At 69.8% G+C, this 57,366-nt stretch carries 40 protein-coding genes, 1 tRNA gene and 1 pseudogene (1 of these 42 cut by a window edge); 14 read left to right on the forward strand and 28 right to left on the reverse strand.

What is annotated here, in order from left to right; genetic code table 11:
* Positions 1-631: the 3' portion of a hypothetical protein gene (locus H504_RS0107425; RefSeq protein WP_026422269.1), read on the forward strand. The gene continues 1,322 nt to the left of window position 1, outside the view; 631 of the gene's 1,953 nt are visible here — the last part of the coding sequence; the start codon falls outside the window, past its left edge; its stop codon occupies positions 629-631.
* Positions 632-1,025: 394 nt separating this feature from the next.
* Here H504_RS0107425 and H504_RS0107430 read toward each other — a convergent pair whose 3' ends face one another.
* Positions 1,026-1,625 (reverse strand): ANTAR domain-containing response regulator, encoded by a 600-nt coding sequence (locus tag H504_RS0107430; protein WP_026422270.1) that lies wholly within the window; start codon positions 1,623-1,625, stop codon positions 1,026-1,028.
* 143 nt (positions 1,626-1,768) lie between these two features.
* Between H504_RS0107430 and H504_RS0107435 the strand changes: the two genes are divergently transcribed.
* A tRNA-Leu gene (locus H504_RS0107435) sits at positions 1,769-1,842 on the forward strand.
* A gap of 401 nt (positions 1,843-2,243) precedes the next feature.
* On the opposite strand, the gene H504_RS40900 is transcribed toward H504_RS0107435, so the two are convergent.
* On the reverse strand, positions 2,244-2,387 hold the full coding sequence (locus tag H504_RS40900) for a hypothetical protein (RefSeq protein ID WP_157440264.1): 144 nt from the start codon (positions 2,385-2,387) through the stop codon (positions 2,244-2,246).
* Positions 2,388-2,947: 560 nt separating this feature from the next.
* Here H504_RS40900 and H504_RS0107445 point away from each other — a divergent pair.
* Both H504_RS0107445 and H504_RS0107450 read left to right on the forward strand, forming a co-directional pair.
* On the forward strand, positions 2,948-3,340 hold the full coding sequence (locus H504_RS0107445; protein ID WP_026422272.1) for a hypothetical protein: 393 nt from the start codon (positions 2,948-2,950) through the stop codon (positions 3,338-3,340).
* A 21-nt stretch (positions 3,341-3,361) separates the two neighbouring features.
* The gene (locus H504_RS0107450) at positions 3,362-3,778 is read left to right on the forward strand and encodes a hypothetical protein (protein ID WP_026422273.1); all 417 of its coding nucleotides are present in this window, start codon (positions 3,362-3,364) and stop codon (positions 3,776-3,778) included.
* Between the two features lie 57 nt (positions 3,779-3,835).
* Here the strand turns inward: H504_RS0107450 and H504_RS0107455 are convergent, their stop codons facing one another.
* From H504_RS0107455 to H504_RS40905, 4 genes and pseudogenes are all read right to left on the reverse strand, one after another.
* Positions 3,836-4,726, reverse strand: coding sequence for a DUF4436 family protein (locus H504_RS0107455; RefSeq protein WP_026422274.1), 891 nt, complete (start codon positions 4,724-4,726; stop codon positions 3,836-3,838).
* Between the two features lie 413 nt (positions 4,727-5,139).
* Entirely contained in the window at positions 5,140-6,549 is a 1,410-nt protein-coding gene (locus H504_RS0107460; RefSeq protein ID WP_026422275.1) for a hypothetical protein, read from the reverse strand.
* A 14-nt stretch (positions 6,550-6,563) separates the two neighbouring features.
* Positions 6,564-7,142: a hypothetical protein gene (locus tag H504_RS0107465; protein WP_026422276.1), complete on the reverse strand. Its 579-nt coding sequence runs from the start codon at positions 7,140-7,142 to the stop codon at positions 6,564-6,566.
* 328 nt (positions 7,143-7,470) lie between these two features.
* A pseudogene (locus H504_RS40905) lies at positions 7,471-8,275 on the reverse strand (IS5 family transposase).
* 159 nt (positions 8,276-8,434) lie between these two features.
* Here H504_RS40905 and H504_RS0107480 point away from each other — a divergent pair.
* Positions 8,435-8,692 (forward strand): hypothetical protein, encoded by a 258-nt coding sequence (locus H504_RS0107480; RefSeq protein ID WP_035303541.1) that lies wholly within the window; start codon positions 8,435-8,437, stop codon positions 8,690-8,692.
* 132 nt (positions 8,693-8,824) lie between these two features.
* Here H504_RS0107480 and H504_RS43985 read toward each other — a convergent pair whose 3' ends face one another.
* Both H504_RS43985 and H504_RS0107490 read right to left on the reverse strand, forming a co-directional pair.
* Complete coding sequence (locus tag H504_RS43985) at positions 8,825-8,989, reverse strand: RGCVC family protein (protein WP_425394041.1); 165 nt, start codon at positions 8,987-8,989, stop codon at positions 8,825-8,827.
* On the reverse strand, positions 8,976-10,112 hold the full coding sequence (locus H504_RS0107490; protein ID WP_026422280.1) for a N(5)-(carboxyethyl)ornithine synthase: 1,137 nt from the start codon (positions 10,110-10,112) through the stop codon (positions 8,976-8,978). Before H504_RS0107490 ends, H504_RS43985 begins: the two co-directional genes overlap by 14 nt.
* A 529-nt stretch (positions 10,113-10,641) precedes the next feature.
* Here H504_RS0107490 and H504_RS0107495 point away from each other — a divergent pair.
* The 4 genes from H504_RS0107495 to H504_RS0107505 all read left to right on the forward strand — a co-directional run bounded on the left by H504_RS0107495 (position 10,642) and on the right by H504_RS0107505 (position 16,992).
* On the forward strand, positions 10,642-13,017 hold the full coding sequence (locus H504_RS0107495) for a phosphoketolase family protein (RefSeq protein ID WP_026422281.1): 2,376 nt from the start codon (positions 10,642-10,644) through the stop codon (positions 13,015-13,017).
* Between the two features lie 191 nt (positions 13,018-13,208).
* Positions 13,209-13,436, forward strand: a complete 228-nt coding sequence (locus H504_RS43990; RefSeq protein ID WP_425394042.1) for a hypothetical protein — start codon at positions 13,209-13,211, stop codon at positions 13,434-13,436.
* Positions 13,358-16,087: a magnesium-translocating P-type ATPase gene (mgtA, locus tag H504_RS33775; protein WP_245614103.1), complete on the forward strand. Its 2,730-nt coding sequence runs from the start codon at positions 13,358-13,360 to the stop codon at positions 16,085-16,087. Before H504_RS43990 ends, mgtA begins: the two co-directional genes overlap by 79 nt.
* A complete protein-coding gene (locus H504_RS0107505) occupies positions 16,084-16,992 on the forward strand; it encodes a universal stress protein (RefSeq protein ID WP_245614104.1) in 909 nt (302 codons plus the stop codon). The genes mgtA and H504_RS0107505 overlap by 4 nt, the downstream gene beginning before the upstream one ends.
* A gap of 215 nt (positions 16,993-17,207) precedes the next feature.
* On the opposite strand, the gene H504_RS33780 is transcribed toward H504_RS0107505, so the two are convergent.
* Both H504_RS33780 and H504_RS40915 read right to left on the reverse strand, forming a co-directional pair.
* On the reverse strand, positions 17,208-18,062 hold the full coding sequence (locus H504_RS33780) for an SPFH domain-containing protein (protein WP_051385605.1): 855 nt from the start codon (positions 18,060-18,062) through the stop codon (positions 17,208-17,210).
* Between the two features lie 41 nt (positions 18,063-18,103).
* The gene (locus H504_RS40915) at positions 18,104-18,580 is read right to left on the reverse strand and encodes a DUF5994 family protein (RefSeq protein WP_157440265.1); all 477 of its coding nucleotides are present in this window, start codon (positions 18,578-18,580) and stop codon (positions 18,104-18,106) included.
* Between the two features lie 368 nt (positions 18,581-18,948).
* Between H504_RS40915 and H504_RS0107525 the strand changes: the two genes are divergently transcribed.
* Positions 18,949-19,773, forward strand: a complete 825-nt coding sequence (locus H504_RS0107525) for a DUF72 domain-containing protein (protein ID WP_026422284.1) — start codon at positions 18,949-18,951, stop codon at positions 19,771-19,773.
* A gap of 22 nt (positions 19,774-19,795) precedes the next feature.
* On the opposite strand, the gene H504_RS0107530 is transcribed toward H504_RS0107525, so the two are convergent.
* The gene (locus tag H504_RS0107530; RefSeq protein ID WP_026422285.1) at positions 19,796-28,456 is read right to left on the reverse strand and encodes a toxin glutamine deamidase domain-containing protein; all 8,661 of its coding nucleotides are present in this window, start codon (positions 28,454-28,456) and stop codon (positions 19,796-19,798) included.
* Between the two features lie 560 nt (positions 28,457-29,016).
* Between H504_RS0107530 and H504_RS33785 the strand changes: the two genes are divergently transcribed.
* The 3 genes from H504_RS33785 (at position 29,017) to H504_RS40920 (ending at position 33,021) form a co-directional block, all read left to right on the forward strand.
* The gene (locus H504_RS33785) at positions 29,017-30,591 is read left to right on the forward strand and encodes an IPT/TIG domain-containing protein (RefSeq protein ID WP_051385595.1); all 1,575 of its coding nucleotides are present in this window, start codon (positions 29,017-29,019) and stop codon (positions 30,589-30,591) included.
* Positions 30,592-30,710: 119 nt separating this feature from the next.
* Positions 30,711-32,348 (forward strand): DUF11 domain-containing protein, encoded by a 1,638-nt coding sequence (locus H504_RS43575; protein ID WP_026422286.1) that lies wholly within the window; start codon positions 30,711-30,713, stop codon positions 32,346-32,348.
* A gap of 97 nt (positions 32,349-32,445) precedes the next feature.
* The gene (locus tag H504_RS40920; protein ID WP_026422287.1) at positions 32,446-33,021 is read left to right on the forward strand and encodes a hypothetical protein; all 576 of its coding nucleotides are present in this window, start codon (positions 32,446-32,448) and stop codon (positions 33,019-33,021) included.
* Between the two features lie 45 nt (positions 33,022-33,066).
* Here the strand turns inward: H504_RS40920 and H504_RS0107550 are convergent, their stop codons facing one another.
* The 17 genes from H504_RS0107550 to H504_RS33830 all read right to left on the reverse strand — a co-directional run bounded on the left by H504_RS0107550 (position 33,067) and on the right by H504_RS33830 (position 55,104).
* The gene (locus H504_RS0107550; protein ID WP_035303543.1) at positions 33,067-33,861 is read right to left on the reverse strand and encodes an MOSC domain-containing protein; all 795 of its coding nucleotides are present in this window, start codon (positions 33,859-33,861) and stop codon (positions 33,067-33,069) included.
* On the reverse strand, positions 33,858-34,658 hold the full coding sequence (locus tag H504_RS0107555; RefSeq protein WP_026422289.1) for a GNAT family N-acetyltransferase: 801 nt from the start codon (positions 34,656-34,658) through the stop codon (positions 33,858-33,860). Before H504_RS0107555 ends, H504_RS0107550 begins: the two co-directional genes overlap by 4 nt.
* 9 nt (positions 34,659-34,667) lie before the next feature.
* Positions 34,668-35,702 (reverse strand): hypothetical protein, encoded by a 1,035-nt coding sequence (locus tag H504_RS0107560; RefSeq protein WP_026422290.1) that lies wholly within the window; start codon positions 35,700-35,702, stop codon positions 34,668-34,670.
* Complete coding sequence (locus H504_RS0107565) at positions 35,699-36,460, reverse strand: SDR family NAD(P)-dependent oxidoreductase (protein ID WP_026422291.1); 762 nt, start codon at positions 36,458-36,460, stop codon at positions 35,699-35,701. Before H504_RS0107565 ends, H504_RS0107560 begins: the two co-directional genes overlap by 4 nt.
* A complete protein-coding gene (gene gntA / locus H504_RS33795) occupies positions 36,457-37,155 on the reverse strand; it encodes a guanitoxin biosynthesis heme-dependent pre-guanitoxin N-hydroxylase GntA (protein ID WP_026422292.1) in 699 nt (232 codons plus the stop codon). Before gntA ends, H504_RS0107565 begins: the two co-directional genes overlap by 4 nt.
* Positions 37,152-38,747 (reverse strand): amino acid adenylation domain-containing protein, encoded by a 1,596-nt coding sequence (locus H504_RS33800; protein ID WP_169735348.1) that lies wholly within the window; start codon positions 38,745-38,747, stop codon positions 37,152-37,154. Before H504_RS33800 ends, gntA begins: the two co-directional genes overlap by 4 nt.
* Positions 38,748-38,760: 13 nt before the next feature.
* Complete coding sequence (locus tag H504_RS0107580; RefSeq protein ID WP_026422293.1) at positions 38,761-38,955, reverse strand: MbtH family protein; 195 nt, start codon at positions 38,953-38,955, stop codon at positions 38,761-38,763.
* 29 nt (positions 38,956-38,984) lie between these two features.
* Positions 38,985-42,842, reverse strand: a complete 3,858-nt coding sequence (locus H504_RS0107585; protein ID WP_026422294.1) for a non-ribosomal peptide synthetase — start codon at positions 42,840-42,842, stop codon at positions 38,985-38,987.
* 68 nt (positions 42,843-42,910) lie between these two features.
* Complete coding sequence (locus H504_RS33805; protein WP_035303544.1) at positions 42,911-43,207, reverse strand: phosphopantetheine-binding protein; 297 nt, start codon at positions 43,205-43,207, stop codon at positions 42,911-42,913.
* A complete protein-coding gene (locus H504_RS33810; protein ID WP_051385597.1) occupies positions 43,204-44,715 on the reverse strand; it encodes an NAD(P)/FAD-dependent oxidoreductase in 1,512 nt (503 codons plus the stop codon). The genes H504_RS33805 and H504_RS33810 overlap by 4 nt, the downstream gene beginning before the upstream one ends.
* A 35-nt stretch (positions 44,716-44,750) precedes the next feature.
* On the reverse strand, positions 44,751-46,499 hold the full coding sequence (locus H504_RS33815) for a non-ribosomal peptide synthetase (RefSeq protein WP_051385598.1): 1,749 nt from the start codon (positions 46,497-46,499) through the stop codon (positions 44,751-44,753).
* Positions 46,496-48,451, reverse strand: a complete 1,956-nt coding sequence (locus H504_RS38500) for an acyl-CoA dehydrogenase family protein (protein ID WP_051385599.1) — start codon at positions 48,449-48,451, stop codon at positions 46,496-46,498. Before H504_RS38500 ends, H504_RS33815 begins: the two co-directional genes overlap by 4 nt.
* Positions 48,448-49,119 carry an alpha/beta fold hydrolase gene (locus H504_RS0107610; RefSeq protein WP_026422295.1) on the reverse strand — a complete coding sequence of 224 codons (672 nt, stop codon included), beginning with the start codon at positions 49,117-49,119 and terminating at the stop codon, positions 48,448-48,450. Before H504_RS0107610 ends, H504_RS38500 begins: the two co-directional genes overlap by 4 nt.
* 228 nt (positions 49,120-49,347) lie before the next feature.
* Positions 49,348-51,009, reverse strand: a complete 1,662-nt coding sequence (locus H504_RS0107615; RefSeq protein ID WP_026422296.1) for a DUF885 family protein — start codon at positions 51,007-51,009, stop codon at positions 49,348-49,350.
* A gap of 66 nt (positions 51,010-51,075) precedes the next feature.
* Positions 51,076-52,332 carry an ATP-grasp domain-containing protein gene (locus H504_RS0107620; RefSeq protein ID WP_026422297.1) on the reverse strand — a complete coding sequence of 419 codons (1,257 nt, stop codon included), beginning with the start codon at positions 52,330-52,332 and terminating at the stop codon, positions 51,076-51,078.
* Between the two features lie 141 nt (positions 52,333-52,473).
* Positions 52,474-53,769, reverse strand: coding sequence for an MFS transporter (locus tag H504_RS33825; RefSeq protein WP_051385600.1), 1,296 nt, complete (start codon positions 53,767-53,769; stop codon positions 52,474-52,476).
* Positions 53,770-54,186: 417 nt separating this feature from the next.
* Positions 54,187-55,104, reverse strand: coding sequence for a ParB and winged helix-turn-helix domain-containing protein (locus H504_RS33830; RefSeq protein ID WP_051385601.1), 918 nt, complete (start codon positions 55,102-55,104; stop codon positions 54,187-54,189).
* Between the two features lie 943 nt (positions 55,105-56,047).
* On the opposite strand from H504_RS33830, the gene H504_RS33835 reads away from it, so the two are divergent.
* Positions 56,048-56,860 (forward strand): aminoglycoside phosphotransferase family protein, encoded by an 813-nt coding sequence (locus H504_RS33835; RefSeq protein WP_051385602.1) that lies wholly within the window; start codon positions 56,048-56,050, stop codon positions 56,858-56,860.
* The last annotated feature ends 506 nt before the right edge of the window (positions 56,861-57,366 follow it).

The following is a 57,366-nucleotide window of genomic DNA, read 5'->3' on the forward strand; positions in this document are numbered from 1 at the left end:
GCGGGCACCGCTCCCGGCCCGGTCGGTCTCGGCGCACCTGACCGACACGACGTTGACGTTCGGCCTCGACCCGCGGGGCGACGACCCGATCACCATGTTCCCGCTCGGCCGCTACCGCCAGCACGCCACACCGGACATCTACATGGTCAGCTTCCTCGACCTGCAGGGCCGCAAACGCAGCCTCCCCACCGTCGACGTCGCCACCAGGCCGGCACTGGACGTCGTCCTGGCGTCCGCGAGGCTCACCCCGGGCCGCTACGACTTCACCTTCACCCCGTACAACTGGATCTGGGGCCAGGGCACCCCGATCACCCTGTCCGTCCCGGTCGGCACCCCCGGCGACTACTCGGTCGCGGCGAAGGTGCCGCCCACCCCGGTAATCACCGGCGCGAACCCGATCACCTGGACCCAACCCACGCCGACGGCCACCCAGGCCCCGGTCGAGGGCTACCTGCTGGCCGAACAGGTCAGCGGTCAGGTCTACGAGGTCGGCCCGGACACCCGCGCGTTCGACCTGGGCTCGCTGCACCTGCAGTCCACCCAGCGCTGGCAGGTGATCGCGGTCAACTACGACTCCGGCCAGTCCCTCCCGGCGACCGGCCCCGAGGTCGACGTCCCCATCCAGGACTGAGTCCACGCCCGGGGCCCACGCGCACACGGCGTGGGCTCCGGGCACGACACAGTGGACCCACGTGACGTTCCCGGGCCGCGCGAGACGGTTGGCGGCCACCGCGAATAATCCACTAAGGACATTCGCCCGGACGTTCCACGGGAGGGGCAACGGTCGTTGGGTGTCGCAAGGCCGAGGCCCCCAAGACGCGCACACTCACCCAGCGCTGAATTGCTCGCTCCCACCGCCATGACATTCTCGACTCCACGACGAAGCTCACCCGCGACGACGCGAACACGTCGACCAGCACGGTCCCGGTCCAACCGGCGGGCCGAGACCGGTCTTGATCTCGTCCCGGTGAGGAACCTTCCCGATCCCCGGGACGACGGCCGCACATTCACTCCATCGAGCGACGTCAGGTGATGTTCTCCACGACCGCCTCGGCGACGGCCTTCATCGTGGTCCGGCGGTCCATCGCCGTCCGCTGGATCCAGCGGAACGCCTCGGGCTCGGAGAGGCCCTGCTTGGCCATCAGCAGCCCCTTGGCCCGCTCGATCACCTTCCGCGTCTCCAACCGCTCGGTCAGCCCCGCGACCTCGTTCTCCAACGCCTGCAACTCGGAGAACCGGCTCACCGCCAACTCGATCGCGGGCACCAGGTCGTGCTTGGCGAACGGCTTCACCAGGTACGCCATCGCCCCCGCGTCCCGCGCCCGCTCCACCAGGTCCCGCTGCGAAAACGCCGTCAACATCACCACCGGCGCGATCCGCTCCCCCGCGATCATGGTCGCCGCGTCGATCCCATCCATCTTCGGCATCTTCACGTCCAGGATCACCAGGTCAGGCCGCAACTCCCCAGCCAGCCGCACAGCCTCCTCGCCGTCCCCCGCCTCCCCCGCGACCTCATACCCCTCTTCGCGCAGCATCTCCACCAGGTCGAGCCGAATCAACGCCTCGTCCTCGGCCACCAGCACACGACGGGCAGTGGGCTGGGCCTCGGCAGCCACCTCGGTCACCGGGGTCCTCCTCAGATCACGACCAGAGCCTGCAGCCTACCGCCAGACCCCCACCCACCCCCGCCCCACCACACGTGACCGCGCCAACACCCAACCCCCACCCACGCCCCACCCACCCACTCCCGTAAAGTCACACCCCGCACGCCCCCGTAGCCCAACCGGCAGAGGCAGCGGACTCAAAATCCGTCCAGTGTGCGTTCGAATCGCACCGGGGGCACTCGCTCTGGGTGAACCGTGTTCGTGGAAAGCGCGAAGCGGGACGCTCGTCGGTTCTTTTGGGGTGCGACCCCAGGCCTGCCTGGAGGGCTGCGCCCCGGACCCCGACCGGTGGGCGTGTGGATGCGGTACGAGCCGCTCGGTCCGGCCGGTTGTTGTTCGATGAGGCTTGTTCAGCGGCGTAGGAGTAGAGGCCGATGACGGCCGAGATGGCCGTGGTGGGCCGCCGGTGGTCGGTGTGAAGGTGGATCAAGGTGAGGATGCCGGACCGGACATATCCCGTGTCGCCGAGCAAGTCCGCCGCAGATACGCCAATGTCACCACCACCGACCGGAACAAGCCCAGGATCGGCGGCCACCCGCCACTGTTCTCCACGGTCGCCCGGTGGATGAGAACGCACAATCACACGCCGGACAACAGGTTCACCGAACCGCTTCGACGCAACCTGGCCGTCCCCGCGGTCTGCGTGCCCTCGCCCGACAGCAGCGCCCGACAGCACTGCGACCGCTGCTCACGCGTCTGTCCGCCACCCGCGTCCACGCTCATCAACTCTTCCGTTCCCCTGCTGTACGAGCCCTGAGCTTGACCTCCACCCAGTGACCTTGAGCGTCCGGTCCAGCAACCAAAGTGATGATCATTCATCGATGGTCACGGCGAATCCGAGTCGGTCTCTCCTTCGGGTGGTGGGTCTTGGGTTGGGTCGCCGTGGGTGTTCGGCGTTGCTAGGTTCGGCACGGCAATGCCTGCTTGGCGGTTCGGCGGCGGGGGCGTTCCGCTGTGCCGATCCGTGTGGACGGCGTCTGGGAGGCGCGTTCGGATGTGTGCGGCGATCGGTTCAGGGTGCGCGGTGAGCACCGCAGGGAGTCTGCTTCCGGCCGGTCGACGAAGAGCATTCCCCAGAGCAGGACGGTAGGACGCCACGGCCCAGGTGTGAGTTCCTGCTTGCCGTCGCGATTCCGCCTGCTCCACCGTGGCTTGCGTGGAGTGATGTTGTCGGGACCACGCGTGCGACTGGGGCGACGTTCCCACCTGCACCGCGAAACGCCTCCCTACATGAAGTCTTCTCCTGACCCCCACCGGAACCGAAACACCGACCAAGGAGAGACATGTTCAGGAAGATCCTCGCGACGGGGTCGATCGCCGTCGCCGTCGTCGCGCTCACGGCAGGGACCGCCACGGCCGCGATCCCGGACAACGTGGACGCGCCCTATGCCCGAGCGGCGGTGATGGTGAAGGCCGACGGGACCGTCCTCAAGGCGAAGGGGGTGGACTCGGTCGTGCGCAAGGACGTGGGCAGGTACTGCGTCACGTTCACCGACAGCAGGCTGGTGCCCGGAGAGGTCATCCCCACGACCGCGGCGCTGACCTGGGACCGCTTCATCGCGGTCCCGACATACGCGACCGCCTTCTGCGACAACGACCGCCGGGTGTTCGCCGTCGGGACCAGCGACAACACCAAGGCGTGGGCCGACAGCGGGTTCACCCTCGTCATCAACTGAGAGCAACAGATGGGAAGTCAGATGCCGGGAAAGACCCGAGTCATCGCGTCGTTGGTGGCGACGCTCGCGACGGCAGGCCTCACGACGGTCGCCGCGGCGGGTACCGCCGCCGCCGATGATCCGGCGGTCGCACCATACGCGTCGTACGCCGCTGTGGTGGACAAGGACGGCAAGCTGTTGCGCGGCAAGAACGTCGAGCAGGCGAAGCGTACCGACACAGGCCGGTACTGCGTGAAGTTCAAGGCCCCCTTCGACGCGAACACCGCCATCGTGTCCGCGACGCTGAACTTCTTCGCATTCCCGGGGTCCATCCGGGTTAGCCCCGGGGCAAGCAAGCGCTGCGACCACGATGCCCGCTCGGTGTACGTCGCCGCGGTGAAGCTGGATAACGGCGCGTTCGTCTGGAGTGACGCCGGATTCACGGTGGTCGCCTCCTGATACCGCGCACCGACCGCTCGGCCCGACCCGTCGGGTCGAGCGGTCGGCATCGCCGTATCAGCCCGTCGGGTCGTCGGTTTCGCGGCGGGCTTGGCGGAGCCAGGCCAGGGACGCCAGGGACATGCAAATGGCGACGGTGAGCAGGGCCCAGAAGAAGACGATGAAGTCGCTGAGGGTGCCGACGGGTGGGGTGTCGGGCATGGAGTTGCGGATGCCGGGGATGGCGAACAGGAGTGCGGCGAGGGAGGCGAGGGTGGGGAAGCCGATCTTGTGGGTGGCGACGGCGCGGGTGACCATGCCGACGGTGACCACGACCAGCAGGACGAGCACCAGCATCAGGCCGAGGGCGAAGGTGATGATGGGTGCGGAGCGGGTGGCGGTCATCTCCAGGCGGACGTCGCCGATGTGGGTGTCGGGCAGTGGTGTCGCGGTGGCTTTCCAGTCGTGCAGTCCGGCGCGCAGGTCGATGGTGATGGGTACCGGGTCGCCCTTGGGGTCGGTGATGGCGACTTCCAGTGGGATGTGGTGGGTGTCGAACGGGTAGAGCGAGGTGTCGCCTTCCGCGGTGAGGGTGGCCTCGCGCAGGGGCATCCACTGGCCTTCGGCGAGTTCGGTGGTGTGGTTGCCGCCGATCTCGTCGAGGGTGAAGCGCAGCGGGGTGGCGAGGCTGCCGTCGGGGTTGCGGTAGCGGCCTTCCGGGCGGGCGTCGACGCGGACCTTGTAGGCGTTGTCGTCGGCGTTGATCGTCAACAGCGTGACCTTGACGCTGACCCGGTCCGCGGTGGTGCTGGGGTCGGAGGTGATGATCTGGCCGCGGCCGGTGTCGCTGCTGAGGAAGGTGAACAGGATCACCAGGTAGGCGGCGGTGAAGGCGATCAGGATGCCCAGCGCGAGGCCGATCCTGGTGCGCCGCTTGGGTTGTGTGGTGCTGGTGGTTCCCTCAGTCACGCCCGATGTCCTTTCCGGATTCCCGTTTTCGCGAACACGGTCTACCGGTTCCCCGCCGGGTGGGGGCGCAACGACAAGCGCGGATCAGCCGACCGGGCGGGATTTCACCCGACCAGGTGGCTGGTGAGAGCGGCCGGGCGGTGGGATCAGGCGCCGACGGTGAAGGCGACGGTGTAGCGGCCGAGAGGGGACGTCCGGATCGGACCGCAACACGGCGTCGGCCTCCGCGAGCGACGCACGGGCGATGCGCAGGGCTGCCACTTGCTCGTCCTTCACCTGGAACGTCCACCGCACACCGACGAAGTGCCGCCGCCAGCCCGGGAGCCCGGTCAACGTCAGCCGTCCGCGCTCTGCTCGGTCACCACGAGAAGGTGATCTCCCCGGCCGAACGGGCCCGGTGGCAGGTGGACTGGTCAGGTGAGGGCGTCGGCGAGGCGGCGCAGGGAGGTGCGGCCGTTGCGGCGGTACATCTCGGCGCCCATCTCGACCCAGTCGCCGACCTTGTTGAGGCTGCCGTGGCCGATCTCCAGACCGGTGCCGGTGTTCTCGGCGACGTCGACCGCGTCGTCGTCGACGGCGAGGCCGACGGCGGTCGGGATCTGGGTGGCCAGGTCCACGGTGCCTTTGATGATCTTGGCGGCGGTCTTGCCGTGCTTGGCGCCTGCGCCGACGAGCTTGGCCGCGCGGGGGCCGAGGTACCCGGCGATCTTGCCGACATCGGCCGAGGACTTGGCCGACGCGGCGAGGAACGCCCGGCCCGCGGCCTTGGAGGCAACGGACACCTTGCCGACGGACTTCATGGCGAGCTTGCCCGCCTTGGCGGCCTTGCCGACGGCACCGATCACCGGGAGCGCCCCGAGCAAGTCGGCGCCCAGGCCCGCGATGGTCCCGGCGTCCCAGTCGCCCTTGAGCGCGGCGTCCACCGTGTGCGCGGCCAACGCACCGGCGGCGGTGATCAACGCGACCGGTCCCATGATCGGCGCGAGCACCGGGATCATGGCGAGCACACCGGACACCGCGGAGACAATGCCGAGGATGTCGCCGAGGATGCCCCAGCCGGTGGACGCCGCGGCCTCCGCGGCGGCCTTGGCGAGCAGGTAGTCGTACTCCGCGCCGCGGGTGTCGATGAGCCGGTCGAACTCGCGGTCGATCAGCAGCGACTGCAACTGGTACTCGGCCTGCACCGCCAGCACCAGGTCCACCAACGCGCGTACCGCGTCGTGCGGGATGCGCTCGGGACCGTAGCCGACATCCTTGAACCGCCACATGTCACAGGTGAAGGAGTACCCGCCCCGGGCGAGAGACCCGACGACCCCGAGGTTGCGGGCGACTTCCGGGTCACCGAAGTCGATGATCGCGCCGCTGTTGTACTGCACGAGGGACGGGCCGACCGAACCCATCATGCCCCAGCCGTCATCGCCGAGTTCGTCCAGCAGCTTCTGCCGCTCGGCCGCAGCTTCCGCCGCCCGCGCGTTCCACCCGTCGGTCAGGCTCTGGGTGAAGGCGTCGATCGCCTCGGCCGCCTCCGTCGACGATTTCCGCAGTGCGGCGAAGTCGGCGTCGAGGCGACGCAACGCGGCGAGGATGCGCTCCTCCTGGTAGAGGTACACGCGGATGAGCTGCTCGATGCGGTAGCGGTCCTCGTCGCGCAGCGCGTCCGGTTTCCACCCCCAGGTCCGCAGCGACATGTCCTCGCTGCCGGTGAACATGTTGAGCTTGGAGTGCAGCGCGGCGACGATCTGGTCGTCACCACCCGCCTGATAGCCGAGCCTGGGCATCGGGAAGTTCCCGTTGCCCTCCTTGATCGTGTACAGCGTCCGCACGTCCTGGCCTCCGTTCAGGCGAACTCGACGGTCTTGCACACCGCGCCGACGATGTCGACGCACTCCTCCCACTGCGGGATGTTCTCCGTCGCGACCGCGAAATCGGCCATGGCATAGCGCTCGGGGATCGGGACGAACACGTGCATCTGCCGCACGAGCGTGGGACCGCCACCGTCGACCAGCAGGTTGACCGGCTTCTCGACCTTGGCCTCCTCGGTGAGCACCACGGCGTCACCGCACGGCAGCCGCACCACCCCGACCTCCGCGTCCGGGTAGATCGCCCCCATCGTCCGCGCCAGCCGGTGCACCGTCTGCTCGTTCGCCAACTCGCTCGGCCGCGCGGTCACCGTCAACATGATCGAACTCAGGTGCCCCTCGCCTTCCGGCGCGCACAGCAGGATGCCCGCCCACACCGCGCCCGCGGCGGCCAACATCTCGTACATCGCCTGCTGCGCCAACACCGCGTGCGCGATCTGCTCATCCGACGGCTTCGGGTCCAACGCGGTCAGCTCGTCCAACAGCTTGTTCGTGTTGTCCTCGGCGGACACCAAGAAATCGATCTCCCGGAACTGCTCCGGAACCGAGAACGACATCGGCAACTCGGTACTGGGCGCGGCAGACGGCGACACAGTGGTCAACTCCCTGGGCGAAGCGGTACACGCTGACACCGCCCAGCCTGCCCGCGCCCGCAGGCGGGCTCATCCGCCGGGCGACGCCATCACCCGATCCCGCCACGAAGACCACACGTTCCGACGACAACGACCTCGGCCCCGATTGGTCGTGTGAACAGGTTCCGGCAGGCGCAACGTGGACGATCGGCCGGACCCGGAGACTGCCATCATCGACGTCCCGGCATCGCTCATCCGCGCCCACCGATCAGACCCGAACCGCTGACTCGTGGACGGTCACTTAGAGTGCGTCTCACGTGGCAAGTTTCTTGAAGCAGACGAGTGTGGCGGCGAGGTGGTTGCGGGCGTGGCGTTCCCGGCGGATGGCGAGTCGGCGGTGGCCGTTGGTGAGCCGGGCCAGGGTGCGTTCGACGACCCGGCGGTGGCGTCCCGGCTTCTGCGAGGTGTCGACGCCCTTGCGGGCGATGCGGACCATGATGCCGCGTTCGATCAGCCACTTGCGGAGTTCTCGCACGTCGTAGGCTTTGTCGGCGTGGAGTTTGTCCGGTCGGGATCTTCGCCCGCCGCGTGGTTGCCGTATCCGGGGTATCGCCTGGACCGGCGGGCGCAGGGCGTGGTGGTCGTTGAGATCGGCCGCCGACACCCCGACGACCAGCGGCAGTCCGGCGCGGTCGGTCAGGACGTGGATCTTCGAGCCGGTTTGGCCCGGTCGACCGGGTTCGGACCGGTCAGCGATCCCCCTTTGTCGCCCTCACCGCGGCGGCGTCGACCACAACACGCGACCAATCGAGCAGACCCCGCTCGCCGAGCCGGTCAAGCACCGCGTGGCGGACCCGAGTCCACAACCCCGCCCTGGTCCACTCGGAGAACCGCCGATGCGCCGTCGGCACCGTGACCCCGAACGAGCGCGGCAACATCCGCCACGCGCACCCGCTGGTCAGCACGAACACCATCGCGGTGAACACCGCCCGATCATCCAACGGCGCCGTCCCACCACCCTGCGGACGCACAGCGAACCCCGGGATCAACGGCTCCACCAACCGCCACAACTCGTCCGGCACCAACCGCAACGACAACTCATCCACACACAAGATCATCCCACACCAAGACCAACCACGCGAGACAGGGCCTTAACGTACTTGGGTGTCGCCTCATCGGCGCTCACACGATCGGGCTATACCTGTGCGTCGCGCGACGAAAAGGCCCCCGAACCTCGCATATCGTGGCGCCGCTAGTCCTATCGAGAGGAGATTCTTGTGACTGTCTTGTCCCGGTTCGCCTGCGGACTGTTGGTCGCGGCGGCGGCCGTACTGGCAACAGCGGGGTCCGCGCTCGCCGACGGCGGTCTCGACGTCAACTTCGGCGTTGGCGTGAACGCGGCGAACAACTGGAACTTCGCCGCCGCGTCCGTGTGCTTCCAGGAACTCGCGGTCGTCCCGGTCGGCGGCGCGTGGAACGGGAACACGGTCAACCACTGCGTCAACGGCAACGTCCTCGACCACAGCGGACGATAGCCCTCGGTCCCCACCGGTTCATTGGCTCAGCGGCGCGTCGATGGTTGTCGTGCGAGACGTGGTCGCTTGCCACGGCCGGACTCGCTGCGAGTGGCCGTGTATTCGGCGTGGCCAGTTCGCCGGTGTCGCTCGTCACCGGCAGATGCAGGCCCGGGGCAACGCGGAAGCCTTGGTCGCGGTGCAGTAGCGAACGCCGATGGGGTCGTGGTCGTGCCACGGGTGGGGGCACACGGCACAGTTGTCGGCGGCGTCGACAGGGGCCACCGGTGGGGCGGTCCGCGGCTCAGACACGGGCATGCGGGTACTCCGATGATCGATGTTGGAACGAGAGGATGCGGGGGTTCAGGATGGTTCCCTCGCGGATCTCGATGGCGCGCCGGATGATCTCGCTGGAGTCCCAGGCGCCGGTGAGAACCGGGCGTAGATGCGGGAGCAACGCCTCACTGATCTCCCAGGTCGCGGAGTTCCACAGGTAGGACGGGCTGTGGTCAACACCGTAGTGGCGCACGTGGTCCCCCAGCAGGAAGTCCGGCTGTGCGAACGAGGTGGGGCGGGCCCACTCGAAGCCCATTCCCGCGTCGCAGGAGACGTCGACGACCAGGGTCCCCGACGCCAACATGGACAGATCGTCGTTGGTGAGGAACACCAGCGGCGCGTCGGTGTCCTGGAGCACACAGTTGACGATGATGTCGTGTCCGGCGAGGAATGCCGGCAGCGGCACGCGGCCGTCAGCGGTGAAGGCGTGGCCGCGTCGCGAATCGGCGCCGTCGTGGTCGAAGTGGATGATCCGCGCGGAGTGGATCGGCGAGCTGACGGCCGCGACGCCGCGGTTGGTGAGGATGTTGACCTCGTGCACCCCGAGCGCGTTGAGAGCCGTCACGGCACCTCGCGCGGTGGCACCGAACCCCATCACGACGGCGCGCAACCGTCGCCCGTAGTCACCGGTCGAGCCGAGCAACTGCATGGAGTGCAACACCGAGCAGTAGCCCGCGAGCTCGTTGTTCTTGTGGAAGACGTGCAGGCCGAACGAGCCGTCGGCGGTCCAGTGGTTCATCGCCTCGAAAGCGATGAGCGTCAGCCGTCGTTCAACGGCGAGCTGGGTGAGTTTCTCGTCTTGGACGCAGTGCGGCCAACCCCACAGCACCTGCCCTTCCCGCAGCTCCGCGACATCGTCGGCGAGCGGCTTCGGCAGCAGGATGACATCACATTCCGCGATGAGCTCCTCGCGCGAACGCACTCCCGCGACGGATGCCGCGAGTTGCTCGTCGGAGACGCCGAAGCGTTCCCCGTAGCCGCGCTCCAGGTAGACGCGATCCCGCAGGTCCGCGTCGATCCTGTCCAGGTGCAGCGGGTGGATGGGAAGTCGGAGTTCGTGCTCTTTTCGGGAGTGGGCGATGACGCCGAGGCTGAGCTGGTCCACGTGTGTCCTGTTCCTCGGTGGGCGGCGCCGCCCACCGGACGGGGCCGCGGTAGGACCCAGGCGTCGGGCGCCGTGGGTTCTCCGGGTGGTCCCCAACCACCACGACAGTCCTTTTTGGACTTGCGGGAGAACGCGAGTCCCCACGCCGGGTGCGGCAACGGGATTCTCGTCGAGATGCGCCATTCGCCGATCCCCCAGGTTGAGGTCACACCGGGGTCCAGGGCACTTGCACACGACAGTACACCCCTGCGCCGGGAAAGCCCCACCTCACTTCCCGCCAGGTGATCGGGTTCGGCTCGCCCAGGGCATCGCCACTGACCTCGGTGGCGCACGTCGTCACGTCGACGGCTTCATCACGTCGGAGTACAGGCAGGGGCGTAGGCTTCGTCGCGTCGATGGCGACTCGTGTACCCGCGGTCGAGCCGCCGTTCCCGACACCGCCTGACCTCGCACAACCCATCACCGCCCCGTGCCCCCGGACGGCGACCGTGCTACCAGCGCACCGCGCCCCCGAGGAGTCATCGTCGTGCTGACCTCCGCCGCCGGACCCGCCACCGGCCTCACCCGTGAGGATGTGGAACTGGTCGACGCCTATTGGCGTGCGGCCAACTACCTCTCGGTCGGACAGATCTACCTGCTGGCCAACCCGCTGCTGCGGGAGCCGCTGCTGGCCGAGCACGTCAAACCCCGGTTGCTGGGGCACTGGGGGACCACCCCCGGCTTGAACCTGTTGTACGCGCACGTCAACAGGATCATCATCCGCCGCCACCTCGACGTGCTGTACGTGACCGGACCAGGTCACGGCGGTCCCGGCCTGGTGGCCAACGCGTACCTGGAAGGCACCTACAGCGAGGTGTACCCCGACATCGGCGAGGACGAGGACGGGATGCGGGCGCTGTTCCGCCAGTTCTCCTTCCCCGGCGGCATCCCGAGCCACGTGGCACCCGAGACGCCGGGGTCGATCCACGAGGGCGGTGAACTCGGGTACGCGCTCGTGCACGCCTTCGGCGCGGTGTTCGACAACCCGGATCTGGTCGCGCTCTGCGTGGTCGGCGACGGTGAGGCCGAGACCGGTCCGCTGGCGGCCAGTTGGCATTCCACCAAGTTCCTCAACCCGGTGACCGACGGCGCGGTGCTGCCGGTGTTGCACCTGAACGGCTACAAGATCGCCAACCCGACCGTGCTGGCCCGCATCCCGGAGACCGAGCTCGCCGCGTTGATGCGCGGCTACGGCTACGAGCCGCACTTCGTCACCGGTGACGACCCGGCCGAGGTGCACCGACTGCTCGCCGCGACGCTGGAGACGGTGTTCGACGACATCGCCGCCATCCAACGCACCGCCCGCGGCGCGGCGACCGGAGGTCGTCCGGTGTGGCCGATGATCGTGTTGCGCACCCCGAAGGGGTGGACCGGCCCGGAAGAGGTCGACGGCGTCCAGGTGGCGGGGACGTTCCGGGCGCACCAGGTGCCGCTGTCGCAGACGAGGACGAATCCCGAGCACCGCGCCCTGTTGGCGGAGTGGTTGCGCGGCTACCGCCCCGAGGAGTTGTTCGACGACACCGGGCGGTTGCTGCCCCACCTGCGTGCCCAGGCGCCGACCGGCACCAAGCGGATGAGCGCCAACCCGCACGCCAACGGTGGCAGGCTGTTGCGCGAGCTGTCGATGCCGGACTTCCGTGACCACGCCGTGCCGGTCGACCGTCCCGCGGTCGAGTCCAGCGAGGCGACCAGCGTGCTGGGGGCGTTCCTGCGCGACGTCGTGGCGGCCAACACCGACCGGTTCCGGATCATGGGTCCGGACGAGACCGCGTCGAACCGCCTTGGCGCGGTGTTCGAGACGACCGACCGCGCGTGGAACGCGATCACGGTGCCCGGCGACGACCACCTCGCCCCGGACGGGCGGGTGATGGAGGTGCTCTCCGAGCACCTGTGCCAGGGCTGGTTGGAGGGCTACCTGCTCACCGGCAGGCACGGGTTGTTCAACTGCTACGAGGCGTTCGTGCACATCGTCGACTCGATGCTCAACCAGCACGCCAAGTGGCTCAAGACCAGCCGCGGCATCCCGTGGCGGGCGCCGATCGCCTCGCTCAACTACCTGCTGTCCTCGCACGTGTGGCGTCAGGACCACAACGGGTTCTCCCACCAGGACCCGGGGTTCATCGACCACGTGGTGAACAAGAAGGCGGAGATCGTCCGCGTCTACCTGCCGCCGGACACCAACACCCTGCTGTCGGTGACCGACCACTGCCTGCGCAGCAAGGACTACGTCAACGTCATCGTCGCGGGCAAGCAGCCCGCGCTGACCTACCTGGACATCGACGCCGCCATCGCGCACTGCGCGCGGGGGCTGGGCATCTGGCCGTGGGCGGGCACCACCGACGGTGAACCGGACGTCGTGCTCGCCTGCGCGGGCGACGTCCCCACGCTGGAGACCCTGGCGGCCGCCGACCTGCTGCGCACCCACCTGCCGGAGCTGCGGGTCCGGGTGGTCAACGTGGTGGACCTGATGCGGCTACAGCCGGAGAGCGAGCACCCGCACGGGCTCTCCGACGCGGACTTCGACGCGGTCTTCACCGCCGACAAGCCGGTGGTCTTCGCTTTCCACGGCTACCCGTCGCTGATCCACCTGCTCACCTACCGCCGTACCAACCACCGCAACCTGCATGTGCGCGGCTACAAGGAAGAAGGCACGACGACGACCCCGTTCGACAACGTCATGCTCAACGACCTCGACCGCTTCCACCTCGTCATGGACGTCATCGACCGCGTGCCCGCGCTGGGCCACCACGCCACCGGGCTGCGCCAGGCGATGGCCGACAACCGGGAGGCGGCGCGGCGGCACACCCGGGAACACGGCGAGGACGACCCGGCGATCGCCTGCTGGACTCTGCGGTCCGGGAACTGACGGTGCGGGTGCCAACCGTCAACGCCGGGTCGTCGAGCCCGAACCCGCGCCTGCTTGACGACGTCGCCGTGCTACGCGACACCGACCTCCCCGCCGATGCCCGCGGTCTGGTCAGGGCGCCGCGCGGCTGGGAGGAGTCCGTCACGGTGGGACACCGGATCACACACGGCCGTGCGCCTCGCAGCGGCCCGGTGCGAGGGGACGACGCTGTGCGGGCCCGCCTGCCCGATCTCGCCCCTGTGCGCCTGCTGACCTCACCGGTCTCGCTCAACGCGATCGCCTTACTACCGGGCGTGCCTTCAGTCACGTGTTCCGACACCGCGCTCCTCACCCTCGTGCCGTGTACTACCTCGACTTGCGCGATACCGCGGGAACGGCGGGAGCGCCACGGGACTCATCGCTACGGGCGATCCCGATGACCGCGGTGAAGACCGGTGGAGTGGACCGGCCGAGTGCACCGGTGGCCGAGGTGATGACCGCCGCTGCCCGTCCTGCGGGGGATGTCCTCCGTGATCTCGGCGTCACCGCCGATCAGGGCCGCACCCACGAGGACGTCGGCCAGGGGCAGGCCCGGTGGGGGCCCAACGCGGTGTCCTCGCACCGCGCCAGGCTGTTGCCGGTGCTCTGGCACCAACTCCGGTCGCCACTGCTCGGGCTGCTGCTGGCGGCGGCGCTGGCGTCTGCGCTGTTCGGGCAGCGCGGTGACGCGATCATCATCGCCGCGATCGTGATCGTGTCGGTGGGGTTGGGCTTCAGCAACGAGTACCGCGCCGAGAAGGCCGCCGAGGCCCTGCACTCCCGGATCCGCCACGAGACCACCGTGATCCGCGACGGCACCCGGTCGCGGGTGGACGTCACCGTGCTCGTGCCGGGCGACGTGCTGGAACTGCGCCTCGGTGACATCGTCCCGGCGGACCTGCGGCTGCTGTCGGCCACCGGTCTGGAATGCGACGAGTCCATTCTGACCGGTGAATCGCTGGCGGTGGACAAGTCCACCGGCCCGGTGCCGCCAGGCACCCCGCTCGCGGAACTGTCCAGCGCGGCGTTGATGGGCACGGTGGTCCGGGCGGGTTCCGGCGTCGGCGTCGTGGTCGCCACCGGCGCCCACACCCGGTTCGGCTCGATCGCGGCCGGGCTCGACACCCACCCGCTCGACACCGAGTTCCAGATCGGCTTGCGCGAGTTCTCCATGCTGCTGGTCTACGTCGCCGGGTCGCTCACCGCGGCGATCTTCGTGGCGAACGTCCTGCTGGACAAACCGATCCTCGACGCGCTGCTGTTCTCGCTGGCGATCGCGGTCGGCATCACCCCGCAACTGCTGCCCGCCGTGGTCTCCACCAGCCTCGCCGCCGGGTCGCGCCGGATGAGTCGCCGCCGGGTCCTGGTCAAGCGGCTGGTCTGCATCGAGGACCTGGGCAACGTCGACGTGCTGTTCACCGACAAGACCGGAACCCTCACCCAGGGCCGGGTCCAGTACACGCGCGCCGTCCCCGCGGCCGCCGACACTCCGGACGAGGTCTTGCGGTGGGGCCTGCTGTGCACCGAGGCATCCGCGCGAGCCGGTGGCGGCAGCCCGTTGGACCAGGCCATGTGGGCCTCGCCCGCCGCGAGCGGGCTGAGCGCGACCGTCGCGGGACGGGAGCCGACAGCGGTGTTGCCCTTCGACCACGACCGCCGAATGGTCTCCGTGCTCACCCGCGACAACTCGGGGTCGTCGACCCTGATCACCAAGGGCGCGCCGGAAGCCGTCCTGGACCGCTGCGCGGGCGTGCCACCCGGAGCGCGGACCGCGCTGGCCGCCGAGTTCGCCGCGGGCAACCGCGTGGTCGCCGTGGCCACTCGACTCGCCGGTGATCAGTCGACACTCACCCCGGCGGACGAACAGGGCCTGTGCCTGCGCGGCTTCCTGGTCTTCCTCGACCCGCCCAAGACCGACGCCGGAACCGCGCTGCGCCGCCTGGCCGATCTCGGCGTCGCGGTGAAGGTCGTCACCGGCGACAACGCCGCCGTGGCCGTCAAGGTCTGCCGCGACCTCGGACTGGCCACGGGTGGCGCGCTCACCGGCACCGACATCGATGCCCTCGACGACGACGCCCTCGCCGCCGCCATCCCCGACATCACCGTGTTCGCCCGCGTCGGTCCCGAGCACAAGGCGCGGATCGTGCGAGTCCAGCGCGGGTCAGCGGGCGGCGTCGCGTTCCTCGGCGACGGGGTCAACGACGCGCTTGCCCTGCACGCCGCCGACGTGGGCATCTCGGTCGACTCGGCCACCGATGTCGCCAAGGACGCCGCCGACGTCATCCTGCTCGACAAAGACCTCGGCGTGCTCGCCGACGGCGTCGTGGAGGGCAGGCGCATCTTCGCCAACACCATCAAGTACGTCCTGATGGGCACCTCCAGCAACTTCGGCAACATGGCTTCCGCGGCCGGGGCGTCGCTGTTCCTGCCGTTCCTGCCGATGCTCCCGTCGCAGATCCTGCTCAACAACCTGCTCTACGACACAAGCCAACTCGCCATCCCCACCGACAACGTCGACGCCGAACAGCTACGCAGACCGTCGCACTGGGACATCGCGTTCATCCGCCGGTTCATGCTGCGCTTCGGCCCGCTCAGCTCCGTGTTCGACTTCGCCACCTTCGGCCTGATGCTCTGGGTACTGCACGCCGGGCCCGAGCAGTTCCACACCGGCTGGTTCGTCGAGTCGCTGGCCACCCAGACGATGGTGATCTTCGCGATCCGCACCAGGACCGTCCCGTTCTTCCGCAGCCACCCCAGCCTGCCGCTGACCCTGGCCGCGCTCGGCGTGGTCACCGTCGGCGCGCTGCTGCCGGTCACACCCCTGGCCCACGCCCTGGGCTTCCGCCCGCTGCCCACGGCCTTCTACGCCGCCCTGGCGGGCATGGTCGTGGGCTACCTCGTCCTGATCGAGATCGGCAAGCGGTCCTTCTACCGCGCCGCCCGGGTCGTCGGACCGCCTGCGAACCCGCCGCGCGGCCGCGGGCTGCGGCGGCGCGTGGGGCGCTTCAGCACCGGCACCCGCGTGCCACGAAGAACAGGAGCTCTCCGATGAACAACGCCATGTCCTCGCTGCCGGTGGTCGCCGGGGTCGACGGGTCGGTCTCCGCCGCCCACGCAGCGCACTGGGCGGCGGCGGAAGCCACCCGCAGGCACGTGTGGTTGCGGCTGCTGCGCGCCGTCGACGTGGCCGCCTACGCCCACGCGGGCGGGTTCGGCACGCCGCAAGGGTTCTTCACCGCGATCGAGGCCGACGGCAACCGGATGCTCGACGACCTGCGCGACGCGCTGCTGCGGATTCACCCAACCCTGCGGATCGAGACCGAACTGCGGACCTCCGACGCGGTGCCCGCCCTGGTGGACGAGTCCGCCAGGGCATGCCTGGTCGTGCTCGGCTCCCGAGGGCTGGGCGGGTTCAGCGGCATGCTGATCGGCTCGACCGCCGTCGCGCTCGCCGCACGCGGGAGGTGCCCGGTCGCGGTGATCCGCGGCTGGACCGACGACGGGGCGCCCCCCTCGGTCGGTCCCGTGGTGATCGGGGTCGACGGCACGCCCACCAGCGAGCCCGCACTGGCGGTGGCCTTCGACCAGGCGTCCGCCCGTGGCGCGGACCTGGTCGCCGTGCACGCCTGGACCGAGTTCGCCTCCGTCACCGCCCACACCTACGCCCACCAGTTCGCCGTGGACTGGGACGCGATGGAGAACCACGAACGCGAAGTTCTGGCGCGGCAACTGACGGCGTGGCAGGAGAAGTACCCGGAGGTGACCGTGCGCCAAGTCGTCAGCCGCGACCGGCCGGTGCGCAGCCTGCTGGACAACGCAGAGAACGCCCAACTGCTGGTGGTCGGCTGCCGAGACCACGGCGGGTTCACCGGCATGCTGCACGGCTCGACCAGCCAGGCCCTCATCTACTACGCGTCCTGCCCACTGCTGGTGGTCCACGCCGCCGCCGCGCGGTGAACACCGACGACCCGCGAGCCTGCCCAGTTCAATGAGGTGCCTGCCATCGTGATCCTTGTCCTCACCTGGCCTCGGCACGCCAGTGGGAATGTTGGACGGACAACCGGTCGTCGGTGGTGACCGCCGCCGCGCGCGCCGATCCCTGATGGCCTCGCGTGGGAAGCCGCCAGGGACTGGATCGTGCGTGACCCGTTGAGGCAGGCAGGCGCTGTGGGTCACGTCTTGTGGTCGGTGATCTCGTTGAGCTTGGCGACGGTGGTGGCGTTCAGCACCGCGTCCTTCTGGTGGCCGTTACCCTCCACCGCCGCGGTCTCCTCGGGCTGCGTGGCCCGCTCGAAGAAGCGCAGCAGCTCGACCGGGAACGGCATGACGAGGGTGCTGTTCTTCTCGGCGGCCACGTCGACCACGGTCTGCAGCAGGCGCAGTTGCAGGGCTCCTGGCGTGTCGGCCATCGTCCGAGCCGCGTCGGCGAGCCTGGCTGACGCCTGGAACTCGCCGTCGGCGGCGATCACCCGCGCGCGACGTTCGCGCTCCGCCTCGGCCTGCCGCGACATCGAGCGTTTCATTCCTTCCGGCAGCGCCACGTCCTTGACCTCGACGCGATCGATGTGCAGGCCCCATGGTCCTTCGGTGGGCGCGTCGATGACGGACTGCAGTTCGGCGTTGATCTGGTCACGGTCCGACAGCAGGGTGTCCAGCTCCGCGCGGCCGATCACCGAGCGCAGTGAGGTCTGGGCGACCTGGGAGACGGCTGTCGGATAGTGCTGGACGTTGATGACGGCCCGGACCGGGTCGGTGACGCGGTAGTAGACGACCGCGTCGACGGTCAGCGTGACGTTGTCCTTGGTGATGGCACCCTGCGCGGGGATCGGCATGACGATGGTCTGCATGGAGACCTTCCGCATCCGGTCGGCGATCGGGATGACCAACCGCAGCCCGGGTTCCCGGATGTCCGGGAGCAGACGGCCGAAGCGCAGCACGATGCCCTTCTCGTACTGCTGCACCATGCGGACGGCGGACGCCAGCAGCAGAGCGACGAAAGCGATGGCGAGAACGATGACAACAACCATGAGGTAGTCCAAACGAGTGAACCGGAAGGGGAGAACGGGGATTACCGTTGCGGGCGGCGGGTACGCAACCGAGGCCGCAGGACGCCGCGGGTGTTCTGCTGAACGGCAGTGGGAACCACGCCCGCGGCGGCCAGGATGTCAGCCGGTCCGTCCGAGTTGGCACGCCGGGCCGCCAGCATGATGGCGTCGTGGCCTGCTTCGTCGGAGGCCTCTGTTGGCACGACGAGCAGCGTGAGCTGCCGTCCGTCCGATCCCGACACTCGGAGGACGTGCTTTTCCTGTGGGCGAAGGGCTACCAGTCGAATCACTCGACCATCCACGTCGGCGACCGGGTTCCACGCCGCGGAATCGAATGCCACTCGGGCGACGGGACCCAGCCGGATGGCGAGCACGTCGGTCAGCGCCACCAGTTCGTCGGCGAGTTCGCGTGACCGTGGCCACCAAGCGCCGTCGACGTATCCCGTCGGAGGAGCTTTGGGTTTGAGCCGAAGGCGCAGCGGCGGGCGCGGTGCGTCCACCGCGGTCTGTTGGGCGATGCCAGTGTTGATGCCAGTGTGGATGTCAGAGTGTGAGCCCGACCTCATGTCGGTGCTCCCGTCCCCGGTCGTCTCGACCGGTGTTGGGTTCGCCGAGGACGACGCCGGCTCAACTGCCGGCGTGCGAAGTGCTCTCGGTGACACCCACGCTACACCCGTCGATGGTGGACCGCGCCCGATCAGCACCGATCGCCCCGGATTTCGGCGGCCGAACCCCGTTCTCGATCCACCCCTCCGCGACGTGGGTTTCCGGGCGGATCTGTTCCGGTTGGTGTCTTGCGGCAGGCTATCGTCACTCACGAGCGAGGGGAGTTGACGACGGGGTGGCACGGCTTCATGTTGGCTGCGCGATGTGGACGCACAAGGCGTGGGGTGGGCGGTTCTTGCCGCAATCGCTGCCTGCCAACGAGCGCCTGCGGGCCTATGCGGGCTGGTGCAACGCGGTGGAGGGCAACACCACGTTCTACGCGACTCCCGCCCGGAAGACCGTGGTGACTTGGGCGGAGCAGACCGATCCCGGGTTCCGGTTCGTGGTCAAGCTGCCCAAGGTTGTCACGCACGAGCGGCGGTTGGTTGGTGTTGAAACCGAGATGCGGGCGTTTCTGGATGCGATCGAACCGCTCGGGGAGCGGGCGGTGCTGTGGACTCAGTTGCCCGGCTCGTTCGGGCCTTCGGATGTCGATGTGCTTGGTCGCTTTCTGCGCAGGCTCCCTGCCGACCGCAGGCGGGCCGTGGAGGTGCGGCATCCGGGGTTCTTCACTGACCCGAACTCGACATCGGGGCTGGAAGGGGTTCTCGCCCACGCTGATGCGGAGTGGGTGCCGTTCGATACCACGGTCTTCTTTCAGAGTCCGCCGACCAGTGATGCCGAACAGGATGCCTGGGCCAAGAAGCCCCGGCTGCCGCGGCGGACGCGGGCGCTGACTGAGCAGCCGATTGTTCGGTATCTGGGTCGGGACTCGGTCGAGGAGACGGTTGAGGGGTGGCGGCCGTGGACCGCGGTGGTCGCCGAATGGCTGCGTGAGGGGCGGTCGCCAACGGTTTTCTTGCACACCCCGGACAACAATGACGCGCCCGCGCTCGCGCGGCGGTTTTATGACGACGTGCGGGCGCTTGTGCCTGGCCTCGACGCGCTGCCTGAGCCCGAGCCGATTGAGCCCGCGACCCTGTTCTGAGTGACGTCGTGGTGGAGCGGGGTCATCGGAGCCTGGCCGGAACGCGCTCCTCCATTTCAGCCTGCACAGGGTCGGCGGGGAGAGGGCGGCCACGTGGCGGGAACTTGAGGTGGCGTAGCTCGTCGAGATCTGGGTCGACGACCATGGCGGTGATTTGTCCGTTGAGGACGGTTGAGGCGAGGAGGGCGACCTGGCCCGCGTCGGCGGGGGTGTGGGTGAGGAGGACCCAGCCGCCGCGGTGGGGGACGAGGGTGCCGAGGTCGTCGGGGAGTTCGATGATTCCGCCTCGGGTGGCGGCGGCTCGGACGTGGGTGGCGATGATGTGTTGGCGGTGGGCGCCGAGGGCGGCGATGCGGTTGCGGAGGAACGAGCGGGACGGGGTGCCCTGGTCGGCCTCGATTCGGCGGTGTTTGGTCAGTTCGTCGGTTACCCGGTCGAGGTGCGGGAGCCAGTTGGGGGAATCGGTGTGGGTGAGGTCGTCGAATTCGTGGGCGATTCCGGTGGGGAGGTCGCCACGAGAACGGATGTATTCGTTGTTGGCGGTCAGCGGGACGGCGTACACCGGGCCTGGGGTGGTAATCGTGTCTGGTGTGGCTGGAGTGATTGTGCCGTGTAACGGGTCGATGAGCAGGACTTCGCCGTGGTGGTTGACCACGTTCAACGGGTGGGCGCCGAATACCAAGGCCGCCGAGCCGTGGCCTGCGAGGGTGATCTGGTCCACAACCCGTTCCAGGCCGCGGCGACCGGGGCCGAAGTACTCCGGTGGGTACTGAGTCCAGTCCGCAGGCTCCCGCGTTCTGGTGGTCGATACGCCGGCGACCACCGGGGTGCCGTGGTAGGTCGAGTGGAAGGCCAGTACCGCGTCGACCGGGTTGGTGTGTTCTCCGCCGTTGACGAGGTGTGTCCACTCGCGAGGGTCGATGAACTTGGTGCCTTGTGGTACCAACAAGTCCAGCGGCTCCAGCTTGGTCACCGGGAGGAGAACGTGCCGGTTCCCCGGTATATCGATGACGGGAACAGATCCGGGGTGGTCGAACAGGGGCAATCCGTCGGTCGGCACGGATCCGTCTGATGGCGCGGAAACTCGCGGTGGAATGGGCGGGTTTCCGGTGGGCTCGGACAGCGGCACGGATTGTCCGCTACCGGGGAGGGCCAGCAAGCGGCCCGGCTGTGCGGCGGCTGGGAGCGTCAGCAGTACCTTGTTGACCGCGGCCACGTCCACTCCAGGTCCGATGTAGAGGGTCCGGCCCCGCAGGTCGGAACCTACCGGGAACTGCCGCGGCGCGGGCGCGATCGGCGACAGGCCATGCTGGTGCACGATGACGCCGTCGGCGGTGGGGGTGTAGGCGAGCCCGTCGAGGCGCACGTTCGTGATCTGCCACGCCTCGCCGAGGCTGAGCAGACCCGCGCGCAGGGCGTCGGTCGCCCAGACCCGGACCCGGATGTCCTGGTGGGTGGTGATCCGCACCGTGGTGGGGCTCGACCCGAGTACCGAGGACACCGTGTCCACCTGGAACTCCGCGTCCACCGTGAAGAGGTAGGAGTCGCCACCCTGGTGCCGGGTTGTCCGGGGGTACCCGGCCGGGTCGGTGTCCGCGCTCTCCAGGTCGTGCGTGACCGCGGTCGGGCCCTGTTTGGCCCCGACCAGGGTGAACGTCCCCGGGACCAGGCGGGCGCTCAGCCTGGGGGCGAACATCGCGCGCTCAGGGCCGGTGATCTCGGTGAGCAGGTGGATCCCGGTGACCAGGTCCCGCGCACCGGCCAGCAGCGACTGACCGGTGGTCAGCCGCTGGATGGCCAGCTCCGACGGCGTGCTCCGCTCGGTGGCCCACGAGGTCCGCGCCGCGGCGGCGGCGACCTGGGGCATGGTCGGGCGCCGACCGGCCGATATGGGGGCGCGGCCGAGCTGGGCGTAGACGACCGACCGGATGGCGCGCGCCGTCGTCGAACCGACGCCCACGACGTTCCACATGGCGTCCGCGGGCAGGACGGGCCGTGGGTCGTCCGGCCGGATCAGCGGGTTGTACTCGAACACCTCGATGGTCGGGTCACCGGTGGGCGCGACCATCTCGGGTATCCCGTCCGCGTGCGGTGACACCAGGGCGATCCGGCCGAACACCCGGGCCGATCTGGTGCCCGCCGCACCGCTGCCGCTGAGGGCACCGACCGCCAGGGTGATCGTGTCGACCGGCGGTAACGGCACCTGCCCGCGGGTGATCTCCAGGGTGTAGGTCACGTCGTACGGGAGGTGCTGGGCGTCGGGGTAGGAATCGAGGTGGCGGAAGCCGCGCAGGGGTGAACCGGCGGCGGGCGTGCTCTGCCCGCCGACCTTCAGCCCCACCCGGTTGAGCACCGGGAAGTCGACCGGGGCGGGGCCCGGCACCGGGGGCGCGCCGTCGTCCGGTCGGGTCCGCCTCCCGGTGATCCGGATGTCGACGACGTCGGTCAGGTAGAGGCCGTCGCCGGGGACCGGGACCACGTGTTCGCCGCCGAGCGCCTCGCGGAGGTTGACCCACTCGGTCGGGCTGGTGAACAGCCTGGTGAGCCGGTCGACGACGTTGTCCTGCCACGCGGCGGTGACCCCGAGCTCGGTCAGCCTGGCGCGCACGTCGGACAGCGGATCGTCGCCACGCAGCTTGGCGTCCATCAGCGCCGCGGGGCCGTACGCGAGATAGCCGGTATCCGGCAGGAGTTGCTGGGACCCCGGTGCGGCCGCCGCGGTGGTCCTGTCGATGAGCACGTCGATCCCGGGGATCTCGGGCACTCCGGACAACGTCACCAAGTCGGCCGCGGTGCGCAGGGGCAGCTCCACCAGGACCGCTTCCGGCTCGTCGACGGTCACCTGGACCGGTTGGGCGCCTGCGGAACTGGAAGGGTTGGCACCAAAGGGATCGGTGCCATGTGCTCCGATGTCGGAGGCCGGGCGCAGGTCGAGGGTGCCGGTGAAGGTGAAGCGGGCGTCGAGCGCGAGCCACGCCGTGGGACCCATGTAGCTGATCTGCTGCTCTTGCGCGTTCGATTCCGGGTCCAGGACGTCGTGGCGCTCAAGGAAACCCAGGTCGCGGACATCGATCAATCGCGGCGACGAGAATTCCGTGCGCACCGTGAGTGAGCCGCCCACGCCGGTGAACGCGCCGGACGCGAGCAGCGGGTGTGGGCCGCTGATCTCGCCGTTGAGCCCGTGCAGGGCGAGAGCACGCGCGCCCGCCCGGGACGCGAACTGCCGCAGCACCTCCCCCGGTGCCGTGCCCGGCTTGGTCAGCGGCGAGAGCCGGTAGCCCAGGGTTCGCCGCGGTGTTCCCGGCTCCCTGGTGGACTCGACGAGTTCGCGCCGTCCCCACGACGGCCACTGACCGGTGGACTGCGGCGCCAAGCCGCGCGTGCTCGGTTCGGGCGTCGACTCCCCAGTGGTTCGCAGCAGTGACAACGGATCGCTGCCGAACGCGTCGGGTGAGTTGTTCGAGCGTGCGGACTCGGGTAGCGAAAGGTGGGCGGTTGGTGCCGTTGACTGTTGCGGTGTCCACAGTGTCGGTTGTGGCCCGGTCACCTCCTCGACGCTTGTGGCGAGTGCGATGTGCGGGGCCTCCAGCATGTTGTGGGTCATCCGCATGTGTTCGACTTGCGCGAACGGTCCGAACCACGCCGGATCGACCGCGTGGGCCTGGGCCGAGGCGGACAGTGGCGGCGCGTCGCCCACGTAGATCCCCGGTGTGAGACCGGATGTCCCGGGAGTCGAGAACAGGCGGTCGGACCACGGCATTTTGTCTTCGCTCGTGTACACGGTGATGGCTTCCGGCACACTCAGCACGCGCAGGTTGCCGGGACCGCTTACCACCAGCGCGCCCTCGCGGGCCGCGGCGATCTCGTCCGCGCCGGGTTCGACGAGCGTGCTCGGGTGGGTGGGGTACATGAGCTGGAACGGTATCGGCTCGGTGGTGGTCCGGTGTACCACCACGAACTCCAGTTCGCCCAGGAACCCGCGGTGCGCACCGTTCTGGGCTCGGTGCCTCGTGTCCTGGCCGCTCCGGCCCGCGGCGGTGGTGAAGGTCGTCCTGTCCCGTGTGAACCCGGCGGTCCGCGCCGCGGCGAAAGTCTTGTCCGGCGGGCGGATCGCGGCGTTGACGTCCAGGACATGGGTCTGCTCCCCCGTCGTCCAGGTCAGTTGGAGCACGCCGTGCAGGGCGTCGAAAAGGGACTTCCTGGACTCGGCGACGTCGTGGAACGCCGCGTGCACCGCCTGCTGACCGGACGCGTCGAGGCCAACGCCGAGGATGTCCACGATCCGCTGCCTGCCGGGCACGTCGAGGATGTCGTCGGTGCCGATCCGGTAGTGGTCGGCGAGTCCGGCGGCCCGGGGCGTGTGCGCGCTCGGCGACAGGTGGGCGGGCAACGGCAGGCCAAGCCGCACCGCGTCGACGATCGGCAGCGAGACCAGTCCGAACACGAGTCCCTTCGCCTTGGCTCGTCCATCCATTCGGGACTGTCCGGTGGCGGTGACCGACACGTTCCGGTGCAACCGGTAGTAGACGGTCGTCATGGTCGCGACGCGGTTCAGCGAGAGCGTGCCACCCCGACCCGGGTGCTGCCGGGTGTCCGCCTCCTGGACCACCTCGGTCGACTGTCCCAGCAGGGACGCCTTGAGCCTGCCACCGATCACCCGCACTCTGGTGGGGCCGAACTCCCGGTACAGCCGCTCCCGGTCGGCCGACCGCAGCACGTCGGCCGAGGTCAGCCAGCTCGTCACCGCAGGCTGGTGTTCCCGGCCGACCACGCTCGCCACCCAGCCGGTGATGTCGTGCTCAGCCTGGATCACCGCCCGCGCGACGAGTTCGCCCCGATTCGCCTGCGGCACCACCGCGTGGGCGGGCGGTGTCGATGTTGTCGGCACTATCGGTGTTGTCGGTCTTATCGGTGTTGTCGGTCTTATCGGTGTTGTCGGTCTTATCGGTGTTGTCGGTCTTATCGGTGTTGTCGGTCTTATCGGTGTTGTCATGGGCACCCGCAGTTCGAGCTCGACGACCGCCGACCTCGGTTCGGTGTCCCGGTCGAGCCGGGTCGCGACGACCTCCAGCTCCACGCGCGCGACCAACCGGTCGCCGGTGCGTACTCCGGGGCGATCGGTGGCGGTCACCGTGGCGGGATGCTCGTGGTTCGTGCGGAGCACCCCCGCCGTCAGCCGGATGTCGTCGGGTGCGAGGACGCGTCCGGTCAGCCAGACCGGTACCGGACCGGTGCCCGTCGGGAGCGTGACCTCGTGGCCGCCGTTGATGATCGCGGCCAGGTGTCCGCGCACGGCGTGGGCCAAGATCTGCGCGGGTGAGCGCGTCGCCGCGGGCTCGGTGAGCAAGCCGGTCACCAGGCCCGCCAGCGGTGTGGCGGCGACCCGCACCACGTCGATCCGGCGGTCGAAGGGCAGGTTGCGCAGCAGGGTCACGGCCCGCTCGACCTCGCTGGGGCCCATCGCCCGGATGGCGGTCTGGACAGCCTCCCACGCCTCCCGGTTGGCCTTCTGCGCGACGCGCCGTTCAAAACCGGCCTGGCTCGCCAGCGTCCACGTCAACTCCTTGGCGGCGGCGCGCAGCCCCCGGATCTCCGGCGAGGTGCCCACCGGGACCAAGTCGAAGTTGGCGGCCGCCGTGGCCACCTGTGACCGGTAGACCGCCAGGTAGTTGCCCGCCAGTCTGGCCCGGCCGTGTGCCGCCTTGGCCAGACCGAGCGCGACGGCGGCGTCGTCCGCGTGCTTGACCGCGTCGGCCGCCGCGGCGGCGCGTATCGCCATGCGCTGCAGGGACTCCGCCTCCTGCCGGGCGTTGCGCACCAGCTCGGCGTCCACCCGTAGCGCGGCACTGACTTGCGCCTCCTGGATGCGGGCCGCGGCTGCCAACCGGGGATCCAGCATCGTGGTGAGTCCGCGCAGGTAGATCGCCGTCTGCTGCCGCCGGGCGAACTCCGTCTCGTAGTGGGTCAGGAACTGGGTGTGGTTCTCGATCCGCGACCGCAGCGCGTCAGGCGTCATCCCGTCCATGGCCGCCCGATCACGCGCGGCGTCGGCGGCGGCTCTCGTCTCCCGGGCGAACTTCTCGGCCATCGCGACCGCGGTCGCGGTCGGCGTTCGGTACCGCGTGAGGAGCATTACCTCCTCCGTCGCCTGCCGGTAGCCGCGCACATCGGCGCCGGTCGTGCCCTGGCTGGTCGACAGGGCGGGCGGTACGACGGGCAGAGTCGTCCCGTGTGGACCGATCACGACCGCCTCGACCGGACCGAGGAGCTGGCGCTGCAGCGGGTCCATCTGCTGGTAGTAGGTCCCCGGCTGGGCGTCCACGTGCCAGACGACGCCGTTCTGGTTGACCATGTTCCAGGCGTGCCCGGCGAAGTTGCCCGCCCATTGGCCGCCCACCAGGGCCGCCGATCCGTGGCCGCCCGCCCGCAGGCTGTTCGCCACCATCTCGATCGCGGCGGCGCCGTAACCGATCTGCTCGCGCGGATACCCGGTGACCTCGGCGTACGAAGCGGTGTTTCCCGGCTTGGGCCATGCGGTGCTGGGTATCCCCGCCCACCAGAGGTCGTGGAACGCGAGTGCCGTGTTGACGCAGTTGCGGTCCCAACCGGGCGGGTTGACCCGGGACAGCCAACCGCGGAAGTCGGTGAACCGCTGCCCCGCCAACGCGGCCAGCACACCGTCCTGCGGCTCGGGGACCGGAACCGGGTCGAGCCTGCGGAGCTTGGCCGGAACTCCGTGGGTGTGCAGCTTGGTGGCGACCGCTCTCATCCGCGCGCCGGGGGCGTAGTGCGGAGCAGGCGTCCGCACTTCGTTGGGGTCGAAGGGAGCTACGAGATCGATGTCCTCGGGGCGGATCACCCGCGGGACGAGCACGAGGGGTCGAGCGGTGGCTGCTGCTGTGGCGGGTTGCGGCGTGGTGGAGGTGCTCGACTCGGACGAGGTGGTGGAGTCACCGGAGTCGGACGAGCTGTCGTCGTACAGCTCGGAGTCGGTATAGGTGTCGGAGCTCGATGTGGACAAGCTGTCTTCGTCGAGGTGGGATGTGGTCGACTCGCCGTCGTCCGAGGTGACCATCTCGTCCGGGCCCGCCGAGGCCGTGGCGACGGTGGCCGCCGGTGGGGTGTTCGTGGCGGGCGCGATCGTGCTCGGCATGCCGAGGTCCGTCGCGGGCGGCCCGAACATGGGGATGTCATCCGGTCGCGGAGCATGGTTCCGGCTGCGCGAAGACGTGACAACGGGCTGCGGGCTCACGTCCGGTTCGTTGATCGGTCGCGACCGTTTGCCCAAGGCGCTGTTCTGTTGGCCCGGCTGGACGGCTCGCGTCGGCGCGGGCTGGGGCGCCGACGCGGGGTAGGTGGTTGGCGTTCGTGTGGTTGTCGGCTCAGCGGTTGGGTGCTGGGTCGAGGTTTGCGCTGTCACGAGTCGGGTCGCCGTGGTCGCGGGCGAGTCGACTGTGCTCGCGCCTGCTGGGGTGTGGGCCGCCGGATGCCGGATTTCGCTGTGCTCGTTCGCTTGTTGCGCGAGTGGGACGTGGGTTGGGTGTGGCTGGTTCGCCGCGGGTGCGACGGGCGGGAGTTGTGTGGCGTGGGTGGGCGTTTCCTGGGGCGTGACGTGGTGTTCCGGAGTACCACTGTGGATGGTGGTAGGCGTGGGCTCGCTGCCCGCGAGGAAGTGCCGCGGCTCGGGTGCGAGTGTGGCGGGTCCGACCTCGGGGGTCTTGCCTGCGAGGGAGGGTGCGTGGCTGTTGGCGCCGATTCGCGCGTGGCGAGTTGAGCGAGCCATCCCGCCGCCGAGACCGGAGACGCCGCCGGAGGTGGCGGAGAAGACGTTCATCGCGAAGGTGCCCGAGGTGAGGAAGTTGTAGACCGCCTCGGTGAACGCCTCGTGGAAGGCCTCGACACCGACCTCGCTGATCAACTCCGGGATGGTGTGCGCCCAGCGCGGCATGGACTCGGCGAACCGGGCGAACTTGGCCAGCGCGGACTGCACGCCCTCGGCGGCGGCGTGCGCGATGACCTCGCCGACCCCGGCGATCGGGATCATCAGCACGCCACCCAGCGCGCCGACGGCCAGGGCGGTGGTCGTGTAGTCGGTGTTCCACACGTGCCGGGTGCCCATGGCGAACTGCACCGACTGGGCCACCACGTCGATGACGACCTGGAAGGCCATCCCGACGGCCTCGGCCTGCGCGAACCGGATCAGCAGCCTGCCGACGGCGCTGCGCAGCAGGTACCGGACGGCGGCGACCCGTTCGGCCAGCCAGGCCATGCTCGCCCCGCCGGTCTCCGCCGCCGCCGAGACCGCCCACGCGATCTCCACGGCCAGGGCGACCAGGCTCAGGATCGACACCAGTTTCACGTACTCGACGTCGACCGCGAGATTGCGCAGGTAGTCCGCCAGCCCCTGGAACTGCGCCGACGCGGCGGCGAGGTAGTTGTCGTCGCCCATGACGAAGGGGGCCAGCCGCGCCGCGAACGCCTGCTCGGCCGCCCCGGTGAAATGGGTGCGGACCCCGGCCACCACCCGACCCAATTCGGGCGCCAATTCGCCGGTCAACCGTTGCCCGGCGACCGCCCAGGCCTGTGCCAACACCCGCAACCGGTCTTCGTCGGCATCCGGCCACTCCTCGCCCGCGACCACGAGGAACAGCTTGCGCACCTCGTCGGGCACCATCATGGACATGCGGGACCGTTTCTCGTCGGCGGGAGGTCGGGCCGGGCGCGCGGCGGGGCCACCAGCCGCCACCGGAAACCTAGGGCCACCTCCCGGACACCAATCCGAACCTGAGATGAATGGCACACCAAGCAGGGGTGGCGGCCCCGCGGGTTGACCCATTTGGTCCAGGCCGGTATCGACCGAAAAGGACAGTCCGAACGGGACATGCGGACCGGACTCCCAATCGGACCAAAGTCCGCCGAGCGGTCTGGACGGTCGGACCAACACCCACCCTGGTTCATGTCGAGACTTCCTCATTGTCCGGAAACCCGCCGGATCGGGTGTGAAAGAAACCGATCGAAATAGTGGACGAGCCCACGCGAAATGTCGTTTTGCCGCGTGCTACTCACACCACGAGTCCACTTCGCACTATTGGACCATCGGGGTGACATGGTGTTCGTCATCGGAGTGAGTGGCTCCGCGTTTCTGGATCGCAGGCACATGTGGTGATACCTGTACGAAACGGATGCCGCACTGTCACCGGCCGTCCGGAATCTCTGTCCTGATTGTCAGGGAGGAATGCGCACATGATTCACCACACTCGGGACCACCACCGCCGATGGACGGCACTCGGTCTGGGCGCGACCGTCGTCGCCACCGCGCTGTCGGTGCTCGCAAGCCCGACCGCGCAGGCCGCGACGGGAGGCACGCTCTACGTGGCCAACCAACGGGCCAACACGGTCTCGGTCGTCAACGCGGCCACCGGCACCATCACCGCGACCATCCCGGTCGGGTCGCAACCCAGCGGCGAGGCGATCAGCTCGGACGGCTCGCGGGTCTACGTCGCCAACTCCGGCAACGGCATCAGCAACGGCACGGTCTCGGTGATCGACACCAGCACCAACACGGTGACCGCCACCGTCGGGGTCGGTCTCAACTCGGGCGCGATCCAGATCAACCCCAACGGTCAGTCCGTCTACGTCGCCAACGCGAGCAACGACTCCGTCTCGGTGATCAGCACCGCGACCAACACCGTCACCGCGACGATTCCCGGGCTCGACTTCCCGCTGTCGGTCACCTTCAACGCCGCGGGCACGGTCGCCTACGTCGGCAACGAGACCGCGGTCGAGGTGATCAACACCAGCACCAACACCGTCACCGCGACCATCCCGATCGGCGGCAGCGTCTCCGCCGTGGCGGTCAACCCCACCGGAACCCTGCTGTACGCGGTCGACCGGGACGACAACACCGTGGTCGTGATCAACACGGTCACCAACACCGTGACCACCACCATCCCGGTTGGCTCGTTCCCGACCGCGATCGCGCTCACCCCGTCCGGCGGCACCGCCTACGTCACGAACCTCTCAAGCAACAGCGTGTCGGTCATCAACACCGTCACCAACACCGTGACCGCCACCGTGCCGGTGGGCTCCTTCCCGACCGCCGTCGCGGTGTCCTCGGACGGTGGCACCGCCTACACCACCAACCAGAACACCGTGTCGGTCATCGACACCGCCACGAACACCGTGACCGGCACCATCAGCGGATTCCTGGCAGGTGACGCCATCGTCATCGGCCCGGCGACCGTGGTGGCACCCACCGTCACCAGCGTGTCGCCGACCAGCGGCCCGGCGGCGGGCGGCACCACCGTCACCATCACCGGCACCGGCTTCACCGGCGCCACCACCGTCCACTTCGGCGCCACGACCGCGACGTTCGCGGTGAACAGCGACAGCTCGATCACCGCGACCGCACCCGCCGCCACGGCCACCGGCCCGGTCGACGTCACCGTCACGACTCCCGCGGGCACCAGCACCACCAGCTCCGCCGACCGGTACGCCTACACCGCCGACACGACGAGCCTGACCGCAGGACCGATCCTGTTCTCCGTGGTCCCCGGTCACCTCTTCCTCACGCTGAACCTGTCGGCGACGCTGACCGACACCACCACCGGCAGGGCCGTCCCTGGCCAGACGATCACCTTCACCGTCGGCTCGACCCCCGTGTGCACGGCCACCACCAACGCGAGCGGCGTGGCGACCTGCTACGGCCCGTGCCCGGTCCTGCAAGCACTGCTCGCGGGCCACTACACGGCCACCTTCGCCGGCAACGCCACTCTCGCGCCCGCCACCGCCCGCGGCGACCTCATCCAACGCCACTGACGAGACCAGAGTCCACTGTGTACGGCCGGACCCGCGGTAGGTGGTTCCGGTCACCACGAATCGAGGCTGTTTTGCCCATCCACAGAAGACCCGTACGGCGCCTACGTGCTCTCGGCTCCGTGACCTCGCTGGTGCTGGCGTTGCTGGTTGCCGTGACGGCCCCGGCGCACGCCGCTTTCCCCGGTGCCAACGGCAAGATCTACCTCCGGCAGTCGGGTGAGGTGTACACGGTCGACCCCGACGGCGGCAACCCGACCCAGCTCACCAGCACCGGCGGCACCGCGTCCGAACCGAGGGTCAACGGCGACGGTACGAAGGTCGCGTTCCTCGGTACCCAGACCGGTACCAGGCAGGTGTACACAATGGACCCGGACGGGACGGACGTCACCCAGGTGACCACCGGCTCCGCCGCCCTCAGCAACTCGCTGGCCTGGTCCCCCGGCGGCGACCGGCTCGTCTACGTCGTCGACGGGACGATCACGACCATCGACCCCGACGGCACCAACCCGGTCTCGCTGGGCGTGTCCGGGACCAACGTGTCGTGGTCGCCGGACGGCACCAAGATCGCCTACGTGGGGACCGGCAACATCCACACGATCCACACCGACGGGACCGGGGACACCACGCTGACCTCGGTGGGCCTCACCACGGCCACCGCCGAGCCGGACTGGTCGCCGGACGGCACCAAGATCGCCTTCTCGCTGTCGCGGATCGGCTTCCCCGCACAGATCTACACCATCAACGCCGACGGGACGAACCAGACCAACCTCTCCAACGACTCCGAGAACGAGTCGTCCCCGGTCTGGTCCCCCGACGGCACCAAGGTCGTCGCGTGGCGGCAGAGCCACGGCCTGCTGTCGATGAACCCCGACGGCTCCGGCAAGGCGATCGTCTACGACACGACAACCCCGGTCATCCCGACCGACTGGTCGATCTCGACCACACCGCCGGGCGCCGACCTGTCCGTCTCGGTCACCGACTCGACGGACCCGGTCGCCCTCGGCGGAGATCCGTACACCTACACCGTGACCGTGGCCAACGCCGGACCCGCCGGGGCGACCGGGGTGTCGGTGTCCACCACGCTGTCCGGCGCCAACCGCACCATCAACGCGGCCACCGCCTCGCAGGGCTCGTGCAGCGTTTCCGCGCCCACCGTGTCCTGCACCCTCGGCGCGGTCGCCGCGTCCGGCACGGCCACCGTGACCATCTCGGTCACGCCATCGGCCACCGGCACCATCACCGCCACCTCCACCGCGGCGGCCACCGAAACCGACCCGAACACCGGCAACAACACCGCCGCGCAGTCCACCACCGTGAACAACGCCCTCGGCTGCACCATCACCGGCACGCCCGGCAACGACACGCTCAACGGCGGCAACGGCAACGACGTCATCTGCGGCCTGGGTGGTGATGACACCATCAACGGCGGCAACGGCAACGACATCATCTATGGCGGCGCAGGCAACGACACACTCAACGGTGGCAACGGCGACGACACGCTCTATGGCGGCGACGGCAACGACGTCGTGGCAGGCGGCAACGGCAACGACCACATCTACGGCGGCGCGGGCAACGACATCCTCGACGGCCAGAACGGCAACGACGTCCTCGTCGACCACGACGGGACCGACACCGTGAGCGGCTCCAACGGCAACGACACCATCGACGTGCGGGACGGCGTCGGCGGCGACACGGCCAACGGCGGCCTCGGCACCGACACCTGCACCGTGGACGGAGGCGACATCACCAACTGCTGACCACAGAGGACAGGTGCGCCTGCGATCCCGCGGGCGCACCTGTCCTTGTGAGCAGACGCCAGAAAGCCGGACGGGACAACACGAAACGGAGACCTCGATGAACACCACCCACCCCAGCCGACGCCCGACAGCGGCCCGGCTCCGACGCCGGGCAGGCGCGGTCGCACCGCTGATCGCACTGTTCGCCCTGCTCCCGGCACCGGCCGCGCACGCCGCCGTCGGCTCGGTCACCTGCACCGGTAGCAGTCACGTCACCTTCTCCCCCGGCCTGACCCTCACCCCGCAAACCATCACCGTGCAGGAAACCGACACCATCCCGTCGTGCACCTCCACCGATGCCACCCTGACCAGCGTCACCACCGGTGGCACCTACTCCTACTCCGTCCCGAACGCCGCCTGCAACTACCTCGAACTCAACCCCGCGGGCGGCGGCACCTTCACCATCCACTGGAACAACGGCCAGACCTCCACCGTCACCGGCCTCGCCAGCGAGCTGACCTCCACCGGCGGCCTCGTGCAGAACACCGCCACCGGCACCGTCACCGCGGGCGAGTTCACCGGCGCCAGCGCCTCCATCGCGTGGATCTACCTGCTGGTGAACCCGTTGCAGTGCCTGTCACCGGGCCTGACCTCCCAAGACGGCACCATCCTGGTCCAGATCGCCGGGATCTGACCAACCCCCGGCGGCCACGCCAGGTGCGAGCCAGACCAGTCGTCGTCAGTGTGTCCTTTCCTTGGTGGTCACGCCGTCGGCCTGGCCGGGGACCAGGGCGGTCACGGGGTCGCCGCAGTGCACCGCGCCGGGGTGGCGCACTGCGGCGTACGTCCCGAACTTGGCGGCGGACCGGCTGATGAGTGAGCGCAGGACCGCGCGGTCCTTGGGGAGGTCGCGTTGTGGCTGGGTGACCATGACGCAGCGGATGCAGGGGCCGGTGACCTCGACGACGGCTTGGCCGATCCGCAGCTCGTCGCCCGCGGCGCCTTCGCCGGGATGGGCGGCGGAGGTGAGCACGATGTTGGGTCGGAACCGGCGCAGGTCCCAGTCACCGTCGGGGTACCACTGCCGCCCCAGGTCAAGCGAGTCCCGGCTCAGCAGGTGTACCGGACCCTCGTCGACGAACCCCCACGTGGGCAGGTCGAAGCTGGTCATGTCGGCGGGCCGGTCCAGGTCGCGCTGGTACTCCTCCACCGCCACCGCGTGACCGGCGGGCCGTTCCAGGCGAACCGGCTGGCCCAGCCACCGGCTGATGACGGCGTCCACGTCCGGATCGTCCGTTCGGACGGTCGGGCCGCCCGGCAGGGTGATCTCCGCCGCCGCGCCGAGCCAGCGGGCTGTGGCGTCAAGCAGGTCGGGGACCCGTTTCGCCGTCAGCACCCGGCCGGTGGCGACCGCGACGACGGCGAACGCGCGGTCGCCCACCACCCCGCGATCGAGGACGAGCTCGGTGAGCCGCTCGCCGCCCATCGACTTCACCGGATAACGCCACAGCTCCGCCACCACCGGCGGGCTCACAGGTCCAGCACCAGGTTCGCGGCGGGCCGCGAGATGCACAGCAGGATGCTGCCATCGCCCGGGTCCACCTCGGGTCGCACGTGGTAGCTGACGGTGCCCTGCTTCAGCGGGCTGCTGCAGGTGCCGCACACCCCGCCCTGGCACAGCGACGCCGTCTCGATGTCGTGCTTCTCGGCGAAGAACAGCAGCGAGTCGCAGCCGCTGTCCCACACCACCTCCAGACCGGACCGCTCGAACCGCACCCGCAGTTCGGTGATGCCCGCCAGCGCGTCGATGCCGTCCTCGGCCCGAACCGTCGGCCGCACCATGGGGATCGACTTCCGCTCGGGGTCGAGCATCGCCAGCCTGCCCGCGGGGAGCGGCGCGGGGTCCATCGGCACGAAACCGTAGCGGGCGAACCAGTCCCGCGTCGTCTTGGTGAAGACGACCGCGTCGGCGAACCCCGCCGACTCCAGCACGATCAGCATGCTGGCCAACAGGAACCGGCCGATGCCCAGGCTCTGCCAGCGCGCGTCGACCACCACGTTGAAGATCTCAGCGAGGTCGGTGAAGCGGCGGATTCCCGCGCACGCCACCACCTTCCGGTCGATCTCGACGACGTAGAGCTCCTCGACGTCGGTGTCGAACAGCTCCAGGTCCCGCGCGATCAGGCCGCCCGTCGCCACGAACGGCTTGGACAGCTCGTACATCGCGGTGGCGTCGCCGCTGCGGGCGCTACGGAACGTGGCATCGATGATCTCGGCCCCGCCCTGGCTCATGATGACGTCGAACCTCGGACGTTTGATCTCGTCAGACACGGTGTCCCCTCACAGATAGGACGTGAGTTCGCCCGCGCGGCGCACGTCGAGACTGCAGCAATGGAAGCCGCCACCGAAGGTGCGACCGTGCCGGTAGGGCACCGGTATGACGGTGAAACCCGCTGACTCCAACAGCTTCGCCAGCCCGTCCTGCGCCTGCGGCACGATGACCGTCTCCTCGTCGACCGAGAGGATGTTCATGCCGATCCAGGTGGAGGCGCGCGGCCACCCGAAGCCGAAACCGTCGTCCTGCGGGTCGTCGAACCACAGGGTCTTCCAGCCGCGCAACGGTTCCGGGATGCGGTCCTGGTCCAGTCGGCCCGCGTTGGCCAGCAGCACACCGGGCTTGAGCAGGTGCAGCGTGGTGCCGACGTGGTCGCCGCAGATCGCGATCTCGTGCACGCGGTAGTCGGAGCCCAGGGTCCGGGCCAGCCAGGCCGCCCCGAGGCGGTTGCCGGTGTTGCTCACGTTGTAGAACAGGTCGCGGCCGCACCGGATGATGTTGGCCGCGTCGAACAGCGGTTCCAGCTCGCTGAGCACCGGGGTGCCCGCCGCGTCGTACTGGTAGTTCTCGTCGGGCAGTTGGGGTTTGGGTGCCGCCAGCCAGCCCGCCCCGCCGTCGAAGTACTCGCGCAGCAGCTTGCGGTAGGGGAAGGTCTCGGCGTACCTGGCCCGCACGGCCATCGGCACCTCGATCACCGTCTCACCGACGACCAGCAGGCAGTCGCGTGGCATCAGGGCGTGGTTGGCGGTGCTCGCCCAGTCCAGGACGCCGATCGGTCGGCTGTGGTCGGCCGGGTCCGGCCTGCGCACGCGCACACCGAGCTCGCCGAGGGTGTCGGCGAGGGTCTGCAGGTCCTCCTCGGTCTCCGCCACCACCCTGGCCAGGGTGTCCGGTGAGACCACTTCGGACTCGTAGCCGTGCGGCGGTTCGAAGAAGTGCTTCATGGAATCGTCGATCGGCGGGAAGCTGAACCCCTCGGCGCTGCCGACGACGATCTCCTGGAGCTTGCCGAAGTCAGTGAACGACCGGACCGCGCTCATAGCGTGTTCCTCTCTTGTGCGCCACGGCTCAGGGCCAGCCCGAAGGGCTGGTCGACGGACATCAACTCGACGTAGTTCACGTTCACGTGCGCGGGCGTGCCGTGCGCCCACAGGACGACGTCCGCGACGTCACCGGGGGTCAGCGGGCTGATGCCCTCGTACAGGGCGTCCGCCCTGGCCTGGTCGCCCCCGAAGCGGACGAGGGCGAACTCCGAGCGCACCATCCCCGGCGCGACGCAGGTGACCCGGATGCCCGAGCCCTGGATGTCCGCCCGGAGGTTCGCCGACAGGTGGTGGACGAAGGCCTTGCTGGCCGCGTAGACGTTGCCGCCGTAGAACGCGTACTCGGCGGCCAGCGACCCGATGTTGATCACGTGGCCCGCCCCGGCCCGGCGCATCCTGGGCAGCACGGCGTGCGTGCAGGTGAGCAGGCCCGCGATGTTCGTGTCGAGCATCGTCTGCCAGTCGTCGGGATTCCCCTCGTCCAGCGGCCCGAGACCGAGGGACAGCCCGGCGTTGTTGACCAGCACGCCGATCTCGTCCAAGGCGTCGAAGGCCCGCTCGACGGCCGACCGGTCCCGCACGTCCACGGCCAGCGCGCGCACCCGGTCCTCGCCGTGAGTGCTCGCCAGGTCGGCGAAGCGGTCGGCTCGGCGGGCGAACAGCGCCACTCGGTAGCCGCCGTCCAGGAAGCGCTCGGCGACGGCCCGGCCGATGCCCGCCGACGCGCCCGTGACCACAACCCAGTCGTCGTTCATCGCGCGTCCTCCCGGTCTGGGTCGTCGGTGTGCGGCTGGAACGGGCAGACCCAGTCGGGCGAGGTCGCGCGACCGGAGTACTGCATGGCCTCCGAGCGCTCGCCGAAGTCGGCGAGGTTGGGGTTGATCGACCCCTGCAGCGCCGTTTCCCGGGCCCGCACCTCGTTGCGGATGCGCCCGTAGATCCCCCGCTCGCGCAGCCGCTCGAACTGCACGTGCGAGTTGAAGACGAGCGTGGGGTGGCTGAACCGGCGGGTGATCCGCGACGAGTTCGCGTGCAGCCCGACCACGAAGAAGGCCTGTCCGGCGATGCTGAACGCGAAGCGGTCGGACGTCGGGTCGGGGTCGGCGAAATCCGACCAGGCGAAGCGGCGGATGTCCCGGTCGTGCAATCCCTGCAACTGCGCCCACACCAGCGTCTCGAAGTCGGTCTCGGCAAGGCCGAAAGGCCCTTCGAAGGTGGCGGCGAACGTCGCGAGCAGGTGGTCGATGTCGTCGCGGCGCAGCGCGAAGTCCGTGACCGCCGCCACAAGTTCGTCCGTTGTGGACGGATCGCCCATCTGTCCGAAGTGGCGGTGCACGGTGGTTCCGCGCAACCACGCCGTTTTCCCCGCCACACAGGAGAACGTGTCGCCCAGGAGTTTCTCCCCCAGTGCGACGCGGATCTCCTCGGGCGTACTTCCCCCAGTTGTCATGGTGCTGTCACTCCCTGGTCTGTCTCCTGCGGTCGCGCGACGGCCTGCTCGCCGCGGTCCCGACCCCGGTACACCAGATCGGCGACCGGGAACTTGGCGAGCGCGGCGCGGTCGACCTTCCCCGGGCGGTTGAGCGGCAACTCGTCCAGCCACACGTAGAACCGCGGGACCATGTGTCCGGGCAGCCGCTCGCGCAGCCGCCGTACCAGCACCTCGTCGGCCGACGGCGTGCCCGCCAGGAAGGCGACGACGGCCGTCCCGCCCGGGGTGTCCTCGCGCACCAGCATCGCGGCGTCGGCGACGCCGGGGCACTGGCGCAGGGCGTGCTCCACCTCGCCGGTCTCCACCCGGAAACCGTTGATCTTCACCTGGTCGTCGATCCGGCCGAGGAAGACCAGGTCGCCGTCCGGCTGCCGCAGAACCCGGTCCCCGGTCGCGTACATCCGCTCACCCGGGGTGGGGGCGTACGGATCGGGCAGGAACGCAGCGGCCGTCCGAGCGGGCAGACCGAGGTACCCCCGGGCGAGGGCCGGACCGCCCAGGTACAACTGGCCGACCTCACCGACCGGGACCTGGCGCAACTCGTCGTCGAGGACGTGGGTGCGCACGTTCCGGATCGGTTTGCCGATCGGCGCCCGCTGCGGGGTCGACGGGAGGCACCGGTACCAGGTGACGGCCACCGAGGCTTCGGTTGGGCCGTAACAGTTCTGCACGACCATCGCGCCCGCGGCCTCCGCCAGGCCGCGACCGTCCAATTGCGAGCTACCGGCCGCGACGAGCCGCACCCCGGCCTTGGCCAGGCGCGGCAGCAGGGACCCGCCGTACGGTCCCACCATGGCCGCCGGGATGTCCAGCACGGTGGCGCCGAGCGTGCGGGCCTCGTGCACGATCCGGGTCGCGGGCAGGTCGCCCTGCTCGGGGATCGCGACGGCGCCCCCGCAGCACAGGGCCATCAGGCAGTCCTGCATCGTGATGTCGACGGTGGCCGGGGACGTCCACAGGACGACGTCGTCCGGGCGGATCAGGTCCAGGTCGTCCCGGCTGGCCAGGATGAGGTTGACGATCCCCGCGTGCGGGACGCCGACCACCTTCGGGCGGCCGGTCGAGCCCGAGGTGGTGATCGCGTAGGCGAGGTCCTGCGGCGCGGGCACCGGCAGGCCCTCGCTCGTCGTGGGCTCGTCCCGCAGGCTGGGGTCGTCGAGGAGTTGCACGCCCGGCAGCCATGTGTCGCGGGAGAGGGCGAGGATCTGCTCGCACCCCACGTCACGGAGCACTTCCGCGTTGCGGGCGGGCGGATCGTCGGGGTCCAACGGCAGGCAGGCCGCACCGGACCGCATGGCGGCCACCAAGCCGACCAACGCGGCCGGGCCGCGCGGAATCGGCATCCCGACGATCTTCCCCGGTCCCGCACCGAGTTTGCTGAGCCGATGCGCCAAGCGAGCCGTCTCGCGGCCGAACTCGGCGTAGGTCCACGAGCGGGCGGCGGTCCGCACGGCCGTGGCGTCCGGACGGAGCCGGACCTGCTGGTCGAACAGTTCACCGACCGTCAGGGCCGCGGACCCGTCCGCTCCGATCTGGCGAGAATCGTCCATGGCCATTGGCTCCTTAGTGCGCTGACCGCAGGCTCAGCGGCCGCAGGTCGGTCCAGACCTCGTCGATGTGGTTGAGGCAGTCCACTTTGGAGCCCGTGTGGCCGGTGCCGAGCCAGCCTGCCGGAAGATCACGGTCGGCAGGCCAGATGGAGTACTGCTCCTCGTCGTTGACCACGACGCGGAACTCGCGCTGCGTATCGTCGAACATCGGTGTCCCCGTCCTCCCCGTTCGCGTTGTCAGTCTTCGGGTTGTCGCTGCTCGTTGAGCACCCAGGTGACGGCGTCGGGAAGCAGTGCCTCCCAGGCGGCATAGGTGTGGCCCCCATCGCCGTACTCATCGCGCACGACGTGTCCCTGTCCGCTCAGATCCGCGGCGACCTTCCTGGTGGCCTCCACCAGGCTGAGCCCGTCGTCGAGTTCGATGTCCGCCTCTTCCCGGCCTGCCGCAAGGAAAAGCCGGGCCGAGCCGTTTTCCTGGTGACCGGTGAGCTCGTGGTCGGTGAGAGGGCCGGAGATGCCGACCGCGCCGTCGAAGGTGTCCGAGCGGCGCAGCGCGGCGCGGAGGGCGGCGATGGCTCCCAGGCTCGCGCCGACGGCGGTGACCCGGTTCACCTGCCACCGCTCCCCCAGCCAGCCGCGTAGGTGCGGCACCAAGTCGTCGGCGAGTACATCGGTGTACGTGTCGTCGAGCAGTTCCGCCCGGCGGGCCGACCAGTCGGCGGGGCTCAGGAAGACGGCGGCGGTCGGTGGGATGTGCCCGGCGAGGGTGAGTCGGTCGAGTATCGCGGGGAACCGCATGACATCAACGAATTCCGAGCCGTCGAGCACCACCAGGGCTCGGGTGACCGGGACGTCCTGATCGGCAACCGAGACGAACAGATCCACCCGACGGCGCCCGCCGAGGCTCTGATTGTGCCAACTCCGCCGTTCCAGGCGATGTTCCCTGGACGCGGCACCGAGGTCGGGCACGCTCTCGCCCAACAGCGCCCGCGCGTACGACGTGGGCGTCCGGTGGTCCATCATGAACCGGAGCGGGACTTCGCGCCCGAGGAGTTGCCGAATCGCCGCGGTCGCCCTGGGCACCAGCAGGGAATGGCCGCCGTGCTCGAAGAAGTCCCCGGTGGCGGGCACCGGGTGGCCGAGCACCGTCGACCAGGCTTGCGCGACGCGGGCCTCCAGGCCGGTCTCGGCGGGCGGCGCATCGGCCTGTTCGGACGGTCCCAATGGGATCGCTGTCAGCGCGGCCCGGTCCACCTTGTTGTTGGTTGTCAACGGAATCCGGGCAATCTCGACGATGTGGTCGGGAACCATGTACGCCGGTAAGGTCCCACTGAGTTCCCGGCGCAACTCGGCCCGGTCGACCACACCGGACACCACGACGTAAGCCACCAGGCACGGCCCGGTTTCCAGTTCCGCCCGCAACACGATCGCCGAAGTGATGCCCGGACTGCGCAGCAACGCGTGCTCGATCTCGCTCGTCTCGATCCGGAAGCCGCGGATCTTCACCTGGCGATCCGTGCGGCCGAGGATGTCGATCTCGCCGTCGGCCAGGTACCGGCCCGCGTCCCCGGTGCGGTACATGCGCGATCCCGGTGGCCCGTAGGGGTCGGGGACGAACTTGTCCGCGGTCAGCCCCGGGCGCCCGTGGTAGCCGCGCGCCAGCCCGTTGCCCGCCAGGTGGATCTCGCCCCGCATCCCGACCGGGCAGTGGCCCAGGTTCGGGTCCAGGATGTAGACCCGCGTGTGCGGGACGGCGTGGCCGATGGGCACCCGACCGGTGCTGGGGCGGCCTTCGAACACAGTGGCCAGCACGGTGCTCTCGGTAGGCCCGTACGAGGCCGTCACCCGGCAGCCGGGAAGCAGGTCGATGGCTGCCGCGAAACTCTTCGGGTTGACGACGTCCCCGCCAACGATGAGCTGGCGCAGCCCGGCCAGCGACCGGATGCCCCGCTCGACGAGGAGGTCGAGCTGCGGGGACACCAACTTCAACGTCGTCACGCCGTAGTCGCGCACGACGGTGTCCAGGTTCTCCTGCAGCGTTCCGGTGTCCACCACCGCCACGCGACCGCCGTGCGCCAGTGCCGTCCACTCCAGCGCGGCCACGTCGAAGGTCAGCGGCCCGGCCTGCAGGAACGTCGCCCCGGGGCCGACGTCGAGGTAGCGCGGAGCACCCGCGACGAGCCTGCCCAGCCCCCGGTGGGAGATCGCGACCGACTTAGGGGTCCCGGTGGAACCCGACGTGGAGATCAGGTACGCCAAGTCGTCCGGCCGCGCGGCCTGCGGGAGGTCCCCGGTCTCGGTGCCGGTCAGATCGGGTACGCCCAAGCCGACCACGAGCACCGGACCGACGTCCGCCGGAAGCGCGGCGCGCAGCGACGGACTGACCACCGTCAGGACCGCGTCGGCGTCGCCCAGCAGGAACCGCAGCCGATCGGCCGGAAAGCCCGGGTCCAGCGGGAGGTAAGCCGCGCCGCACTTGGCGACGGCGAGCAGGACCACGTACCGCTCGACGCCGTGCTCCAGGCACACCCCGACGATCCGCTCCGGCCCCACACCACGGGTGATCAGGTACCGGGCCAACTGGTTCGACCGCTCGTTCAACTGCCGGTACGAGAGCGTTCCATCGGCGCCGACCACCGCCGGGGCCTGCGGCCGGGACGCGGCCTGGGCCTGGAACAGCCCGACGATGGTGGTGTCCGGGGCGGCGCTCGGATCGTTGCGGGCATGCAGGAGTTCGAGTTCCGCCGCCGAGACCAGGGTGAGGTCGCGCAGGGGGCGCTCGGGTTCGGCCACCGCCCGCTCAAGCAGCCGGACGTACCGCGCGGTCATCGCCTCGATCGGCGCCCGGTCGAACAGGTCGACGCGGTAGAGGAAGGTGACCTCGATGCCGCCGTCTTCCGGCAGCGTGGTGATGGACAGGTCGAACCGGGCCGTCGTCGGCACCTCGGGCCGCCACAGGACGGGCGCGTCCGGTGACTCCGTCAGGCTGACCCGGTCGCCCCCGTGGTTCAGCACCACGTCGAACACCGGGTTGCGCTGCGCCTGCGACCCGCCCCGCACCGCGCCCACGATCTGTTCGAAGGGCGCGTCCTGGTGGGCGTCGGCGGCCATCCACGCGTCGCGGGTGCGGACGATGAGCTCACGGAAGGTCAGGCCCGGCCAGGACAGGTCGATCCGGACCGGCACGGTGTTGATGAAGAACCCGACGAGGTCCTGCAGGTCGGGGTGCGGGCGGTCGGAGACGATCGCGCCGATGACGATGTCGTCCGAGCCGGTGTAGGCGCTCAGCGTCGCCGCGAGGGCGGCCAGCACCACGATGAAGGGAGTGGCGCGCGCCCGCCAGGCCAGGCCCGTCAGCGCGGATGTGGCCTCTTCGGACAGGTGGGCGACGACGCTGTCACCGACCCCGTCGGTTGTGGTCGGCCGCGGCCGGTCCAGTGGCAGGTCCGGCCGGTCGTGGCCCGCCAAAGCACCCCGCCACCAGTCCAAAAGCGACTCCAGCCGCTCCTCGGTCAAGAACCGCCGCTGCCAAGCGGCGTAATCGCCGTACTGGACCGGTAGCTCCGGGAGCCGCGCGGGCCGCTCCTCCAGCGCGGCCGCGTACAGCTCGGTCAGGTCACGCGACAGCACGTCCATCGACCAGCGGTCCGTGAGGATGTGGTGCATGACCACGCACAGCCCCGGGCCTTCGTCGAGTTCCGCGGCGACCAGCCGGAACAGCGGCGGCCGCGCGAGGTCGAACGGCTGGGCGGCGGCGACGTCGAGAGCCGCGCGCCAGTCCCAGCCCGCCCAGGTGATGGGAATGTCGACCTCGTCCAGGACCTCTTGGACGACTGTCCCGTCCGGCTGGGGCGCGAACCCCGTCCGCAGGATCTCGTGCCTGCGGACCAGCCCGGCGAGGGCCGTGCCGAGGACGGCGGGCTCCAGCCCCTTCGGAAACCGCCAGCCCTCCAGGATGTGGTACGGGCTGGTCGCGGCATCCAGTTGGCGCACCCACCAGAGCCGTTCCTGCCCGGCGGCGAGCGGGTACCCGCCCGCCGTGGGCTCCCGGACCAGCGGGAACGGGTTCGTCGGTCGCTGCTCTCGTCGAGGCATGATCAGGTTGGCTCCTCTCGAGGTCGCGCTGTGCGCGCCGCGAACCGGTGCGGACGCGGGGGTGGCACTCAGGTCCGCGCGGGCGCCCCGTCCGCGCCTGCATCCTGTTGAGCGGACTGCTGGGCGGACTCGACCGCGGCGACGATGCCGTTCACCGAGGTGAAGGTCTCGTGGTTGAGCTGGTCGACCGGCAACTCGATGTCGAAGGTGTTCTCGACCTCCAACATCAGACCCATGCAACTGAGCGAGGTCATGCCCAGGTTCCACAGGTCGTCCCCGGGGCCGAGCTCGCGGTCGCCCAGGTTGAGCTGCTTCTGGGTGAGCTTCGTGACAACGTCCCGGACGGACTCCCGCGGGTCGCTCATCGCGGGTCCCCGACGCCGCTGCCGACCGAGGTCAGGACGGAAGCGTTGCCGCGCAGGCGATTCAGGTAGCGGGCGATCCGGCGCGCTCCGACCAGGCTGCCCTCGGCGTACCAGAGCACGTCGGGGCCGAACGCGTAGTCGGTGCCGAGCTGGTCGAACGCCTCCCGGCCCCGGGTCCGGTAGTAGGCGGCCAGTTGCGTGGTCGTCATCTGCGGGGCGGCCTCCGCGCCGGTCTCGAACCAGGCGGCCAGGCTGTGCGTCACGTACTCCTCGACGGACTCCTCGACCGTCCTGGTCGCGATCGGGCGGCGCACCGGGTTGAACATCGAGTCGATGAGCCCCGGCTGGCCCTGCAGCTCGTTCGCGACGTGCGCGGCGAGCAGCGGCGCGCAGTGGAAACCGTCGCGGTAGGTGCCGGTCATCAGGTAGAGGCCGGGCAGCGGGAGCCAGCCGATCATCGGGAAGCCGTCGAAGGTCACCGGGCGGTTGCCGCTGAGCCACCCCACGACCTCGTGCCGCGCGATCTGCTCGTCCAACTGCTGCATCGCGTACTGGGCGAGGTAGCGGGCGTCACCGACCCAGGTCACGCTGGACACCTCGTCGACGAGGCGGTTGGTCGCGCCGAGGTACTCGCGCCCCGGGCCGGCGGGCACGACGTGCAGACCGCAGGCGAAGCCGCGGTTCGGGGTGCGGACCACGCTGCGGAACGGCTCCCCGCTGGTGCGCTGCGCGATCATCGCGAAGCCGAGGCCCGCGATCATCGGGATCAGCTCGATGTCCTCCGCCGCGGTGCGCACCAGGGCCTCGCTGCGCGCCCCGGTCGCGACGACCACGGTCCCAGCCTCGATGACGTGACCGTCGGCGAGCTCGACCCCGGTCACCGCGTCGCCGTCTCGGACCAGCCTGCGCACGGTCTGGTTGACCCGGGTGGCGCCGATGTCGTCCAGACGCGCCTCCAGGGCGGCGAGCACGCCGCGGGCGTCCACGGCTCCCTCGCCCGGCACGTGGATGGCGCGCAGCGCCCTCGTGTCGGTCCTCGGCTTGAAGCCGGGAATGTCCTTCGGGTCGATCTCCGACCACGGCTTGCCGTACTCGTCGAGCGCCTTGATCATCGCTTCCAGGTTGATCGTGTCCAGTTCCGCGCCGATGGCGTTGAGCACCACGTGCGACTCGGTGGCCGTCTGCAGCGGGAACCCGGTCGAGGAGTACTCCTCGAGTCGGCTGAGCACATCAGGCCAGAGATCGTGCGCGCGGAGGCCGATCTCGAACCTCGTCCGGTTGGCGTGCGTCCGCAGTGAGTCCGCGGTCACCTCGCCGAAGGTGCCCAGCATGGCACCCGCGGCCATGCTGGCGCCCGCGTCCCGATCACTCGGGCCGACCACGACGACGGCGCCCGCGTTGCGCCCCACCAGTTCCTCGGCGAGGAACAGGCCGAGCGCCCCGTTGCCGACGATGACCACGTCAGCCTGCGTCGGCGTCTCGGTGTGTGCAGAGTTTGGCCGTTCCATCGATCCTCCGTTGTTCCCGTTGGGATTCATGGGATTCATGGGTTGACGTCGCGCAGGGCCGCCGCGATGCCCGCCACGGTCGGCCGTTCGAAGAGGACCGCGATCGGCAGGTCAGGGGAGGTCTTCTTCCGCAGGATGTTCAACAGCCGCAACGCCTGCAGCGAGTTGCCGCCGAGCTCGAAGAAGTCGTCGTCCGCCGAGACCGCCGGTAGGCCGAGGATCGCGGTGAAGGTCCCGGCGACAAGTTCCTCTTCCGGGTCACGCGGGACCGCAGCGGCCTGCCGGTCCGGTAGCGCGGGCAGGGCCAGCGCGGACTTGTCCACCTTGCCGGTCGGACCGAGCGGCAACCGGTCCTGCGCGACCACGTGCGCCGGAATCATGTACTCCGGCAACACTTCCGCCAGCCGGGTCCGGACCAGTTGGCCGCTGACCGAGCCCGGGACCACGAAAGCCGCGAGCGCGATTTCGTCGCCTGCGCCCACCGTGGTCAGCACCGCGCGCTCGACGTCCGGCATGGCCTCGATCGCCCGCTCGATCTCGCCGAGCTCGATGCGGAACCCGCGCACCTTGACCTGGTCGTCGACCCGGCCGACGAAGTCCAGCGCGCCGTCGTCGCGGCGGCGGACCACATCGCCCGTCCGGTACATGCGGCCACCGTCGAACGGGTTGGCGACGAAGCGTTCCCGGGTCAGCTCCGGCCGGTTGAGGTAGCCGAGGGCGAGTCCCGGCCCGGCGATGTGCAGTTCGCCCGCCTCGCCGTCGCCGACCGGGCGGCCTGCGGGGTCGAGGATGTAGAGCCGGGTGTTGGTCCTCGGGTGGCCGATCGGGACCGAGGTGACCGCGTCCAGCGGCCCGCAGTCCCAGTAGGTCGTGTCGATCGAGTACTCGGTCGGGCCGTACTGGTTGTGCAGGCCCGCTTTCGCGGTCGCGAAGAACCTGCGGGTCAGCGCCGGGGACAGCACCTCGCCGCCGGAGAACACCTCGCGCAGCGACGGGCAGTCGCCCAGGCCGGGTTCCTCGTCCAGCAACGCCTGGAGCAGTGCCGGGACGACCGCGAGGGCGGTGACGTTCTCCGCTCGGACCAGGTCGGTCAGATACCGGGGATCTTGCCCGTAGAGCGGGTCGGCGACGACGAGCCGAGCGCCGGTGGTCAGCGGGATGAAGATCTCCCACAGCGAGACGTCGAAGCTCAGCGCGTGGTGCAGGACCACCGCGTCCCCGGGGCCGGTGGGGTAGGTGGTGCGCTCCCACAGGACGCGGTCGACGATGCCCCGGTGCGGGATCTCGACGCCCTTCGGCTGGCCGGTGGACCCGGAGGTGTAGATGACATACGCCGTCTGCTCCGGCGAGATGGCGACCGGTTCCGCACCCGCGGAACCGACGACGTCCTCGAACTCCACCATCGCGGTGCCGGGCACGGAGGGCAGGTCGGCCCCGGCGTGCAGGACGACGAGGGGCGCGCAGTCCTCGATCATGAAACGCAACCGGCTCGCCGGGAAATCCGGGTCGAGCGGCACGTAGCCCGCGCCCGTCTTCAGGATGCCGAGGATGGCGGCCACGGCGGCGGCCGAGCGCTCGATCGCCATCCCGACCAGCCGACCGCTGCCCGCCCCGCGCTCGCGCAGCCCCGCCGCGACCCGGCTCGCCTGCTCGTCCAACTCGGCGTAGGTCCAGGTCGCGTCGGGCGCGGTCACGGCGACCGCGTCGGGGGTCGCCGCCGCCTGGTGTTCGACCAGGTGGTGCAGGCCGACTGCCTGCGGGCCGGGGTGACCGGTGCTGGTCATCGGGAGCCTTCCCTTCGGGGTGAGCCCGCCGCGCGCAACTGGGCGGGTGTTCCGTGGCGGACGGAGACTGCGCAGGCCCGGCGGTAGAACCGCTGGGCGTCCTGGTCGGACCGCAGCCCGAAAGCCCCGTGCAGGTGCAGTGCGGTGGTCGTCGCCTCGACCGCGAGCTCCGCGCAGGCCGCCAGCAGCCGCGAGGCATCCCCCAGCGGGTCTGTCCCGGCGTCGGCTTGATCGGACTCGATCAGGGTGGCGACGTGCTCGCCCAGGGCGTGCACGGCCGCCAGCCGGGCGGTGAGCGCGGCCAGGGTGAAGGCGACGGCCTGGTTGGTCCCGATCGGCCTGCCGAACTGCAGCCGGGTCTGCACGCGCCGGACAGCGGCGGCGATGGCGCCCTGCGTCAGGCCGCAGAGATAAGCGCCCGCTTGGCTGCGCAGCCGCGCCAGGGTCAGCGTGCAGGCCGGGCAGTCCGGCTTGTCGCACACGACAAGCCCGGTCGCCGGGCCGACATCGACCGCGTGCAACTCCTCGTCGCTCAGCGAGCGCAAGGGTCGGCGAGTGACCTCACCCGCACTGTAGAGGACCAAGGGGGAATCCACCGCCAGCAACCACCCGGCTGAACCAACGGCGACGTCTTGTATCAGCAACGCGACGGGCGAGGCAGCCCCGGAAACTTCTTCACTGCCATGGGCGGCAAGGGATTCCGCGGCGATGGTCTGCTCGACGACCGCGTACGGGGCGCCGATGGTTCCACTGTGGAAGGCGGCGGAATAGGCCGATTCCCCAGGCCGGGCCGCCACGTCCGGCTGGGCGCGCACGACGTCCGCCCCGAGGCCCAGGCTGGACGCGATGATCTCCAGCATGATCTCCGAACCGCCCGCGGACAGGGTCAGGCCGGGCGCTTCCCGGAGCATCGCCACCGAGGCGCCGTCCGCCAGGCCGCCCGCGTCCAGTGCCAGCCGCGCCACCTTGACGCACAGCTCGCTGTTGAACCACTTGGCCATCGCCGCCTCTTCGGCGTTCAGGTCGCCTTCCTGCTGGCGCTCGACCAGCCGCCACGCCAGGACGCGCCCTGCGGCTGCCTGGGTCTGCAGGTCGACGAGGCGATCGGCGAGGACGGCGTCATCGGCACTGACGGCACTGACGGCATTGACGCGGACCTCGACCTGCCTGGCCACGGTCGCCAGCCAACTGCTGGCCTTGGCGATGTAGTCGACGCCGGTCCGCTCGATCGCCAGACCCGCGGCCAACACGAACCAGCCGCCGTCGACCGGGCCCAGCACGTTGGAGTCGGGGACGTGCACCCCGTCCAGGAGCACCTCGCAGAACGGGTCGGGGTAGAGCGAGTCGACCAGGCCCACCTCGACCCCCGGGGCGGCCAGGGCCACCACGAACAGGGTGATGCCCGCCTCGGCCCGGCCCCGCTCGGAAGTCCGGGCGGCGACGACGGCGTAGGCCGCCCGCCGAACCTGGACGGCGTACCACTTGGACCCGTAGAGCCGCCAGCCGCCGTCGACGCGCTCGGCCCGGGTCCGCAGCGACGCCAGGTCCGACCCCGCCTCGGGCTCGGTGTAGAGCACCACCATCGTGTCGGTGCCCGCGGCGAGCGGCGGCAGGAAGCGGGCCTTCTGCTCGGCGTCGGCCACGAACTGCAGCAGCGACCCGGCGTTGGTGATCGTGTTGATGAAAGGCATGTCCGGGACGCCGTGCCCGGACAGCTCCTCCTGCACGATCGCGGCGTGGGCCGCGGTCGCGTCCCGCCCGCCGTAGCGCCGGGGCCAGGCCGGGGCGAGCATCTGGTGCGCGCCGAGCAGTTGGTACACCGCCGCGGGGAAGCAGTCCTCCGGTGGCGCCTCGGCGATGGCGGCCAGTTCCGCCGCGACCACGGGCCGGGCCAGCAGGTCGCGCAACTCTTGCCGGAAGAGACGCAGCTCGGGGGTCAGCGTTGGTTTCATGAGGTCTTCCAGGAGGTGATCAGCGTGGTCTTCACGAGTCGGGTTATGGCACCCACGTGCGGTGTCCTCATCAGCTCGTAATGGTCGGCGGGCAGCCTGCGCAGGCGCAGGCGTCCTGTCGTGTGGGCCTGCCAGCGCGGCGCGTCCTGGTTGTCCTTGCGGGAGACGAAAACGAGGTCGTCGGTCACCTGGCCCGATGGCTGGTAGGCGACCTGTGCCAGGCAGTGAGTGCGGAACACCGCGAACCGGGTCGCGCGCTCCTCGGCGGTGATGTCGCCAGCGCCGACCATCCTGCTCAGCTCGGCCTCGAACTCGGCGGCCAGCGTCGCGTCGTCGACCGCCCCGATCCCCGGCAGCGGGCTGTCGATCAGCACCAACGGGCCGATCACCCGGCCGGAGTCCGCCAGCCTCCTCGCCATCTCGAAGGCGACGATGCCGCCGAACGACCACCCGCCCAGCAGCACGGGACCCGGTGGCAGCTCCGCCAGGTAGCGGCCCGCCATCGACTCGACATCGCGGTCCAGACCGCCGCCGTCCAACGCCGCGGGCAGGAAGGCCACCGTCGCCACCTCGGGGGCCAGGTCACCGGCCAGCCCCCGGTAGCAGGCCACCGACCCGCCCGCCGGGTGGACCAGGGTCAGCACCGGGGCACCCGCCGGTGCCGTCATCAAGGTTACCCGACAACGGTTCCGAGCCGGGCGGTCCACCACGGCACCGTCTACACGAGTACTGTCCATACCAGTACTGTCCAATTCGGACATCACAAATCCCCCAGTGAGCGCTGAAACGACCGGCGGCGGCGTCGAGTGCGCGCCGGTGAAGCCGAACACCGTGCACGGGAACGGGCGTCCCGGGCGAGACGGGATGGGTAAGCGGTCCGGGCCTACCTCGGGTAATCAGTCGGACGCGGGCTCGCCGTCGGCCAGCCGGTCGGCCTGGCCGATGTGGTCGTCGAGGCCGAGGAGTTCCCAGCGCAGCAGGGCGACCGGGACGTTGCCGTCGAGCCAGAGGCGTTCGTGGAACTCTTGCAGGTCGAAGTCGGCGGACTGGTGCGCGCACGCGGCGAGGAGGCTGAGGACCTGGGCCTTACCCGCCTGGTAACTCAGGCCCTGACCCGGGGTGCCCGCGAAGAAGACCACTTCCTGCCAGGCCGTGGCGCGGTTCATCGGCACGGTCTCGGCGAGGTAGTCCGCGGCCTCGTCGATGGTGAGCGTGCCGACGGCGAGCCGGATGTCCACCTCGACCCGCAGCGCGCGCAGCCGCATGGAGTTCGCGATGAACACGGCGCTGTCCGGCACGTCGTCCAGGAGACCCGCCTGCAGCAGCATTTCCTCGTTGTAGAACGCGATGCCCTCGTTCGGTATCGAGTCGTAGAAATGGCGGCGCACCGGGTTGGGGTGCCGCCACGACACCGCGGCCTGGAGGGCGTGGACACCCTGGTGGGTGAGGCCGAGGCGCGGATCTTGCGCCTTGGCCCGCGCGAAGTAGGACATGCCCTCCGTGGGCGGGTTCATGTAGCAGACCGCGTCCTCGGTGGGGCGCTCCAGCGAGCCGATGTCGTGCGTGACACCGAGCCAGCTCAACGGTTCGAGGTAGGCAGGCATGGCGGCGAAGGTGTAGCGGCGCAGGTCGTCGGGGAGCCGGAGCAGGTTGTGGTCGGCGTAGAAGCGGCGCACGGCGGTCTCGTCGGCCCGCTGCAGCTCGATGATCTCGTCGAGCGTCTTGGGTGGGACCCGGCCACTGTCGCGGGCCACGCGTTGCCGGAGGATGGCCTCGGTGGCGACGGCGCGGTTGAACTCCTCCCGGGCCAGGTCGCGGAGCTGGTCCGCCGAGTAGGGCAGGAGGGCGACATTGTGCAGGAGGTACCGCATGGCCTCGGGCCCGACCACGGCGTCACCGTCGAACGACTGCGAGCCCAGCCAGTCGCGGTAGGCGTCGAGACCGCGGGCGGCGTCGGCGGCGGCGGCCAGCAACTCGGCCGTGTCCGATCCGGGGCCGCCCGCCGCGGTGAGCGCGGTCGCCAGCGCGGCCATGGCGACCTCGAGGTCCGTCGACGCGGTGCTCAGCCCGCGCAGCGTCTGCTCGGCGAACGGGGCGGCGGCGTGCCCGGCGAGGTTTTCCCGCCCCTGCGCGAGGATGACGGGAACGCGCCGGAGGTTCCCGATGATCTCGGCGACCCGCTCCCGGTCGACCGGCGGCGCCATGAGCAGCAGGTTGAAGATCTGCAGCAGCGCTTGGTCGACGTAGAAGCCCGGGTTGCGCTGCCAACCGCGCAGCAGGTCCAGTTCCCAGTGCACCCGCGCCAAGGCGGACCCCAGCAGGCGCCCGTCGACGTGGACGTCGACCGGTTGGCCCGTCAGGTCGATGGCCCGGTGCCGTTCGGTGAAGCCCGCCAGCACCCGGCGGCGCTCGGCGACCGCGTCCGCCGACCAGTCGGCGACCCAGCCCGCGGGCCGGTCGATGCGCGGGACGTCGTCACCCGCGTCCGGCTGGGTCAGGGTGCGCCAATCCCGGAACTCCGCCGCTAATTCCGCGAGCGCCTTGGCTGCGTCGCTCATCCTTCTCCCCCTTTGTGTCCCAGACGATGTGTGGCTAACGGCTTTCTTCCGCGCCCCTGGTCCCGGTCACCGAAGATCGGACGCGGGCACGGTTTCGACGTCCACCTGGATGGCACCCACCGCGTCCTGGGCGGCCGACGCGGCGGCCGGTCCATCCTCGGCGACGGCCACCACATACCCGAGGCGGTCGTAGCCCGCGGCCTCTTCCGGGAGGACGGCACCGGGCTCGACGAACGTCGCCACGTCCACCACGTTCGGCATCGACCGGGCGGCATCGACACCGTCGATGCCGAGGATCCGACCACCGGGACTGGGCACGAACACGATGGCCGCGCCGTGGTTCGGCTGCCGCGGCGCGCCGGGGTCCGTGCCCAGGTAGATGTCGAGCAGCGCGGCGTGCATGTCGTACCCCGTCGCCAACTTGACCAGGCGGGTGATCTGGTCACCGGCGAGGCGGCAGTTCACCTCGACCAGCCGGGGCCCGTCCGGGGTGAGCATGAGTTCCACGTGCGCCGCGCCGAAGTCGTAGCCGAGGGCGTCGAGCGCCTGCACGGCGGCTTCCCGGCAGGCGCGTTCCACCTCGGGGTCGAGGCTCGCCGGGACGGTGTGGCCGATCTCGTAGAAGATGGGTGGGGCGAGCAACACCTTGTCGGTCATCGCGATGACGCGGACCTGCGAGTCGGCGACGATCACCTCGACGCTGATCTCCCGACCGTGCATGTACTCCTCGACCAGGACTCCCGGCAGCTTGGGCTGCCCGACCTCGTTGACGACCCACTGCAGCAGGGCCTTGGCGTGGTCGGCGACCTCCTGGGGGTTCGCGCACAGCCGCACGCCGTAGCTCCCCGAGTCGTCGAGGGGCTTGACCACGCAGGGGAACCCGACGTCGGCCGCCGCCGCCTCCTCCGGGGTGGCCGCCAGCACGAACCGCGGAATCGGCACCCCGGCGCTCGCGCACAGGCGCCGCCCCAGCGACTTGTCCCGGCACGCCAGGACCGCGTCGGGATCCTGGCCCCGCAACCCCAGCAGCCGCCCGGTCCGCGCGGTCGCCAGCATGTGGAACTCGCTCGCGGACAGCAAGGCGTCCGGTCGGTCCGCGCGCTGGGACAGGACCGCGGCCACCGCCTGCGGGTCGTCGGTGTCGCAGTTGACGACCTCGTCGAACCCGTCCATCGGGATCTGCTGCTGGCCGGGCTGCAGGTAGAAGTCGAAGTCCTTGGTGACGAGGGTGACCTGCCAGCCGCGCTCCTTGGCGACGCGCATCACCTCGTACCCGCTGCCCGTCCTGTTGGTCTCGAGGAAGGCGACGTGGATGCCGGTCATCGGGGTCCTCTCCATCTTCTGCCTGGCGGGCGTTCGCGCGTGGCGGCCGCGGTGCCCGAATCGGGTTACCGCTGAGCCGAACAGGTCGTCGGTTGTCTGGTCCGGGCGGCCGGATGACCACCCAGGGCCGTGGTTGAGGGGTCAGTGCGGGTTCGACGAGCGGTCGTCCACTAGCTGATCGGTGCCGCCGGGAGCCGGGGCGGGTGGCGTGGCACGGCGGGAGGAACGCGGTGGCAGGCTCAGCCAGGCGGCCCAGGCACCACCGGCCGCGCACACCGCCCACAGCGCCCAGGGGTGCACGGCGTAGACCGCCCCGCCGATCAGCGGCCCGGCACCACAGGCCAGCATGATCGTCGCGCCGTACAGGCCCTGGTAGCGGCCGCCCATGGTGGGTGGGGCGATGGCGCCAACGTACGCGTCCGACAGCGAGGTGTACAGCATCTCGCCGAGCGTCCACAGCACCACGGTCGCGGCCAGCAGGACCATGGTGGTCGACGCCCCGGTCAGCGCCAGCCCGATGCCGGTGAGGACGTTGCCCACCGCCAGGACCGGCCCCGGCCGCCGGGTGGCGACCGCACCGGTGATCGGCAGCTCGAACACCGCGACGAGCAGCCCGTTGAGCCCCATCAGCAGTCCGAAGTCGGCAGGCGAGAGGCCCATGCCGTGCACGTGCAGGGGAATGCCGACGTTGCACTGGATGTAGACGAAGTTGGCGATCAAGGTCATGACCAGGAACCGCCGCAACCGGCGGTCGCGCAGCGCCTGCCGGTACCCCGGCTCCGGCTCCGCCGTCGCGGGGCCGTCGTGCTGGTGCAGGTCGGGTCTGGGCATGATCGCGCCCCGGAGCAGTCCGGCGGCGATCGCGCCGAACAGCAGGCAGGCGGCGGCGTTGCCGAGGAACATCCCCACGTACGAGATGGTGGCGACCACCCCGCCGACGACCCCGCCGATCGCGGCGCCGATGTTCAGCGCGAGGCGCTGGACCGCGAACGCCGCCAGCCGCTCCTGCGAGGTCGTCGTGGCGTCCACCAGCAGCGCCGCCGCGGCCGGGCGGTAGACCTGCCCGGTGGTCCCGGCCAGGCCCACCAGTGCGATCAGCGGCGGCAGCGTGTCGAACAGCGGAATGCCCGCGGTGAACACGGCGGTGGTCACCATCGACAGCACGATCGTCCAGCGCCTGCCGAGCCGGTCGGCGAGGTACCCGCCGATCGCGTTGCCGAACACGTTGCCGACCCCGGCGGCCCCCAGCACCAAACCCGCCGCCAACGCGGAGAAATCCTTGCTGACGAGGTAGAGCACGATGAAGACCGGGAGGAAATTGCCGACCCGGTTGACCAGAATGCCGAGACTGATTATCCAGACCACCGGCGGGAGGCGGCGGATGGTCTCCCAGTACCGCGGGTCGCCCCCGTCGGTCTGCCGCACCGACTCGTCCATCAGCGCGCCGGGTCGGTCCGGGGGGTTTGCGTCATCGGCGGCCCGTCATCGCGCAGGCCGAGGCCGCCGTTGCCAACGGTGGCTGACCGTTGTGGTCGTTCCGCCGACCGGATTCCGCCGGATTCCGCCATCAGTGCTTCCCCTTTTGGTGCCGAAGACAGCAGGTGCCCGCAGTGAACCGATCCGCTCAACCATCGGAGTTGGTTCAATACGCGGAAATCATTACCACGCCAACTGCCGGTGTTACCGGGCCTGCCCGCCGCAAACCCGACGTGCGAATAAGATTTAGCGTAAAGGGACTGCTTTGTCCAGTCGGCGATTCCGCCATGGTGCGACCCGCACCGGGCCGCTGACCCGGAAATATGAGGTCCGCACACGTGCCATACAACTCCGGCCGGTGCGACGTGTCAAGGCGAATCAACCGGGGTGGGCTAGGCGTGGTAGGTCGTCCGGATCCGCGCTCGCGCCGTCGATGTAACCCGCGAAGTCGTGCCACGCCTTGGCGCAGCCGCGGGCCATCTCGGCGACCAACTCCCGGCAGTGCGGCGGGATGTTGCCACCGAGCTCCGCCCAGCGCGCCGGGTCGATGGCCTGGGAACTGAGCAGGCGCAGCAGAACGCGCCCGGACTCGGACAGCCGCAGCGACGGGTCACCGCGCAGCCGGTCGAGCAGCGCGACGTGGTCCGCGCTCCCCGGTGGCACGCCGTCCGCCCGCTGCCGGGCGGCGCGCTCCGGTACCGGGTTCTCGCCGCGACACAACCGATCCCGGACATCGCGGACGGTGGACGGCGAGATCCCGGCCGCCCTGGCCACCTCCCGCAACGACGCGTTCGGGTTGTCGGTCAACAACTCGCCCGCGATCTGCCGCGCTTCGGCGGTGTCGATCCGGTAGACCTTGCCGTCCCGACCGACCCGGGTGTTCAGGTGCGGATCTTCCCCACCTGGACGCTGCCGGATCGCGCCGACGGTCTTGGCCGACAGACCGGCAACCAGTGCGATCGCCCGGTTGGACCACGTCGGGTGGGACCGCAGGATCCGCGCTGCCGCGGCGGTCCGCTCCTCCAGCGTCAACGGCAACCCGTGCGCGATGTTGGCCTGCACGGCCAGGACGAACGCGTCCTCACTGCTCCCGTCGAAGAACCGCACGTCTATGGTGCGCCTGCCGCGCAACGCCGCGGCGAGCAACCGGTGGGTCCCGTCGATGATCCGCATCGTCGACCGGTGCACCAACACCGGCGGCAGCGGCACCTCCAACTCCGCGAGCGCCCGCGCGTACCCGATGTTCTCCCGGGACAGCCGCGGCGAGTCCGGCGGCAGCAACGACTCGATGGGCACGGAAGCACAGAGCTCGGTCGTTTCCTCCGCGCCGGGAAAGGCTCCTGCACACGGTTCCGTCGGGCTGATCTCATCACTTCGCATCGACCGTTGCTCCTGTAGAGCCGATTTGACAAGTGTTGACCTGATACGGGTGAGCGGAGAATTCGACCGAGGACTTCTTTTTCCCAGTTTTGACCGCGCGGAACGCCTCGAACGCGAACAGCGGAAGACCGGGCCACCCCAACGCTCGGACCGGGCACGCGCGATGCGCGGTGCCCGCCGGGTAAGCGCAGGTCAGACGGCCACAACCGGACTAAATGATCGCAAATAGCACAGAACTACACTTGACCTGCCGTTGTGCGAGACCGCGCTCTATATCGCGCCCTGGTCATTGTCCCCCCTAGGCCAGACGATCGGTTCGACCGACTCCTCCCACCCGCACGGCGAACTACCCACCGTAAACTCGACCATAGTGGCCGAGCGGGCGTTCCGCAACCCACCTTTCAGTCTTTCGATCGCCATACATCCACTAATCCCGGTAGCGGTCAGTAACACCCGCCAACAAGTGCCGAGAGTCCTTTACGGTAAGGCGCGCACACCGCCCACAAGTTCACCGCGGTCTACAACCGTTGTCGCACAACGGTTCACGGCCACCACACCCCTGCAGGCCGCAGCCAGGGATCCACCCCGCGGCCACACCCCACACCCGCCCGCCCCGCCGCATGACGCCGGACACAGCACGACGATCAGTGGTGCGCGCTCCCAAGCGATGAGTGCATCACGCAGGCTGGAATTTGCACGATGAATGGAGTCCAGGAGCGCATTCTTGGCGGTATTTGTGCAAGGTTGTCCGCTCAGCCGTGAACAACCCGCCAAGGTGATTGAGCAGGTCCCGCCGCCATGAAGCGCGCGCGAATTTCGGACGTGGTGGACGATGGGGGCACGAGGGAAGGGGGCCGGTGTGGACAAGCCGGAGCAGGGGGCTGGGCTGGTCGAGCGTGGGGTGACCGTTGACGGCGGGGTGGTCACCCGACCTGCGGGGCGGTGGACGGCGTCGGTGCACCACCTGTTGAGGTCGCTGCGGGCGGACGGGCTTGACCTGGTGCCTGAGCCCGTCGAGGTGAGCGGGGAACACGAGCGGTTGCGGGCGATTGCCGGGCGGGATCAGGGGTGGCCGTTTCTGGCGGACATCCAGTCGGCGAAGGGGGCGTTTGAGTGTGGGGTTCTGGTCAGGCGGTTGACTGCGGCGTTGGGGCGGTACGAGTGTCCGCCGGGGGCGGTGTGGCAGAGCGCCGAAGGCAGGCCGGGGGTGGGGATGCGGGTGCAGCACGGTGATTTGGGGCCGTGGAATCTGCTGTGGTCGCCGAATGGGCCCCAGGTGTGCGGGGTGATCGACTGGGACATGGCCGAGCCGGGCTATCCGACTTATGACATCGGGTTCCTGGCGTGGTTCGTCATTCCGGTGATGGATGACGAACGAGCGCGGGCACGGGGGTTTTCGGCGCCGCCGCGGCGCGGGGAGCGGTTGCGGGAGTTCGCTCGGGGGGTGGGGTGGGCGCCGGGGGACGTGCTGGCCGAGGTGGATCGAGCGCAGCGGGAGTTCGTCCGGCGGGTGATAAACCGGGCGGGTGACGTCGGGTCGGTGTGGCATCGGTTGTACGCCATGGGTTTCGCCGAGAGCGCCACAGTGGACAACGCGCGGCTGGCCGGGGCGGCCGTCAAGTTGGGTGGACATGATGTCGATGAGTTGTTACGCGCGTTCGAGGGCATGTGAGCTGCAGGTTCCCTCGGCGCGCACGCCCAGCAGGGCGTCTTGCTGGGCCACACACACACGGACGCGCGCAGTCCCTCAACAGGAAGATAAGCAACGAACGGCACCCCTCGAACCCCCGTCGAAACCCCTCCCCATCGACAAAGGCCGCCAACCCACCCCACGCGCCTCAGAACACACACCCCCCCCCGCCCATCAACGAAGCCCACCAACCGGCACCGCGCGCCTCGAGACCCGCCGACACCAACCGCCCGTTGTGGTGAAGTTGTTTTGTTTGGGGGAAGCGGTGGCCTAAGCCGGCCGGCGGGTAAGGCCACGCTTTCCAGTGGCCCCGCCTTTTAGCCTTACCCAGGCCACCGCTAGGGGCCCCAAACAAAACAACTTCACCACAACGGGCACCACCGCTTTCATCTGGCGCCCGAGGCCGGCGTCGCCGAAGGCGACCAGGCCGACCCCCGAGGCGCAGCCGAGGCCCAGAGCCCAGACCCCGCCGCAGCAGGGCCGGACCC

Origin of the sequence: Actinokineospora inagensis DSM 44258, assembly GCF_000482865.1 — a bacterium.
Taxonomy (GTDB): domain Bacteria; phylum Actinomycetota; class Actinomycetes; order Mycobacteriales; family Pseudonocardiaceae; genus Actinokineospora; species Actinokineospora inagensis.

Bases quoted from the DNA above. Each gene is read 5' to 3' on its own strand.
- H504_RS0107450 (WP_026422273.1), top strand. From the start codon at position 3,362: ATGCCGGGAAAGACCCGAGTCATCGCGTCGTTGGTGGCGACGCTCGCG.
- H504_RS43985 (WP_425394041.1), bottom strand. From the start codon at position 8,989: ATGCCCGTGTCTGAGCCGCGGACCGCCCCACCGGTGGCCCCTGTCGAC.
- H504_RS0107585 (WP_026422294.1), bottom strand. From the start codon at position 42,842: ATGCCTCGACGAGAGCAGCGACCGACGAACCCGTTCCCGCTGGTCCGG.
- gntA (WP_026422292.1), bottom strand. From the start codon at position 37,155: ATGACAACTGGGGGAAGTACGCCCGAGGAGATCCGCGTCGCACTGGGG.
- H504_RS33805 (WP_035303544.1), bottom strand. From the start codon at position 43,207: ATGAGCGACCCGCGGGAGTCCGTCCGGGACGTTGTCACGAAGCTCACC.
- H504_RS0107560 (WP_026422290.1), bottom strand. From the start codon at position 35,702: ATGAGCGCGGTCCGGTCGTTCACTGACTTCGGCAAGCTCCAGGAGATC.
- H504_RS0107525 (WP_026422284.1), top strand. From the start codon at position 18,949: ATGTGGACGCACAAGGCGTGGGGTGGGCGGTTCTTGCCGCAATCGCTG.
- H504_RS33780 (WP_051385605.1), bottom strand. From the start codon at position 18,062: ATGGTTGTTGTCATCGTTCTCGCCATCGCTTTCGTCGCTCTGCTGCTG.
- H504_RS40920 (WP_026422287.1), top strand. From the start codon at position 32,446: ATGAACACCACCCACCCCAGCCGACGCCCGACAGCGGCCCGGCTCCGA.
- H504_RS0107580 (WP_026422293.1), bottom strand. From the start codon at position 38,955: ATGTTCGACGATACGCAGCGCGAGTTCCGCGTCGTGGTCAACGACGAG.
- H504_RS33785 (WP_051385595.1), top strand. From the start codon at position 29,017: ATGATTCACCACACTCGGGACCACCACCGCCGATGGACGGCACTCGGT.
- H504_RS38500 (WP_051385599.1), bottom strand. From the start codon at position 48,451: ATGAAACCAACGCTGACCCCCGAGCTGCGTCTCTTCCGGCAAGAGTTG.
- H504_RS0107530 (WP_026422285.1), bottom strand. From the start codon at position 28,456: ATGTCCATGATGGTGCCCGACGAGGTGCGCAAGCTGTTCCTCGTGGTC.
- H504_RS33800 (WP_169735348.1), bottom strand. From the start codon at position 38,747: ATGGACGATTCTCGCCAGATCGGAGCGGACGGGTCCGCGGCCCTGACG.
- H504_RS0107620 (WP_026422297.1), bottom strand. From the start codon at position 52,332: ATGACCGGCATCCACGTCGCCTTCCTCGAGACCAACAGGACGGGCAGC.
- H504_RS0107565 (WP_026422291.1), bottom strand. From the start codon at position 36,460: ATGAACGACGACTGGGTTGTGGTCACGGGCGCGTCGGCGGGCATCGGC.
- H504_RS33810 (WP_051385597.1), bottom strand. From the start codon at position 44,715: ATGGAACGGCCAAACTCTGCACACACCGAGACGCCGACGCAGGCTGAC.
- H504_RS0107445 (WP_026422272.1), top strand. From the start codon at position 2,948: ATGTTCAGGAAGATCCTCGCGACGGGGTCGATCGCCGTCGCCGTCGTC.
- H504_RS0107465 (WP_026422276.1), bottom strand. From the start codon at position 7,142: ATGTCGTTCTCGGTTCCGGAGCAGTTCCGGGAGATCGATTTCTTGGTG.
- H504_RS0107610 (WP_026422295.1), bottom strand. From the start codon at position 49,119: ATGACGGCACCGGCGGGTGCCCCGGTGCTGACCCTGGTCCACCCGGCG.
- H504_RS33815 (WP_051385598.1), bottom strand. From the start codon at position 46,499: ATGACCAGCACCGGTCACCCCGGCCCGCAGGCAGTCGGCCTGCACCAC.
- H504_RS33825 (WP_051385600.1), bottom strand. From the start codon at position 53,769: ATGGACGAGTCGGTGCGGCAGACCGACGGGGGCGACCCGCGGTACTGG.
- H504_RS0107615 (WP_026422296.1), bottom strand. From the start codon at position 51,009: ATGAGCGACGCAGCCAAGGCGCTCGCGGAATTAGCGGCGGAGTTCCGG.
- H504_RS0107505 (WP_245614104.1), top strand. From the start codon at position 16,084: ATGAACAACGCCATGTCCTCGCTGCCGGTGGTCGCCGGGGTCGACGGG.
- H504_RS40900 (WP_157440264.1), bottom strand. From the start codon at position 2,387: ATGAGCGTGGACGCGGGTGGCGGACAGACGCGTGAGCAGCGGTCGCAG.